Annotated in this window: 51 protein-coding genes and 2 pseudogenes (2 of these 53 cut by a window edge); 27 read left to right on the forward strand and 26 right to left on the reverse strand. The window is 63.5% G+C overall.

Annotation, left to right across the window (positions count from 1 at the left end; translation table 11 throughout):
- From glcF to BLV18_RS16160, 5 genes are all read left to right on the forward strand, one after another.
- A protein-coding gene (gene glcF, locus BLV18_RS16140; RefSeq protein WP_090359976.1) for a glycolate oxidase subunit GlcF crosses the window boundary here: on the forward strand, positions 1-16 show its end. The gene continues 1,205 nt to the left of window position 1, outside the view; only the last 16 of its 1,221 coding nucleotides appear in the window; its start codon lies beyond the left edge, outside the window; its stop codon occupies positions 14-16.
- A 57-nt stretch (positions 17-73) separates the two neighbouring features.
- Positions 74-475 (forward strand): heme-binding protein, encoded by a 402-nt coding sequence (locus BLV18_RS16145; RefSeq protein WP_049862480.1) that lies wholly within the window; start codon positions 74-76, stop codon positions 473-475.
- A gap of 29 nt (positions 476-504) precedes the next feature.
- On the forward strand, positions 505-2,685 hold the full coding sequence (locus BLV18_RS16150; RefSeq protein ID WP_090359979.1) for a malate synthase G: 2,181 nt from the start codon (positions 505-507) through the stop codon (positions 2,683-2,685).
- A gap of 112 nt (positions 2,686-2,797) precedes the next feature.
- Positions 2,798-3,532: a response regulator transcription factor gene (locus BLV18_RS16155; protein ID WP_090359981.1), complete on the forward strand. Its 735-nt coding sequence runs from the start codon at positions 2,798-2,800 to the stop codon at positions 3,530-3,532.
- Positions 3,533-3,561: 29 nt separating this feature from the next.
- The gene (locus BLV18_RS16160) at positions 3,562-4,890 is read left to right on the forward strand and encodes an ATP-binding protein (RefSeq protein ID WP_090359985.1); all 1,329 of its coding nucleotides are present in this window, start codon (positions 3,562-3,564) and stop codon (positions 4,888-4,890) included.
- A 24-nt stretch (positions 4,891-4,914) separates the two neighbouring features.
- Here BLV18_RS16160 and BLV18_RS16165 read toward each other — a convergent pair whose 3' ends face one another.
- The 3 genes from BLV18_RS16165 to cysK all read right to left on the reverse strand — a co-directional run bounded on the left by BLV18_RS16165 (position 4,915) and on the right by cysK (position 9,146).
- Entirely contained in the window at positions 4,915-6,867 is a 1,953-nt protein-coding gene (locus BLV18_RS16165) for a TonB-dependent receptor domain-containing protein (RefSeq protein WP_090359988.1), read from the reverse strand.
- 156 nt (positions 6,868-7,023) lie between these two features.
- A complete protein-coding gene (locus BLV18_RS16170; protein ID WP_049862475.1) occupies positions 7,024-7,962 on the reverse strand; it encodes an aspartyl/asparaginyl beta-hydroxylase domain-containing protein in 939 nt (312 codons plus the stop codon).
- A gap of 209 nt (positions 7,963-8,171) precedes the next feature.
- Positions 8,172-9,146: a cysteine synthase A gene (gene cysK / locus BLV18_RS16175; RefSeq protein WP_049862474.1), complete on the reverse strand. Its 975-nt coding sequence runs from the start codon at positions 9,144-9,146 to the stop codon at positions 8,172-8,174.
- A 123-nt stretch (positions 9,147-9,269) separates the two neighbouring features.
- Between cysK and BLV18_RS16180 the strand changes: the two genes are divergently transcribed.
- From BLV18_RS16180 to BLV18_RS16190, 3 genes are all read left to right on the forward strand, one after another.
- Entirely contained in the window at positions 9,270-10,346 is a 1,077-nt protein-coding gene (locus BLV18_RS16180) for a DUF748 domain-containing protein (protein ID WP_049862473.1), read from the forward strand.
- A gap of 340 nt (positions 10,347-10,686) precedes the next feature.
- Positions 10,687-11,532: an AAA family ATPase gene (locus tag BLV18_RS16185; RefSeq protein WP_043193133.1), complete on the forward strand. Its 846-nt coding sequence runs from the start codon at positions 10,687-10,689 to the stop codon at positions 11,530-11,532.
- 31 nt (positions 11,533-11,563) lie between these two features.
- Positions 11,564-12,742 carry a vWA domain-containing protein gene (locus tag BLV18_RS16190; RefSeq protein ID WP_090359991.1) on the forward strand — a complete coding sequence of 393 codons (1,179 nt, stop codon included), beginning with the start codon at positions 11,564-11,566 and terminating at the stop codon, positions 12,740-12,742.
- Positions 12,743-12,767: 25 nt separating this feature from the next.
- Here the strand turns inward: BLV18_RS16190 and BLV18_RS16195 are convergent, their stop codons facing one another.
- The 3 genes from BLV18_RS16195 to BLV18_RS16205 all read right to left on the reverse strand — a co-directional run bounded on the left by BLV18_RS16195 (position 12,768) and on the right by BLV18_RS16205 (position 14,675).
- Positions 12,768-13,307, reverse strand: a complete 540-nt coding sequence (locus tag BLV18_RS16195) for a DUF2937 family protein (protein ID WP_090362346.1) — start codon at positions 13,305-13,307, stop codon at positions 12,768-12,770.
- A gap of 70 nt (positions 13,308-13,377) precedes the next feature.
- On the reverse strand, positions 13,378-14,160 hold the full coding sequence (locus BLV18_RS16200) for a class II glutamine amidotransferase (RefSeq protein WP_049862470.1): 783 nt from the start codon (positions 14,158-14,160) through the stop codon (positions 13,378-13,380).
- 29 nt (positions 14,161-14,189) lie between these two features.
- On the reverse strand, positions 14,190-14,675 hold the full coding sequence (locus tag BLV18_RS16205; protein ID WP_244156876.1) for an MFS transporter: 486 nt from the start codon (positions 14,673-14,675) through the stop codon (positions 14,190-14,192).
- A 119-nt stretch (positions 14,676-14,794) separates the two neighbouring features.
- Here BLV18_RS16205 and BLV18_RS16210 point away from each other — a divergent pair, with 119 nt between their 5' ends.
- On the forward strand, positions 14,795-16,849 hold the full coding sequence (locus tag BLV18_RS16210) for a S9 family peptidase (protein ID WP_090359992.1): 2,055 nt from the start codon (positions 14,795-14,797) through the stop codon (positions 16,847-16,849).
- A 182-nt stretch (positions 16,850-17,031) separates the two neighbouring features.
- Here BLV18_RS16210 and BLV18_RS16215 read toward each other — a convergent pair whose 3' ends face one another.
- Positions 17,032-17,310 (reverse strand): hypothetical protein, encoded by a 279-nt coding sequence (locus BLV18_RS16215; protein ID WP_244156877.1) that lies wholly within the window; start codon positions 17,308-17,310, stop codon positions 17,032-17,034.
- 84 nt (positions 17,311-17,394) lie between these two features.
- Between BLV18_RS16215 and BLV18_RS16220 the strand changes: the two genes are divergently transcribed.
- The 5 genes from BLV18_RS16220 to BLV18_RS16240 all read left to right on the forward strand — a co-directional run bounded on the left by BLV18_RS16220 (position 17,395) and on the right by BLV18_RS16240 (position 23,420).
- Positions 17,395-18,075, forward strand: coding sequence for a spermidine synthase (locus BLV18_RS16220; RefSeq protein ID WP_090359996.1), 681 nt, complete (start codon positions 17,395-17,397; stop codon positions 18,073-18,075).
- A 246-nt stretch (positions 18,076-18,321) separates the two neighbouring features.
- A complete protein-coding gene (locus BLV18_RS16225; RefSeq protein ID WP_090359999.1) occupies positions 18,322-18,978 on the forward strand; it encodes a DUF1120 domain-containing protein in 657 nt (218 codons plus the stop codon).
- 226 nt (positions 18,979-19,204) lie between these two features.
- Positions 19,205-19,927 (forward strand): fimbria/pilus chaperone family protein, encoded by a 723-nt coding sequence (locus tag BLV18_RS16230; RefSeq protein ID WP_090360002.1) that lies wholly within the window; start codon positions 19,205-19,207, stop codon positions 19,925-19,927.
- Positions 19,927-22,299, forward strand: a complete 2,373-nt coding sequence (locus tag BLV18_RS16235; RefSeq protein ID WP_090360005.1) for a fimbria/pilus outer membrane usher protein — start codon at positions 19,927-19,929, stop codon at positions 22,297-22,299. Before BLV18_RS16230 ends, BLV18_RS16235 begins: the two co-directional genes overlap by 1 nt.
- A complete protein-coding gene (locus BLV18_RS16240) occupies positions 22,296-23,420 on the forward strand; it encodes a DUF1120 domain-containing protein (RefSeq protein ID WP_090360007.1) in 1,125 nt (374 codons plus the stop codon). The genes BLV18_RS16235 and BLV18_RS16240 overlap by 4 nt, the downstream gene beginning before the upstream one ends.
- Positions 23,421-23,427: 7 nt before the next feature.
- Here the strand turns inward: BLV18_RS16240 and BLV18_RS16245 are convergent, their stop codons facing one another.
- Positions 23,428-24,078 carry a DUF1120 domain-containing protein gene (locus BLV18_RS16245; protein ID WP_090360010.1) on the reverse strand — a complete coding sequence of 217 codons (651 nt, stop codon included), beginning with the start codon at positions 24,076-24,078 and terminating at the stop codon, positions 23,428-23,430.
- Positions 24,079-24,230: 152 nt separating this feature from the next.
- Positions 24,231-24,887: a DUF1120 domain-containing protein gene (locus BLV18_RS16250; RefSeq protein WP_090360013.1), complete on the reverse strand. Its 657-nt coding sequence runs from the start codon at positions 24,885-24,887 to the stop codon at positions 24,231-24,233.
- Positions 24,888-25,118: 231 nt separating this feature from the next.
- On the opposite strand from BLV18_RS16250, the gene dapE reads away from it, so the two are divergent.
- From dapE to BLV18_RS16275, 5 genes are all read left to right on the forward strand, one after another.
- Positions 25,119-26,270: a succinyl-diaminopimelate desuccinylase gene (dapE, locus tag BLV18_RS16255; protein WP_090360016.1), complete on the forward strand. Its 1,152-nt coding sequence runs from the start codon at positions 25,119-25,121 to the stop codon at positions 26,268-26,270.
- Entirely contained in the window at positions 26,270-27,082 is an 813-nt protein-coding gene (locus tag BLV18_RS16260; protein WP_090360019.1) for a putative RNA methyltransferase, read from the forward strand. The genes dapE and BLV18_RS16260 overlap by 1 nt, the downstream gene beginning before the upstream one ends.
- Before the next feature lie 12 nt (positions 27,083-27,094).
- The gene (locus BLV18_RS16265; RefSeq protein WP_090360023.1) at positions 27,095-27,472 is read left to right on the forward strand and encodes a hypothetical protein; all 378 of its coding nucleotides are present in this window, start codon (positions 27,095-27,097) and stop codon (positions 27,470-27,472) included.
- A gap of 199 nt (positions 27,473-27,671) precedes the next feature.
- Positions 27,672-30,155 (forward strand): glycerol-3-phosphate 1-O-acyltransferase PlsB, encoded by a 2,484-nt coding sequence (gene plsB, locus BLV18_RS16270; RefSeq protein WP_090360026.1) that lies wholly within the window; start codon positions 27,672-27,674, stop codon positions 30,153-30,155.
- A gap of 62 nt (positions 30,156-30,217) precedes the next feature.
- Positions 30,218-30,619, forward strand: coding sequence for a YbaY family lipoprotein (locus tag BLV18_RS16275; RefSeq protein ID WP_090360028.1), 402 nt, complete (start codon positions 30,218-30,220; stop codon positions 30,617-30,619).
- An 18-nt stretch (positions 30,620-30,637) separates the two neighbouring features.
- Here the strand turns inward: BLV18_RS16275 and BLV18_RS16280 are convergent, their stop codons facing one another.
- Positions 30,638-32,827, reverse strand: coding sequence for a TonB-dependent receptor (locus BLV18_RS16280; protein ID WP_090360031.1), 2,190 nt, complete (start codon positions 32,825-32,827; stop codon positions 30,638-30,640).
- A 137-nt stretch (positions 32,828-32,964) separates the two neighbouring features.
- Positions 32,965-33,747: a class I SAM-dependent methyltransferase gene (locus BLV18_RS16285; protein ID WP_244156878.1), complete on the reverse strand. Its 783-nt coding sequence runs from the start codon at positions 33,745-33,747 to the stop codon at positions 32,965-32,967.
- A 95-nt stretch (positions 33,748-33,842) separates the two neighbouring features.
- On the opposite strand from BLV18_RS16285, the gene BLV18_RS16290 reads away from it, so the two are divergent.
- Entirely contained in the window at positions 33,843-34,457 is a 615-nt protein-coding gene (locus BLV18_RS16290) for a hypothetical protein (protein WP_090360039.1), read from the forward strand.
- A 238-nt stretch (positions 34,458-34,695) separates the two neighbouring features.
- Here BLV18_RS16290 and BLV18_RS16295 read toward each other — a convergent pair whose 3' ends face one another.
- From BLV18_RS16295 to ppc, 6 genes are all read right to left on the reverse strand, one after another.
- Entirely contained in the window at positions 34,696-35,385 is a 690-nt protein-coding gene (locus BLV18_RS16295) for an extensin-like domain-containing protein (protein WP_090360042.1), read from the reverse strand.
- Positions 35,386-35,432: 47 nt separating this feature from the next.
- The gene (locus tag BLV18_RS16300) at positions 35,433-36,302 is read right to left on the reverse strand and encodes a DUF72 domain-containing protein (protein ID WP_208598895.1); all 870 of its coding nucleotides are present in this window, start codon (positions 36,300-36,302) and stop codon (positions 35,433-35,435) included.
- Entirely contained in the window at positions 36,299-36,592 is a 294-nt protein-coding gene (locus BLV18_RS16305; protein WP_090360049.1) for a hypothetical protein, read from the reverse strand. The genes BLV18_RS16300 and BLV18_RS16305 overlap by 4 nt, the downstream gene beginning before the upstream one ends.
- Positions 36,593-36,740: 148 nt before the next feature.
- Positions 36,741-37,421 (reverse strand): tRNA (adenosine(37)-N6)-threonylcarbamoyltransferase complex dimerization subunit type 1 TsaB, encoded by a 681-nt coding sequence (tsaB, locus tag BLV18_RS16310; RefSeq protein WP_090360052.1) that lies wholly within the window; start codon positions 37,419-37,421, stop codon positions 36,741-36,743.
- 115 nt (positions 37,422-37,536) lie between these two features.
- A complete protein-coding gene (gene adk / locus BLV18_RS16315; RefSeq protein WP_056844232.1) occupies positions 37,537-38,184 on the reverse strand; it encodes an adenylate kinase in 648 nt (215 codons plus the stop codon).
- A gap of 276 nt (positions 38,185-38,460) precedes the next feature.
- Positions 38,461-41,106 carry a phosphoenolpyruvate carboxylase gene (ppc, locus tag BLV18_RS16320; RefSeq protein ID WP_090360054.1) on the reverse strand — a complete coding sequence of 882 codons (2,646 nt, stop codon included), beginning with the start codon at positions 41,104-41,106 and terminating at the stop codon, positions 38,461-38,463.
- Between the two features lie 208 nt (positions 41,107-41,314).
- Here ppc and BLV18_RS16325 point away from each other — a divergent pair, with 208 nt between their 5' ends.
- The 7 genes and pseudogenes from BLV18_RS16325 to lptF all read left to right on the forward strand — a co-directional run bounded on the left by BLV18_RS16325 (position 41,315) and on the right by lptF (position 46,270).
- Positions 41,315-41,659, forward strand: a complete 345-nt coding sequence (locus tag BLV18_RS16325; RefSeq protein ID WP_090360057.1) for a pilin assembly protein — start codon at positions 41,315-41,317, stop codon at positions 41,657-41,659.
- A gap of 242 nt (positions 41,660-41,901) precedes the next feature.
- Positions 41,902-42,306 carry a DUF4398 domain-containing protein gene (locus tag BLV18_RS16330; RefSeq protein ID WP_090360060.1) on the forward strand — a complete coding sequence of 135 codons (405 nt, stop codon included), beginning with the start codon at positions 41,902-41,904 and terminating at the stop codon, positions 42,304-42,306.
- 41 nt (positions 42,307-42,347) lie between these two features.
- On the forward strand, positions 42,348-43,160 hold the full coding sequence (locus tag BLV18_RS16335; protein ID WP_090360062.1) for an OmpA family protein: 813 nt from the start codon (positions 42,348-42,350) through the stop codon (positions 43,158-43,160).
- 187 nt (positions 43,161-43,347) lie between these two features.
- Positions 43,348-44,091 (forward strand): annotated as a pseudogene (locus BLV18_RS22785) (PAS domain-containing protein); the annotation flags it as partial.
- A 108-nt stretch (positions 44,092-44,199) separates the two neighbouring features.
- Positions 44,200-44,643: pseudogene (locus BLV18_RS22790) on the forward strand (methyl-accepting chemotaxis protein); the annotation flags it as partial.
- Positions 44,644-45,032: 389 nt separating this feature from the next.
- Positions 45,033-45,446, forward strand: a complete 414-nt coding sequence (locus BLV18_RS16345) for a DUF4398 domain-containing protein (protein WP_090360067.1) — start codon at positions 45,033-45,035, stop codon at positions 45,444-45,446.
- A 41-nt stretch (positions 45,447-45,487) separates the two neighbouring features.
- Positions 45,488-46,270: a lipotoxin F family OmpA-related lipoprotein LptF gene (gene lptF / locus BLV18_RS16350; RefSeq protein WP_049861295.1), complete on the forward strand. Its 783-nt coding sequence runs from the start codon at positions 45,488-45,490 to the stop codon at positions 46,268-46,270.
- Positions 46,271-46,318: 48 nt separating this feature from the next.
- Here lptF and BLV18_RS16355 read toward each other — a convergent pair whose 3' ends face one another.
- The 9 genes from BLV18_RS16355 to BLV18_RS16395 form a co-directional block, all read right to left on the reverse strand.
- Positions 46,319-47,212: an alpha/beta hydrolase gene (locus BLV18_RS16355; protein ID WP_090362353.1), complete on the reverse strand. Its 894-nt coding sequence runs from the start codon at positions 47,210-47,212 to the stop codon at positions 46,319-46,321.
- 31 nt (positions 47,213-47,243) lie between these two features.
- Positions 47,244-48,569, reverse strand: coding sequence for a flavohemoglobin expression-modulating QEGLA motif protein (locus tag BLV18_RS16360; RefSeq protein ID WP_208598864.1), 1,326 nt, complete (start codon positions 48,567-48,569; stop codon positions 47,244-47,246).
- Between the two features lie 9 nt (positions 48,570-48,578).
- Positions 48,579-49,289, reverse strand: a complete 711-nt coding sequence (locus BLV18_RS16365) for a TetR/AcrR family transcriptional regulator (protein ID WP_425272630.1) — start codon at positions 49,287-49,289, stop codon at positions 48,579-48,581.
- A 348-nt stretch (positions 49,290-49,637) separates the two neighbouring features.
- On the reverse strand, positions 49,638-51,140 hold the full coding sequence (gene lysS, locus BLV18_RS16370; protein WP_090360070.1) for a lysine--tRNA ligase: 1,503 nt from the start codon (positions 51,138-51,140) through the stop codon (positions 49,638-49,640).
- Positions 51,141-51,251: 111 nt separating this feature from the next.
- A protein-coding gene (prfB, locus tag BLV18_RS16375) for a peptide chain release factor 2 (RefSeq protein ID WP_122742474.1) occupies positions 51,252-52,347 on the reverse strand; the annotation gives its coding sequence in 2 pieces (ribosomal slippage) (positions 51,252-52,274 and positions 52,276-52,347; 1,095 coding nt in all).
- Positions 52,348-52,461: 114 nt separating this feature from the next.
- A complete protein-coding gene (locus BLV18_RS16380) occupies positions 52,462-53,475 on the reverse strand; it encodes a diguanylate cyclase (protein WP_049861292.1) in 1,014 nt (337 codons plus the stop codon).
- 39 nt (positions 53,476-53,514) lie between these two features.
- The gene (gene cheB, locus BLV18_RS16385; protein ID WP_090360072.1) at positions 53,515-54,525 is read right to left on the reverse strand and encodes a chemotaxis response regulator protein-glutamate methylesterase; all 1,011 of its coding nucleotides are present in this window, start codon (positions 54,523-54,525) and stop codon (positions 53,515-53,517) included.
- Positions 54,522-56,840: a hybrid sensor histidine kinase/response regulator gene (locus BLV18_RS16390; RefSeq protein ID WP_090360075.1), complete on the reverse strand. Its 2,319-nt coding sequence runs from the start codon at positions 56,838-56,840 to the stop codon at positions 54,522-54,524. The genes cheB and BLV18_RS16390 overlap by 4 nt, the downstream gene beginning before the upstream one ends.
- Positions 56,837-56,981, reverse strand: the 3' end of a protein-coding gene (locus BLV18_RS16395; protein WP_090360077.1) for a chemotaxis protein CheW. It continues 533 nt past the right edge of the window; 145 of the gene's 678 nt are visible here — the last part of the coding sequence; its start codon lies off the right edge, out of view; the stop codon is at positions 56,837-56,839. The genes BLV18_RS16390 and BLV18_RS16395 overlap by 4 nt, the downstream gene beginning before the upstream one ends.

The following is a 56,981-nucleotide window of genomic DNA, read 5'->3' on the forward strand; positions in this document are numbered from 1 at the left end:
GGCCATGGCCGATTGACACGCACCTTTGACACACTGCTATTTGAACCCCTCGACAACAGCACTGGAGAAGCACATGCAAAGCAAAGCGATTCTTGGCCAGGAAGACGTCACTCGCATCCTCGCCGCTGCCCGCGCCGAAGCGCAGAAGAACAACTGGGCGGTGGGCATTGCCGTGGTCGACGACGGCGGTCACCTGCTGGCGTTCGAACGGCTGGACGGCGCCGCCGCCAGCACGGCGTACATCGCACCGGGCAAGGCACGCACTTCGGCGTTGGGGCGCAAGGAATCGGTGGTGTTCGAAGAGATGGTCAACAATGGGCGGACCGCGTTCCTGTCCGGTAATCTGATGACGTGCCTGGAAGGCGCCGTGCCGCTGATCCACGAAGGCCAGGTCATCGGCGCGGTCGGCGTGTCCGGGGTCAAGCCCGCTGAAGATGCCCAGATCGCCAAGGCCGGCGCTGCCGCCCTGGCCTGACTTCCTCCCCCGTATCCAAGGAGACCGCAATGAAGCACCGCATGAGAGCCCAGCGTCTGCAAGTCGACGCCACCCTGTACGATTTCATCGAGAACGAAGTGCTGCCTGGCAGCGGGTTGGAATCCGAAGCGTTCTGGACCGGTTTCGACGCTCTGGTTCACGAGTTCGCACCGCAGAACCGCTTGTTGCTGGCCGAACGCGACCGCTTGCAGACCGAACTGGACAAGTGGCACCGTGCGCACCCCGGACCGATTCAGGATCCGGCCGCCTACCGCAGTTTCCTGCACACCATCGGCTACCTGGTGCCCCAGCCCGACCGCGTGGAAATCAGCACCCGCGATGTCGATGACGAAATCGCCCTGGTGGCCGGTCCGCAGTTGGTGGTGCCGTCGACCAATGCTCGCTACGCCCTGAACGCCGCCAATGCCCGCTGGGGCTCCTTGTACGACGCGCTGTATGGCACCGACGCCATTCCGGAAAGCGACGGCGCGGCCAAGGGCCAGGGCTACAATCAGGTTCGCGGTGACCGGGTGATCGCCTTCGCCCGCGACCTGCTCGACCAGAGCACCCCGCTGGCCAAGGGCTCGCACCGCGACGCCAACGGCTATCGCATCGAAGCAGGCCAGTTGCAGGTGAGCCTGGCCGATGGCAGCGTGACCGGGCTGGCCGATCCGAGCCAATTCGTCGGCTTCCAGGGCGACGCCCAGCAGCCGGTTGCCGTGCTGCTCAAACACCACGGCCTGCACATCGAGATTCAGATCGACCCCACCTCGCCCATCGGCCGTACCGACGCCGCAGGTGTGAAGGACCTGCTGCTGGAGGCCGCCCTGTCGACCATCATCGACTGCGAAGACTCGGTGGCGGCGGTGGATGCCAGTGACAAGGTGGCGATCTACCGCAACTGGCTGGGCCTGATGCGTGGCGATCTCACCGAGGAATTGGAGAAAGGCGGCCAGCGCATCACCCGCCGCCTCAATCCGGATCGCCAGTACCATACGCCAACAGGCGGCGAGTTGACCCTGCATGGCCGTTCGCTGCTGTTGATCCGCAATGTCGGCCACCTGATGACCAATCCGGCGATCCTCGACGATGAGGGCCGGGAGATCCCCGAGGGCATTCTCGACGGCGTGATCACCAGCCTGATCGGGCTGTATGACCTGGAACGTCGAAGCAACTCCCGCACGGGCAGCCTGTACATCGTCAAGCCGAAGATGCACGGCCCGGCCGAGGTGGGCTTCGCGGACAAGTTGTTCGCCGCCATCGAGGACCTGCTCAACCTTTCGCGCAATACCCTGAAGATCGGCATCATGGACGAGGAACGCCGCACTTCGGTGAACCTCGCGGCCTGTATCGGCGCTGCATCGACCCGCGTGGCGTTCATCAACACCGGCTTCCTCGACCGCACCGGCGATGAGATCCACAGCGCCATGCAGGCCGGCCCGATGATGCGCAAGGGCGACATGAAAGGCAGCGCCTGGATCGCGGCGTACGAGCGCAACAACATGCTCACCGGCCTGGCCTGCGGCCTGCGCGGCAAGGCGCAGATCGGCAAGGGCATGTGGGCCATGCCCGACCTGATGGCCGACATGCTGGTGCAGAAGATCGGTCATCCCAAGGCCGGTGCCAATACCGCCTGGGTACCCTCGCCCACCGCGGCCACCTTGCATGCGCTGCACTATCATCAGGTCAACGTCAGCGAAGTGCAGCAGACCTTGGAGCAGATCGACACCAAGGCCGAGCACGATGCGTTGCTGGACAACCTGCTGACCATCCCAGTGGTGGCCAATGCGCAGTGGAGCGCCGAGGAGATCCGTCAGGAACTGGACAACAATGCCCAGGGCTTGCTGGGCTACGTGGTGCGCTGGGTGGAACAGGGCATCGGTTGCTCCAAGGTGCCGGACATCCACGACGTCGGGCTGATGGAAGACCGCGCGACCCTGCGCATCTCCAGCCAGCACATGGCCAACTGGCTGACCCACGGCGTGGTCAGCCGCGAGCAGATCGTCGAAACCCTGGAGCGCATGGCCCGCGTGGTCGATCAGCAGAATGCCGGGGATCCGTCGTACCGCCCGATGGCGGCCGACTTCCAGAACTCGGTGGCGTTCACGGCCGCCAGTGCGCTGGTCTTCCAGGGCTGTGAGCAACCCAGCGGCTACACCGAGCCGTTGCTGCACCGGTTTCGTCTGGCGTTCAAGAACGCTCAGGCGTGACACCGGCCGGACGGGGTCGGCGCCCGCCGCCCCCGTCCGGTGCTGCTGCACGGTTATCGAGCTTGCTGTAAGATCGCGTTCCGAATGAGAATCATCCGCGAACGCAGCCATCATGAATCCTTCCCCTCCTCGTCTGCTGGTGGTCGATGACCACCGCAAGATCCGTGAGCCGCTGGCCATCTACCTGCGCCGTTTCGGTTTCGACGTCCGCACCACCGAGGATGCGGCGGGCATGTGGGCGCTGCTCAAGCAGGACGTGTTCGACGTGCTGATTCTCGACGTCATGCTGCCCGATGGCGATGGATTCGAGCTGTGTCGCGCGCTGGCGCACAAGTCGGCGGCCGCGGTGATTCTGCTGACCGCACGCGATGCCTGCGCCGACCGTGTCCAGGGGCTGGATGCCGGTGCCGACGACTACGTGGTCAAGCCGTTCGAACCGCGCGAACTGGTGGCGCGCATCCACAGCGTACTGCGCAGGCGCGGCACGCCCGGCGAAGCCACGTCAGTGCTGCCCGCCCCCCTGCGTCGTTTCGAGTTCGCCGACCTGAGCTTTCGCAGCGGCTGCAACACGCTGACCCGTTCCGACCAGAGCCAGGTGCGTCTGAGCACCGTGGAAGGCCGCTTGCTGGAAGTGTTTCTCGAACACCCCAATACCGTATTGGGTCGCGAGCGCTTGATCGAGCTGACCTCGCGGCCGGGCAGCGATCTGTTCGATCGCGCCATCGATCGGCAGATCAGCCGCCTGCGCCGCAAGCTGGCCGACAGCGCCTTGCAGCCGGTGCTGTTGCAGACCGTGTGGGGTGGCGGCTACCGCCTGGCGGCGAACGTCGTTCAGTACCCGGCATGAAGGGGCTGCGCCGGGCCTGGCCACGGACCATGACCCGGCAATTGGGTGTGCTGTTGCTGTTGGCGCTGCTGGCGTCCAACCTCATCGCGATGCTGTTGCTGCAACGCACCGGATCGCTGGTACACCCGCTGTCACGCACCTTGGTGGTCGAGCGTCTGGCCACGGCCTATCAAGCGGCGCGCGATCTGCCGGCGGCCGACGCTCGGCGCCTGCTCGACGCCATGGGCACTGCCGACGCGCGCTTCTGGGTAGCTTCCGCAGCCCAGGTCCAGCCTTTTGCCATGCACACCGAAGAACGACGCCTGGCCACGGCCGTGCGTCAGCGCCTGGGGCTTGCCGACCAAGCGGTGGTCGTCCTGCAGTTGGAGCGCAGCAGCGGCGGTCCGGCCCGCGAGCATCTGTTCAAGCGCGCCGGTTGGCAGGCCCTGCGCCTGCGCAGCTCGATGAGCCTGCCCGACGGCACCCAGCTCAACGCCGAGCAGGCACCTGCCGGTGCCTATGAATGGGGCCGGCTGCTGGCCTACAGCGTGCCGGTCAGTACTATCCCGGTGCTGCTGATCGTGATTTTCTTCATGCGCCGCGTCGTCGCGCCGGTCAAGCGTCTGGCCCTGGCTACCGAACGCGTCAGCCGGGGCGAATGGATCGCACCGCTGCCGTTGTCGGGCCCGCGCGAGGCACAGGAACTGACCCTGGCGTTCAATGTGATGCAGGAGCGTATCGCCCGCCATGTCGAAGGCCGCACGCGCATGCTGGCCGCGCTGAGCCACGACCTCAATACGCCCATCACCGAGCTGCGTTTGCAGGTGGAGTTGCTCGAAGATCCCGAGCTGCGCCAGGACATGCTCGACAGCCTCGACGAGTTGCGCGCCATGGTCAGCGAAACCCTGGATTTCGTGCGCGGCGATGCGGTGCAGGAGGCCACCGTCGAGGTTTCACTGAGTGAGGTGCTGAGCGACCTCGCTCGACGCTACCAGACCCTGGGCACGCCCATCGACTGGCCAGGCTCAGCGCCGGTGGCGTGCCGTTGTCGACCGCTGGCCCTCAAGCGGGCGCTGACCAACCTGATCGACAATGCCTTGCGCCATGGCGGTGATGCGCAGGTACGCCTGTACCGGGAGGCGTCAGGCGGGCTGTGCATCGAGATCCGCGATCACGGACCGGGGATCGACGCCGCCTGGCTGCAACAGGTGTTCGAGCCCTTCGTGCAACTGGGCAAGGGCGGCGCCGACCCCAGCCACGGTGGCGGCCTGGGCATGGGGCTGGCGATCGCCCGCGCCTGCGTGCAGGCCCATGGCGGCGAGCTGGTGCTGGAAAACCGGACACCGGGGCTGGCGGCCCTGGTGCGGCTGCCGGGCTGATCCTTCCGGTAGAGCCTTGGCGTGTCAGAAGCGCAGCGTGGTGCCCATCCAGAACGTGCGACCGTAGTTGACCGTGCCGTAGGTATCGTCATCCAGACGCTTGTCAGCCAGGTTGTACACCGCCGCCTTGAGGGTGATGTCGCGAGTCAGCTCGTACGAGCCACCGATGTCGGCCGTGGTGTAGGCCGGGGCCGGTTCGCCACTCAGGGTGGTGCCGTATTCCTGGCCATAGTAGTTGACCGAGGCCCACGCCTGGGCGCGGTCGGACAGGGTCCAGTCGGCACTGACGTTCGCCTTGTGCTCGGGTGTCAGCGACAGCGGTGCGCCTGCGTTGCTGCCGCTCTTCTGCTCCGAATCGGTGTAGGTGTAGTTGCCCTTCACGGCAAAGGCACGGGTGATGTCCCAGCGGCCGTTGACCTCGGCACCGGTGATCGTTGCTTCATCGACGTTGATGCGGTCCTGGACGATGTAGCCGTTCCAGCGGCGCGCAGTGTTTTCCGTGGACAGTTTGTCCTTGAACACGTTGTGGAACACAGTGGCTCCGGCCGACAGGTTATTGCGGTTGGACCACAGCGCCGACAGTTCGTAGTTGGTGCTGGTTTCCGGTTTCAGGTCCGGATTGCCCAGGTTCACGTAGGTGTTGCGGCGGATGGTGGCGTAACCGGGCACCACGGCGCGAATCTCGGGAGCCTTGAAGCCACGCGCCACGCCGCCCTTGAAGGTCCAGTCCGGAGTGGCACGCCAGACGCCATAGAGACGCGGGCTGACGTGGGTGCCGTATTGCTCGTGCTCGTCGACGCGGGCGCCGGTGGTCAAGGCGAAATCGTCGGTCACCGACCATTCGTTTTCGGCGAACAGGGCTTTCTGGGTCACCGAGAACTCGTAGTTGCGGCGGTCCATCAGGCCCTGGTTCCAGTCGCTCAGTTGCGCCCGGTTCCATTGCAGGCCGGTGGTGGTGATGTTGTAGGCCGTGGGGATGACCAGCTTGGCATCGAACACGGTGTTCTCCACCACCGGTTTGCGCCCCAGGATTTCCGGCTGATTGGCTGCGGCCTTGCCCTCGCGACTGGCTTTTTCATAGGCCAGGGACACGTCCGACGTCGCCCAGCCCCAGCGCCCCTGGTGAGAGAGCGAGTAGTGGTCGCGGTTGTTTTCCTGCTCGCGGGTGGCCCAGTTGACGCTGGTGCCGTCGCCGTTCTTCAAGCGCGTGGCGCCGCCTTCCAGAAGGATGTCGTGGTCTTCGTTGGGGGTGAAGGCCAGGCGCGCGGTGAGGTCCTTGTGGTCGGCCTTGGTGAAGCCGTTGGTGACCTCCACGTCATCGTCGGCCTGGCGGTCAAGGTAGCGGCCCCAGACCTGCACGCCCAGGTACTTCTCCACCAGCGGACCATTGAGGTAGAACTGGGTCTGACGAGCGTTGCCCTGATCGCTGTGCTGGCGCGCCGCGTAATCGTAGGAAACCGAGCCGCCCCACTGGGGAGAGACCTTGCGAGTGATGATGTTGATCACGCCGCCGATGGCGTCCGAGCCGTACAGCGAAGACATGGGGCCGCGAACCACTTCGATGCGTTCGATGGCTTCGGCCGGTGGCACGAAACTCTGCTCGTAGCCGCGGTTGCCGTTGACCCGGGTTTCGCGGCTGCTCTGGCGTTTGCCGTCGACCAGAATCAGGGTGTAGTCCGGTGGCATGCCGCGGATGGAAATGTCGGTCTCGTTGGCGCTGCCGTTGACGATCACACCCTCGATGTTGCGTACGGCATCACCGAGGTCGTTGTAGGATTTCTTGCGCAGTTCGTCGCCGGTGATGATGGTGACGGAGGCCGGTGCATCCTCCACGCTTTGCTCGAATCCCGACGCTGTGACCACGACTTGATCGAGGACGGTCGGGGCGGTCAATTCGATCGGCTCGGCTCGAGCCACCCCGGCAGTGGCCAGGGCGATCATCACGGCCAGGGGCCGCAAAGAAAGTGGAGGATGCATGGAACTTCCTTACGATTCGGTTGTAAAAGCGAATCGTATGCATCCTCAGGTGGAGAGGTTGGACAAGGTGTGACAGGGGGTGGGAGGTGTATTGCCTATACTGACGCCTTCGCGGGCAGAGCCCGCTCCCACAGGGTGGTGTGGGAGCCCTTGGGATCAACCAAACAACCAGTACCCCAAGGCGGTCAGCACAACCACCGCCAGCACCGGGCGCAGCACGCGGTAGGCTTTGGGGTTGGCGCGCTTGAACTGCTTGACCTTGCCGCTGAAGCGATCGCTGAAGGTCTTGCTCCAGGCGTAGGCCTGATTGATGCCGCCGACGCGCTCGTCGTCCAGATTCTGCGGCGCGGTGGCGCGACCCAGGAACGCGCTGACGCGCTTGTTGAGGCTCGCCATGAAGCGATTGCTCAGCGGCCGCTCGATGTCACAGAACAGGATGACCCGAGTGTGTTCGGTCTCGTTCTTGACCCAATGCACGTAGGTCTCGTCGAACATCACATCGTCGCCATCGCGCCAGGCGTATTCCTGGCCGTCGACGAAAATGCGGCAGGCGTCGGAGTTGGGCGTCGACAGGCCCAGGTGGTAGCGCAGCGAACCGGCGAACGGGTCGCGGTGCGGGTTCAGGTGACTGCCGCCGGGCAGCAGCGCGAACATGGCGCCCTTGACGTTGGGAATGCTGTTGACCAACTCGACGGTGCGGGGGCATAGCGCGTTGGCCGAGGGCAGGGATTTGTCGTACCACTTGAGGTAGAAACGCTTCCAGCCTTTCTTGAAGAACGAACCGAAGCCGGCGTCGTTGTTTTTCTCGGCGGCGCGGATGTAACCCTCGTCGAACAGGTGCATGGCTTCGTCGCGGATGACCTGCCAGTTGTCCTTGAGCACATCCAGCTCGGGGAATTTGCTGCGGTCCAGATAGGGTTTGGACGGCACGCTGGAAAACAGGTACATCAAGGCGTTATAGGGCGCGAACAGAGCGGAATGGTTGACGAACTGGCGCAGCACCGGCAGACGCGCCTTGCCCCGCAGGTGCACGTAGAGCGTGCTGCCGATGAACAGCAACAGCACGGCAGCCTTGGCGGCGAAGGAAAGGGTCATGGAGCGGATCCTCGAATGGGCAGTGCGCCATGATAAACCCTGGGGGCTCGGCTGGAAATGAAAGGCGCGGGGCAGCGGTCGGCATACAGCCGGTGCAGGCCCCTAGGAGCGGTCATCGGCCGCGAAAAGATCCGCGCGGTGGGTCAGGTGCATCGCGGCGTGATCTTCGCGGCCGCGGACCGCTCCTACGGTGAGGCACGCCGCTGCCGTCAGGCTTGCAGTTCGGTCTCGGTGAACAGGTCGCTGAAGAGCATGCTCGACAGGTAGCGCTCACCCGAATCGGGCAGGATGACCACGATGGTCTTGCCTTGCATTTCCGGCTTCTCCGCCAGCTTGGCGGCGGCTGCCATGGCGGCGCCACAGGAAATGCCGCAGAGAATGCCCTCCTCCTGCATCAAGCGCCGCGCCATGGCCTTGGCTTCGTCGTCGCTGACCAGCTCGACACGATCCACCAGTGACAGGTCGAGGTTCTTCGGAATGAACCCGGCGCCGATGCCCTGGATCTTGTGTGGCGCGGGAGTGATGTCCTGGCCGGCCATGGCCTGGGTGATGATCGGCGAGGTCAGCGGCTCGACCGCCACGCTGAGGATCGACTTGCCCTGAACCTGCTTGATGTAGCGCGAGATGCCGGTGATGGTCCCGCCGGTCCCCACGCCGGCCACCAGCACATCGACGGCGCCGTCGGTGTCGTTCCAGATTTCCGGGCCGGTGGTCTTCTCATGGATGGCCGGGTTGGCCGGATTGTCGAACTGCTGCGGCATGAAATACAGCTCGGGGTTGCTGGCAACGATCTCGCCCGCCTTTTCGATGGCACCCTTCATGCCCTTGGCCGGCTCGGTCAGGACCAGTTCGGCACCCAGCGCCTTGAGCACCTTGCGCCGCTCCAGGCTCATGGACGCAGGCATCGTCAGCATCAGCTTGTAGCCGCGCGCGGCGGCCACGAAGGCCAGGCCGATGCCGGTATTGCCCGAGGTGGGCTCGACGATGGTCATGCCCGGCTTGAGCTTGCCGGAGCTTTCCGCGTCCCAGATCATGTTCGCGCCGATGCGGCACTTGACCGAGTAGCCGGGGTTGCGCCCCTCGATCTTGGCCAGCAGGGTCACCCCGCGCGGGCCGATGCGGTTGATCTGCACCAGCGGCGTGTTGCCGATGGAGTGGGCGTTGTCGGCGTAAATGCGGCTCATGGCGAAAAGGTCCTTGTGCTGCAGCAGGAAAAATCCAAGGTTAAGCCCGCGATGGGGGCGAGTCCAGCGAACGGATGAGACTGTGGACAGTCAATGGCTAACCATCGTTCGGGAGATTCTGCCATGAAACGTCGCTACAGCTGGCCGCTCTGGACCTTCACCGGCCTGGTTGTACTGGTGCTCGCCCTGCACATCGCCCTGCCCTACCTGGTGCGCGACTACCTCAACGACAAGCTCGCCGACATGGGCGAATACAAGGGCCGCGTCAGCGACGTCGACCTGGCCTGGTGGCGCGGCGCCTATCAGATCAATGGCCTGCAGATCATCAAGACCAGCGGCAAGGTGCCGGTACCGTTGCTCGATGCGCCGGTGATCGACATCGCCGTGAGCTGGCACGCCCTGTGGTACGACCACGCGGTGGTGGCACGGGTGGAATTCCTGCGCCCGGAGCTTAACTTCGTCGACGGCGGCGCCAACAAACAGGCCACTCAGACCGGTGCCGGTACTGACTGGCGCGACCAGATGAACAAGCTGCTGCCGATCACCTTGAACGAGGTGCGGGTCAACGACGGCAAGATCAGCTTCCGCAATTTCTCGTCCAAACCCCAAGTCAACATCAGCGCCAACCAAGTCAATGCCAGCCTCTACAACCTGACCAATGTGGAAGACCTGGAAGGCAAGCGCGATGCGCGTTTCGAAGGCCATGCCAAGCTGTTCGGCCAAGCCCCGGTGGAAAGCACTGCCACGTTCGATCCGTTCAGCAACTTCGAAGACTTCGAATTTCGCCTGCGCGCCACCGGGATCGAGCTGCGTCGGCTCAATGACTTCTCCGGTGCCTATGGCAAGTTCGATTTCAACGCCGGCACGGGCGATATCGTGATCGAGGCGGATGCCGACAATGCCCGCCTGAGTGGCTACATCAAGCCGCTGCTGCACAACGTCGATGTGTTCAACTGGCAGCAGGACGTGGAAAACAAGGACAAGGGTTTCTTCCGTTCGATCTGGGAAGCCGTGGTCGGTGGGACCGAGACGGTGCTCAAGAACCAGTCGCAGAACCAGTTCGCGACCCGGGTCGAACTCAGCGGTAACGTGCATCGCCAGGACATCAGCCCGCTGCAGGCGTTCTGGCAGATCCTGCGCAACGGCTTCGTGCAGGCTTTCAATGCGCGCTATGAACAGGCGCCGCCCAAGCAGGAATGAGGGGGGTTGGCAGGACTGGCCTCTTCGCGGGCAGAGCCCGCTCCCACATGGTCGGATGCATATGCTGTGGCTGGACTGGCCTCTTCGCGGGCAGAGCCCGCTCCCACATGGTCGGATGCATATGCTGTAGCTGGACTGGCCTCTTCGCGGGCAGAGTCCGCTCCCACATGGTCGGATGCATATGCTGTGGCTGGACTGGCCTCTTCGCGGGCAGAGCCCGCTCCCACAGGATTTTGAACTGCACCGGCCCTTGTGGGAGCGGGCTGTGCCCGCGAAGAGGCCATAATTGACACACCGCGCTATAGTCGACCCCCAACACCTGATTCCCGAGGACAGCCCCATGAAGTTCGAAGGCACCCCCGCCTACGTTGCCACCGACGACCTCAAGCTGGCGGTCAATGCCGCGATCACCTTGCAGCGGCCCCTGCTGGTCAAGGGCGAACCAGGCACCGGCAAGACCATGCTGGCCGAACAGTTGGCCGAGTCCTTCGGTGCACGGCTGATCACCTGGCACATCAAGTCCACCACCAAGGCCCACCAGGGCCTGTACGAGTACGACGCGGTCAGCCGTCTGCGCGATTCGCAGCTGGGTGTGGACAAGGTCCACGACGTGCGCAACTACCTCAAGAAAGGCAAGCTGTGGGAGGCCTTCGAAGCCGATGAACGGGTCATCCTGCTGATCGATGAAATCGACAAGGCCGACATCGAGTTCCCCAACGACCTGCTGCAGGAACTCGACAAGATGGAGTTCTACGTCTACGAGACGGATGAAACCATCAAGGCTCGCCATCGCCCGATCATCATCATTACCTCCAACAACGAAAAAGAGCTGCCCGATGCGTTCCTGCGTCGCTGCTTCTTCCACTACATCGCCTTTCCCGACCGCGCGACCCTGCAACGCATCGTCGACGTGCACTACCCCGACATCAAGAAAACCCTGGTGGCCGAGGCCCTGGACGTCTTCTTCGATGTGCGCAAGGTGCCGGGCCTGAAAAAGAAGCCCTCCACCTCCGAACTGGTCGACTGGCTCAAGCTGTTGATGGCCGACAACATCGGTGAAGCCGTGCTGCGCGAACGCGATCCGACCAAGGCGATTCCGCCGCTGGCCGGTGCCCTGGTCAAGAACGAACAGGACGTGCAGCTTCTCGAACGCCTGGCCTTCATGAGCCGGCGCGGCAACCGCTGATTCCCTCTTTCCGACTGCGAGGGCGTCCGCCATGCTGCTCAACCTGTTCAATGAAATGCGCGCGGCCAAAGTGCCGGTGTCGGTGCGCGAGTTGCTCGACCTGATCAACGCCCTGGAGCAAAGGGTGACGTTCGCCGACATGGACGAGTTCTACTTCCTGGCGCGGGCGATCCTGGTCAAGGATGAACGCCACTTCGACAAATTCGACCGGGCGTTTTCGGCCTACTTCAATGGCCTGCAGAACCTCGATCAACACCTTGAAGCGCTGATTCCGGAAGAATGGCTGCGCAAGGAGTTCGAGCGCTCGCTGAGTGCCGAGGAGCGCGCGCAGATCCAGTCCCTGGGCGGGCTGGACAAGCTGATCGAAGCCTTCAAACAGCGGCTGGAGGAGCAGAAAGGCCGGCACGCCGGTGGCAGCAAGTGGATCGGCACCGGTGGCACCAGCCCGTTCGGTTCGGGTGGCTACAACCCCGAGGGCATCCGCGTGGGCGATGCCGGCGAACGCCAGGGCAAAGCCGTGAAGGTGTGGGATCAGCGCGAATACCGCAACCTGGATGACAGCGTCGAGCTGGGCACGCGCAACATCAAGGTGGCACTGCGCCGACTGCGCCAGTTCGCCCGGCAGGGTGCGGCCGAAGAGCTGGACATCGACGGCACCATCGACCACACCGCACGCGATGGCGGCTTGCTCAACATTCAGCTGCGCCCCGAGCGACGCAACAACGTCAAGCTGTTGCTGCTGTTCGACATCGGTGGTTCGATGGACGCCCATGTGAAGGTCTGCGAGGAGTTGTTCTCGGCCTGTCGCACCGAGTTCAAACACCTGGAGTATTTCTACTTTCACAACTGCGTCTACGAAACGGTCTGGAAGGACAACCACCGACGCAACGCCGAGCGCATCAGCACCCACGACCTGCTGCACAAGTACGGCCCTGACTACAAGGTGGTGTTCATCGGCGATGCGGCCATGGCGCCCTATGAGATCACTCATCCCGGTGGCAGTGTAGAGCACTGGAACGAGGAGCCGGGGTTAGTCTGGTTGCAGCGCTTCGTGCAGACCTACAGGAAACTCATCTGGATCAATCCCTATCCGCAGGACACCTGGGGTTACACGGCCTCCACCCACCTGATTCGCGAGCTGGTGGAAGAGCGCATGTACCCGCTGACCCTGAGCGGGTTGGAAGACGGGATGCGCTATCTGGCCAAGTGACGGGTGATGCGCGCAGGGTCGCGGTCTAGCGTTCGCGACGTACCAGGGGTTCGGCCACAGGTTTGGCGCGGCGACGGCCGAACCACAGGGTCCAGCCGATGAACAGGATGATGCTTTCCACGACCCAGGCCAGCAGCAGCGCGCAGGCGATGCCCCAGGCAATCGCTTCCGGCGCCAGCAGCACCTGGTAGTTGTAGCCGTTGAGGGTTTCCTGGCGCAGTTGCGGATCGGCCTTGGCCAGTACATGCCAGGCTTTTTCATACCAGGGTCCCTGCAACGCCTGCCACTCCCGCTCCAGCAACTGGTTGCGGGCCAGCAACGCGCCAATGCTGGCGGCATCGCTGCGGAACACTGGATCTTCGCTGGCGCGGTAGTGCGCCACCAGCGCCTGCAGGTCACCATTGAAGAAACGCTGCGCGGTCTCACTGAAACCGCGCAGGCTTTGCTGCGCCTCAAGGCGATGGGCCTCGACCCGTTGGGCGTAGTCGTTGATCACGCCGGGCACTTGCACACCCACCAGCAGGCCGACGGCAAACAGCACAAGTCGCAGGTAGCTTCGCAGCATGAACATTCTCTCGGTCTAGGGTGGCATTGCCACAGTGCTTCTTGTCGGTCGTTCCAGGCAAACAGGCAGGCTAGGCGGGTTGCGCCTGCCCGGTGGCCACGCATTCACCCTGGCGCCACAGGCCCCAATTGCCGGGCTCGTAACGGTTCCAGGTTTCGTTCTCGGTGAGGGGTTCGGTGGCGATCACCGTCACCACATCGTCAGGCGTGGTTTCGGCCTGGAAATCCACGATCACGTCCACGTCTTTGAGCCGTGCCGGGCCGAAAGGTGCCCGCCGGGTAATGTGCACCAGCTTGGTCGAACAGAAGCAGAACAGCCAGTCGCCGTCGCTGAGCAGGCAGTTGAACACGCCTTGCCCACGGTACTGCTCGCACGCCTGCACGAGGATGGGCAGCAGCCGTTCGAACTCGACCGGCTCGGGAAAGGCGTCACGCACGCGGTTGAGCAGATCGCAGAAGGCCGCCTCGCTGTCGGTGTCGCCCACCGGGCGGTAGAAATCGGCGCGGGGGTCGAAACCGGCCAGTTGGCCGTTGTGGGCGAAGCACCAGTTGCGCCCCCACAGCTCACGCACGAACGGGTGAGTATTGGCCAGGCAGACCTTGCCGACGTTGGCCTGACGAATGTGGCCGATGACCACTTCGCTTTTGATCGGATAGCGTTGCACCAACTGCGCCACTTCCGATTCGCTGCTGGCGGTCGGGTCCTGGAACAGGCGCAGGCCACGGCCTTCATAGAAGGCGATGCCCCAGCCGTCGCGGTGCGGCCCGGTACGGCCGCCGCGCTGCATCAGGCCGGTGAAGCTGAAAACGATATCGGTCGGTACGTTGGCACTCATGCCCAGAAGTTCACACATGCACGGCACTCGAGACGATGGGCGTGGATTCAGATGCGCGGTTCGACACGCAGGTTTTCCCGCGGTGGCGGGACGTGGCGTTGCTCGCGGTCGTCGACGCGCTGCGCGAGCGCTTCGCCATCGTCATCGCGTTGCGCGGCAACGTCCGCCTGGGCCTGGACTTGCGCCCGACGGCGCGCCTCGGCCTTGCGCAGGAACGGCAGGCGCACCAGGGCGAAGATCACGTACACGCCAAGGGCGATCACCGCCGCCATGGTCAGATCGGAAATCGCGCCCCAGGCGCTGCCGCCCATCTTGAACAGCAGTTCCAGCGTGCTGATGGCGACGGCCGGGGCCAGCAGGTCGCGGGCGGGGTCGACCACCGTGGGCGTCAACAACAGCACCACGCCCAGCAGGCGAAGTGGCTCGCGCAGATAACGCCACATCCAGCGGGTGATGCGAAACCACACCAGAATGCAGCCCAAGGCGGCGAAGGCGTAGATACCCCAGGCGAGGAAATAGTCGTTCTCGGTCATGGTGTCCGTGGCATGGCAGGCAAATAGGCGCTTATGATAACGGCTTTTCGCCTGCCAGGCGCTCCTGTTGTCGTGCCCACCGGCACGTGCCGTCACCGCCTGCGCCAAGAGAGCCGCTCATGTCCCAGCCAACCGCCGCCCCTATCGCCCACGTCGCTCCCGGCGCCGATCCCTACGCCTGGCTGCAGGTACGCGACCGCGCCGACGTGCTCGACCACCTCAAGGCCGAGAATGCCTGGCAGGAAGCGCAACTCGCCGACCAGGCCGAGCTGCGCGAGCAGTTGTTCGAGGAGATCAAGGGGCGCATTCGCGAAACCGACCTGTCCCTCGCCTCCCCTTGGGGCCCTTGGTTGTACTACACCCGCACCACGGCGGGTGACGAGTACCCGCGCCATTATCGCTGCGCGCGTCCGGCCGATGGCTCGAGCCAGGTCGACGAGCACTCCGAGCAATTGTTGCTGGACCCCAACGTGCTGGCAGACGGCGGCTTCCTGTCCATGGGCGCGTTCAACGTCAGCCCCGACCACCGGCGTCTGGCCTACAGCCTGGACACCAGCGGCGACGAGGTCTACCGGCTGTTCGTCAAGGAGCTGGCCAGCGAGGCCGTGGTCGAGTTGCCTTTCGATGACTGCGACGGCAGCATGACCTGGGCCAACGACAGCCAGACGCTGTTCTTCGGCGAGCTGGACGAGACCCACCGCCCCTATCGGCTGCACCGCCACACCTTGGGCAGCGAAGGTGCCGAGCAGGTCTTCGAGGAGCTCGACGGGCGTTTCTTCCTGCATTGCTACCGCGCCAGTTCCGAGCGCCAGTTGATCCTGCTGCTCAACAGCAAGACCACCAGTGAGGCCTGGGTGCTGGATGCCGAGCGGCCCAACGGTGATTTCGCCTGCCTGGCGCCACGGGTCGAGCACCATGAGTACTACCCCGATCACGGCCAGCTCGACGGTGCCTGGACCTGGTTCATCCGCAGCAATCAGGAAGGCATCAATTTCGCCCTGTACCAGGCAGCCGACAACGGCATGGCGCCGACCCGCGAGCAGTGGCAAACGCTGATCGCGCACCGTGACGAGGTGATGCTCGAAGGCGTGACTCTCAATGCCACAGCCTTCACCTTGAGCCTGCGTGCGCGCGGCCTGCCGATCATCGAAGTGCATGCCCAGGGACAGGCGCCGTATCCGGTGCAACTGCCTGATGCCGCGTACAGCCTGTACGTTTCCGACAGCCTGGAGTTCGCCAGCGAGCAGATCCGCTTGCGCTACGAGGCGCTCAATCGGCCTGGGCAGGTGCGCCAGTTGAGCCTGCGCGACGGCGCACAGGTGGTGCTCAAGCAGACCCCGGTGCTGGGCGCGTTCGATGCCGACGACTATGTCAGCCAACGGCTCTGGGCCACCGCCGCGGACGGCACCCAGGTGCCGATCAGCCTGGTGGTGAAGAAGGCCTTCGCCGGCCAGCCCACGCCGCTGTACCTTTACGGCTACGGTGCCTATGGCGAGAGCCTGGACCCGTGGTTTTCCCACGCACGGTTGAGCCTGCTGGACCGTGGCATCGCCTTCGCCATCGCCCATGTGCGCGGCGGCGGCGAACTGGGTGAGGCGTGGTATCGCGCTGGCAAGCAGGAACACAAGGGCAACACCTTCAGCGATTTCATTGCCTGTGCCGAACACGTGATCGAGCAGGGTTTGACCCGCGCCGAGCAGTTGGTGATCAGCGGTGGCAGCGCGGGTGGGCTGTTGATCGGCGCCGTGTTGAACCAGCGGCCGGAGCTCTTCCAGGCAGCGGTGGCCGAGGTGCCGTTCGTCGATGTGCTCAACACCATGCTCGACCCCGACCTGCCGTTGACGGTGACCGAGTACGACGAGTGGGGCAACCCGCAGGAGCCCGAGGTGCATGCGCGGATCAAGGCGTATGCGCCCTATGAGAACGTCACGGCCCAGGCGTATCCGCACCTGTTGGTGATCGCCGGGTACAACGACAGCCGTGTGCAGTATTGGGAAGCCGCGAAGTGGGTGGCGCGCCTGCGGGCGTGCAAGACCGACAAGAACCTGCTGCTGCTCAAGACCGAACTGGGCGCCGGGCATGGCGGCATGAGTGGCCGTTATCAGGGGCTGCGCGACGTGGCTCTCGAATACGCCTTCGTCCTCAAGGCCCTGGGGACAGCCAAGCAATCTTGATGCGGTGTGCCTGAGGAAACGCGGTGAGCCTGGACGCGGCTTACGCCGCTGCTACAGGGACCGTGGTATGCCGGACGCGGCGGGCCTACGGGAACGCGGCGGTTCATGCGGCATGCGCAAACCCCTGTAGCAGCGGCGCGAGCCGCGTCGGCGGTGAATGCGGTCGGTCAGGAAAAACGCGATCAACCACCGGGGGATTTGGGTTTGACCGGGGTGGGCGGGGTATCCTGGCGGACAGGTTCGGGCACGTTGTCGGCCCTGGGTGGTGCGGGCAACGGAATAGGCGGCAGCAAGGGCGGCGATCCGGTCATGCCTTCGCCGCCGTGGGTGGGCGGCACGGTGACCTGTGGATAGGGCGTTGGCGTGGGTGTACCCGGCGAACCCGGCGGCAGCGACGAGGCCGATACCACACCGGCACACAGGGCAACACATGCAAAGACCGATACACTGCGCAACTTCATTGAACACCCCAAGGCCAGACTGCCTGTTCCGATGACACAGGCTACTACCATGGCACCCCCTTGTCCTCCCTCCGAGATTGACCGATGAAACGTTTCGTACTGCTCGACACCACACCGATCCCCGACAACGGCGGTGCGCTCTGCCTGTTCGAGTACGGCGAAGACTTCGTCATCAAGATCCAGGGCGGTGACGGCGGCCAACTGATGAACACCCGCATGCACGGTTCCGAAGACGCCCTGGCCGAGATCCCCTGCCGCAAGGTGGCCGGGCGGCCGAACTCGCGGGTGCTGATCGGCGGGCTGGGCATGGGCTTCACGTTGGCGTCGGCACTCAAGCACCTGGGCAAGACCGCCGAGGTGGTGGTCGCCGAGCTGGTCCCGGGCGTGGTCGAATGGAATCGCGGCCCACTGGGTGAGAAGGCCGGCAACCCGCTGGCCGATCCGCGCACCGTCATCCGCATGGAGGACGTGGCCAAGGTCCTGCAGGCCGAGCCGGCCGGCTTCGATGCCATCATGCTGGACGTCGACAACGGTCCCGAAGGCCTGACCCAGAAGGCCAACAGCTGGCTGTACTCGGCCGGCGGCCTCAATGTCTGCGCCAAGGCACTGCGGCCCAAGGGCGTGCTCGCCGTATGGTCCGCCAGCGCCGACCGGCAGTTCAGCGACAAACTGCGCAAGGCCGGCTTCAAGGCCGAAGAAGTGCAAGTGTTCGCCCACGGCAACAAGGGCACCCGTCATACCATCTGGATCGCGCAGAAAAATTGACCGACACCTGTGTAGGACCGATCCGTGGCCGCGAAAGCCGCACCGCGCTGTTTCTGGTTCACCGCGGTACGCCTTTCGCGGCCGCGGACCGCTCCTACGGTGAGGAGGATTCCTGTTTGGCTGTGGAAATCAGCTAGGAAGTTTCACGGCAAACTTCTGAATCGGCTCACTTACGGGCTGTTCAGCGGCTTCTAGAGTTGGCGGTGTTGCGATGTGCAACCACCATTAACCAATCTGGAAACCAACATGACCCTTATATCCCGGCTGCTTATCGGCACCACGCTGCTGGCAGCACTCCCGACCGCAATGGCGGCTTCAACCGTTGATTTGAGTGTCACCGGCTCGATCGTACCGGCCGCTTGCACCCCATCGCTCTCTGCCAGCGATTTCCACCACGGCAAGATATCGAAGAGCGACCTCAACATGGATGGGCCAACAGGTTTCACCGAGAACAAGAAGGTTGCCACCCTGAGCGTCAATTGCACGGCTGCTACGGTGTACGGAATCCGTGGGATCGACAATCGTGCAGATACCGTCGGAAACAACTGGTACATGACGCCCTATGGGCTGGGCCTGACGCCCAACGGAGAGAAGATCGGTGCGCACTTTCTGGAAATTTACCCGCGCGAATCGCTGATTGACGGCAAACCAGCGTTTATTTCCGTGGGGAATGCTTCGGGCACCACATGGAGCAGCGCAGCCCTGGGTGAGAAAGGTATTCGTAACTACGGCGAACTGTTGGGGTTCACCGATACAGCAGGGCCACTTTCGCAACCGCTGCCGATCAAGGATGCCACTTTCGCACTCAAATCCTATCTGGTCATCGCTGCGGCCAAAGGGCTGACCCTGACCGACGAAGTCGCCCTCGACGGTGCCGCCACCATCGAACTCGTGTACCTGTAACGACACCGCGTTGCGGTAGTTTCTTTGTCGGCAAAGCCTGGCGCAGATACGTCCTACGTCGCTTGCAATCTTTTCGCCCTGCACTTGCTGAAGGGTCCGAGCCGAGAACGGGCGGATTGCTTTTAGAGTACTGCCGCCCTTCCCCCCCACACGATCTTCCCGGCACTGCGGTGTCGAGGAAGGCGTGGTCGTACCTGCCTGTTGCGTTCCCTGTCTGGAGAAACCGATGAACCGCCGCAACCACGTTTTGTATGCGTACCTGGGCATCACAGCGTTGCTGACCTGCAGTCCTGAAATCCATGCCGACGGCATGATTCCGGAAACCTCGGTGGTCATCGTTTACGAAGGCGAAGCCGAAGCTGCCATAAAAGTGACCAACAGCGATCAGCATCCTGCGCTGCTGCACGTCACGCTGGAGCACGTCCCCGAAGACAAGGCGTCGCTGTTGTTCGTGACTCCCCCCATCGCGCGGGTCGAGGCAGGTGAATCACAGCTGGTGCGCTTCATCCTGTCCAACCCCGAGCCGCTCACCACCCAACGCCTGAAAAGAGTCATCTTCGAGGGGCTGGCGCAGAACAGCCAGCCCGGCAAACCCGGCGAGGCACGGGTGTCGGTGAACGTACGGCAGAACCTGCCGGTGATCCTTCACCCCAAAGGTTTGGCGAAGAACGCCGAGCCTTGGAAGGGCCTGCACTGGTCCCTGCAGGACAGCCAGCTGACGGTATCCAACCCCACTCCCTATGTCGTGCGTCTGTCACAGGAAGTGCACAGCCTGCCGAGCAAGACCCCTTGGCAGCTGCCCCGCAGCTACGTATTGCCCGGTGATCGGCTGACCCTGCCCGGCAAGGCGCTGGCCGTCGCCGATGGGCAGGTCCTGTTTACCCCGGCCACGGTGTACGGTTTTGCCGTAGGTACGCATCAGGCGACGCTGAATCAGGGCGCGCCTTGATGAAGGCGCTCATTGGTAGCACCTTGTCCGCAGTGACGTTGGCGCTGTACACCCAGACTGCAAGCGCAACGAGTTTCGACAGCGAAACCCTGCGCCTGCGTGGTATCGATCCGGACTTGGCCGCCTACTTGAGCCAGACCGCGCGCTTTACAGAAGGCGTGCACGCTGTGCGACTGTGGGTCAACGGTCAGCCCCGAGGCGTTGTCCATGCCGCCTTCGATACCGCAGGCGCCCTGTGTATCGACCAGGCCGTGCGCGACGCCGGGGACCTGGTCGATACCGGGTCAGGCTGCGGCGAGTTCATCGAGCAATTTCCGCAGACCCTGATCGAACTGCTACCCCAAGCCGGTGAAGTGCGGCTGTTGGTACCTGCACCTGCCTTGCGCACTGCATCGGCCGACCATTCGGCCTTCACTCGAGGCGGGGCGGCCGGCTTGCTCAACTATGACGTGCAGGGCCTCTACAACCAGTTCGACGGCCAACGCAGCCGGTTTCTTTCGGCCAATACCGAAGCTGGGGTCAATGCCGGCGACTGGATCCTGCGCAGCCGTCAGTTCTACAGCTCGGTGCAGGGCAAGGCGACCCTGCAACACATGGAGGCCTATGCGCAGCGCACCTTCAGCGAGCGGCAGGCGATGCTGCAGTTGGGTCAGATCAACCTGAGCAACCCAGTGCTCGCCGGGGCGCGCGTCACCGGCGCACAGTGGATGAGCGAACCGGCGCTCGGTGCCAGCGTCAGTGGCGCTCAGGTGCAGGGCATTGCCGCCACCCAGGCGCGCGTGGACGTTCGCCAGGGCGGTGTGCTGATCTATTCCACCGTGGTACCGGCCGGTCCCTTCGAGTTGAGCAATATTCCTCAACTGGATCGCCGCAGAGACCTGGAAGTCACCGTGATAGAGGCCGATGGTGAACGTCGCACCTTTACTGTCCTGGCGGCTGCTTTGGGCCTGGACTTGCCTGCACGGGGCTTTGCTCTGGGCATCGGCCAGTTGCGCGACAGCGGTCGCAATGCGCGGGAGCCTTGGGTATTGAGTGCGGGGGCCAGCTATCCGCTCGCCCCGGCCGCCAGTGTCAGCGGTGGCGCCCTCGTCGCTCAGGGCTACAACGCTGGCGGCGCTGGATTGAACCTGGAACCCTGGCCCGGTTCGCGCGTGCAAGGCCTGATGCAGGCGGCACACACCAGTGAATCGGACGACCGTGGGCTGCAGGGCAGTTTCAGCCTCAACCAGCAGCTTGGCGATCGCTGGTCGGCCCTGCTCAGTGCCGGCCGGCAGACGGTCGGCTATCGAGAATTGATCGACAGCGCGTGGCATCAGCCCGGCGAGCGGAGCAGCCGCCTGCGCGACCAGTACGCATTGGGCCTGACTTGGACCCACCCCTGGACGGGCAGCCTGAGCGCCACGTGGTCCACTACCACAGCCTTCGATGGGCAACGCGCCAGTCGGGCTCAAGTCAACTGGGGGCGACGGCTCGGTCCCGTGTCGCTGACCGCCACCGGGCAATGGCAAGTAGCTGGCGACGGTGGTCTGGGCAATGCCCTGTACATGAGTGCCAGCCTGCCCTTGGGTGAGGGTGTGAACTGGCGCTCGACCGCCCGCCGCGATGCCACCGGCGTGCGCTTGGGCAGCGGTGTGCAGGGCCGCTGGGACGAGCGCACCCAGTACCGAGTCGCCGCGGAGCGGGCCAGCCATACGGGGGAATTGAGCTACAACGGTGGCATCTCGCGGCTGACCCAGGCCAGTCAACTGGACGTCGGCTATGCCAGCTACGGTCGCGGCAGCCATGGCTACAGCGGCGCTGCGCGGGGCGCCGTGGTGCTGCACGAAGACGGCGTCACCCTGTCGCCCTATCCGTTGCAGGACACCTTCGGCTTGCTGACGCTGGAAAATGTCGCCGGTGTGCAGATCGATACGCCTGGCGGCAGCGTATGGACCGACCGCAAGGGCCGCGCCGTACTGCCGCAACTGGCTCCGTTCGGTCGCAGCAACGTGCAGGTGGCCACCGCCTCATTGCCACGCAACGTAGACGTGCACCAGGGGGCCGCCACCCTGCAGGCTGCGCGGGGCGCCGTGCCGCGGATCACGTTTGGTGTGGAGGTCACACGTCGTCTGCTGCTCCAGGTGCAGGACGAAGCCGGACGGCGCCTCAACCGCGGCACGGGCGTCACCGATGCGCAGGGCCAACTGGTGACGTTGGTACAGGAAGACGGTGCGGTCTTCGTACCCAATGCCCATGCGAATCCGCATCTGTGGAGCCGCACGGTAGACGAGCAACCGTGTCGATTGCAGTTCCAATTGCCGGCCAGCGTCGATACCAACGCGTATTACGAGCAGACCGTGGCGCAGTGCCGGGTCGAGGAGAGCGAATCATGAGCCGTTGCACCTTCCTGGCAGCGCTGATGGCCACAGCCGTGGCCACACCGTTGCAGGCATTTGCGCAGGGATGCAGCCTGTCGCTCAGCCCGGCCGACATCGACCTGGGTCAGTTCAATCGCACCACGTTGCAAATGGCGTCCGGTGAACTGCAGCTGCCGCCCCGCCAACTCAGCCTGAACATACTGTGCGAAACCGAGCAGGATCTGACGCTGATCTATCGGGCAAGCCAACCTTCGACCCGGGGTTTTGCCTTGGGCCAGCAAGGCACTTACCGTCTGCGCGTGTTGCAAGCGTCGATCGACGATCAACCCGTACAGTGGCGCCAGGCGACCACCTTTGCGCCGAAGGTCTCGACTGGCGCCGAGACGCCGTCGATGGAAAATGACCAGCCACTGCAACCCATGCGTAACGGCAGCGCGGTCAAGGGCAAACGCCTGCACGCACAGATTGAACTGCAGGCCGCGCTCGCGCCAACCCTACTGGCCGCCAGCGACGCCCATGAGCTGACTGCCAGCGGCAGTTTCGATAGTGTCGGTCAACAAAAGCCACTTCTGGTGCGCGCAGCGTTCGCTCCGGCGGCATGCCGGCCGACCCTGGCAGGCAGTGCCAACATGAACTTCGGCCGGATCGGCGTGGGAGAGCTGCAGCGCGAATCGGTCACCACGTTCAGCCGACGGACGACGTTGGATGTGGACTGCGATGCGCCGACCCGTTTCGCCATCCGGGCGCTGGATAACCGTGCCGGCTCCGTCAGCGATCAGCTGTTGGCTGCCGTCCCAACCTTGTTCGGCATCGGCCGCACGGCTGACGGGCAAGCCCTGGGCGGTTTCACTGCTCGACTGAGCGCAGGCATCGGTCGTGACGGCAGCAGCGCCTACCCTTTGCTGGGAGACGCTTCGGGGCAGACCTGGCAACCGGATCCTGCAGGTTTGCTGCGCAACGACGGCCAACCCACCGCGCTGGGGAGGCAATCGACATCAGGCGCCGCTCCCGGGGCCTGGGCGGGGGTGTCTCTGCCGTTGACTGTCGAACTGCATCTGGCGCCTGCCAGCGGGTTGGACATACATCAGGACACCGCGATCGATGGCTCGGCCACCTTGGAGATCATTTACCTGTAGGGCGTGTTCACAGGTAGACCAGCTCGATAGTGACATGCCCATCCAAGGGCACGGCATCGGTCAGGGTCAGACCGCGCGCAGGGGCGATAAGCCCATGGGCGCGGATACCCAGTTGAGCCACCTGCACCGCCACGGCGCCAGTGTCGACGCCGGCCCGGTCGACCAGTCCCAACAGGCTCCCGCTGGTGGGCAGCGCCATGGGCTGGGCAGTCGACGTGCCCCACAGGTTCCCGGTGCGATCGCCCAGACTGAGAAACACACGACGACCGTCGATTGTCGAACGTTCGGGATCGACGTCCAGATGATACGCACCGATCTGCTCATCCGCCGCCGTGCGCCCCATACCCAGTCGGCCTTCAACCCCCGGGCCGTAAGCTGAACCGGCGCGATTATCCACCAGGCGCAAACCATACAGAGTCGGAGTACCGCACTGAACCGTCAGCGTCGGTGCGTGCTCGATCAATGCGGTGGGACGCTCGGGGTGCAGGTCAGCCGAGCTCACCGTACCGAAGTGCAGCGTGCTGACACTCAGAACGGGTGTACAGGCGCTAGGCACAAGTGTTCCGGTGACTTGAATATCCACGGTGGAAGCGCAGAAAGCCGACGTGGCCAAGCCCAGCGCCAGCACGATAGCCAGTGTTCGAGCGGTAGGATGCATGATGGTTTCCCTCACTGTCTGATGAGCGCACCGGCACGCAGGCCGACTACGCTCTTTGACACTGGAGGGGAAATTTCACTGTTGAAAGAGGAAATTTCTGAAGGAAGTCGAATTTTTTCGTACAAGACCGATCTTGCTGAGCCTCGATTTTCCTACAAGTAGAACAACTCGAGGGTAGCGGCACCTGCCAGGGGCACTTCGGCATCCAACGTGAGGCTGTCGGTTGGCGCGATGGTCAAGTAGGACACCAGGGTCAGCACGGCGTCCTTCGCTGGCATGGGTCCGCCGCCATCGACATGCTTGCTGGCCAGTCCGATGAGCTGGCCATTATTGCGCAGGCTGCGCACACGCTGCTCGGCAGTAGACCAGGCATTGCCCGAAGCGCTGCCGATCAGCAGCAGCACCGGCTTGCCATCCAGAGTCGAGCCCTCGGGGTCGATACGCAGCCGGTAAGAGCCGATTTTCTCGTTCTTGCTGGTCAAGCCCAGCCCGAAACGGCTGCCATCGGTGTTTTCCAGGACTGAATCGGCCCGATTGTCCACGGCACGAAGCGCATAAGCGGTAGCGGCCTCGCAGTTTATGTTCAAGGTTGTGGTGCGGGCACGGTCCTGCAGGACGGTGGGTGCAGCGGCCAGCAGATCACGGGTATACAGCCGTCCGTGATCGAAAAGCGCGTTGCTCAGGGTGGGGGTACAGCCTCCCGGCACGATCGATCCTGTGACCGTTATGTCCACCGATGCAGCAGCGACTGCCGTGGCAGTCGAGGTGAGCAGCGTGGCAAGTAGAGCAGTGCGCGTAACGACGTTCATGTCTTCCTCTGAGTCTGTGCGCCCGCGTGGAAGGACGTGGCGCGTGCGGCATGGTGATGGCCGGGCGCCGAGCAAAGAATGAGAGATTGGCGGCTGCGCCCGACGAAAAAATGGTCGACGGTGTAAGTCACTGCTTGGGAACACTTTGACGACGGCCCCTGCGGTGTTGGCCCATGCGTTTTTGCTTTACCATATCGGCCCTCTACACACCCCCCAGTTCTCGGAGTTTCCATGACGGCCGCCGCCGACCTATCGCCCACGCTGCAGCTCGCCTGTGATCTGATCCGCCGCCCTTCGGTCACCCCTCTGGACGCCGATTGCCAGAAACTGATGATGCAGCGCCTGGGCCAGGCCGGTTTCAAGCTGGAGCCGATGCGCATCGAGGACGTGGACAACTTCTGGGCGACCCATGGCTCTCAGGACGGCCCGGTCCTGTGCTTCGCCGGCCACACCGACGTGGTGCCGACCGGACCGACGCAGGCCTGGCAGATCGCCCCATTCGACGCGGTCATCGACGAGCAGGGCATGCTCCACGGCCGCGGCGCCGCAGACATGAAAGGCAGCCTGGCGGCCATGCTGGTCGCGGCGGAACGTTTCGTCGCCGATCACCCGGATCACCGGGGTTCGGTCGCCTTCCTGATCACCAGCGACGAAGAAGGCCCGGCCCACCATGGCACCAAGGCGGTGGTCGAGCGCCTGGCTGCCCGCAACGAACGTCTGGACTGGTGCATCGTTGGGGAGCCATCGAGCACCACCCTGGTGGGCGATGTGGTGAAGAACGGCCGTCGCGGTTCGCTGGGCGCCACCTTGACCGTTCGCGGCGTGCAGGGCCATGTGGCGTATCCGCACCTGGCCCGCAACCCGATTCATCTGGCCGCGCCAGCCCTGGCCGAACTGGCCGCCGAGCACTGGGACGACGGCAATGCCTTCTTCCCGCCGACCAGTTTCCAGGTGTCCAACCTCAACAGCGGCACCGGCGCCACCAACGTCATTCCCGGTGACCTGACGGCGGTGTTCAACTTCCGTTTCTCCACCGAGTCCACCGTCGAAGGCTTGCAACAACGCGTGGCTGCGATTCTCGATAAGCATGGCCTGGACTGGCACATCGACTGGGCGCTGTCCGGCCTGCCGTTCCTGACCGAACCTGGGGCCTTGCTGGATGCGGTGGCGTCCAGCATCAAGAACGTCACCGGCCGCGAGACCCAGGCCTCGACCAGCGGCGGCACGTCCGACGGGCGCTTCATCGCCACCCTGGGCACCCAGGTGGTCGAGCTGGGCCCGGTCAATGCCACGATCCACCAGGTCAACGAACGCATCCTGGCCAGCGACCTCGATGTGCTGACCGAGATCTACTACCAGACCCTCGTCGAGTTGCTCGCCTGATGCTCACCTGCCCCCTCTGCACTGCCATGCTGGCCAACGCCGACAACGGCATGGTCTGCCCCAGCGGTCATCGCTTCGATCGCGCGCGCCAGGGCTACCTGAACCTGCTGCCGGTGCAGCACAAGAACAGCCGTGACCCGGGCGACAACCAGGCCATGGTCGAGGCTCGCCGCGACTTCCTCAACGAGGGGCACTATGCGCCCGTGGCCCAGCGCCTGGCCGAACTTGCCGCCGAACGCTGGCCACGACGCTGGTTGGACATCGGCTGCGGCGAAGGCTACTACACCGAACAGATCGCCCAGGCGCTGCCCCGCGCCGATGGCTATGCGCTGGACATCTCCCGCGAGGCGGTCAAGCGCGCCTGCAAGCGCGCGCCGTCCGTGCATTGGCTGGTCGCCAGCATGGCGCGCGTACCGCTGGCCGACGCCAGCTGCCAATTCCTGACCAGCGTATTCAGCCCGCTGGACTGGACCGAGGCCAAGCGCCTGCTGGCCACCGGCGGCGGCCTGATGCGTGTGGGGCCCACCAGCGGCCATTTGATGGAACTGCGCGAGCAGCTCTACGACGAGGTACGCGACTACGTCGACGACAAGCACCTGCTGCAGGTGCCCGAAGGCATGCAGCACGCACACCACGAAACCCTGACCTTCAAGCTCAAGCTGATCGACGCGCAATCGCGTGCCAACCTGCTGGCGATGACGCCCCACGGCTGGCGCGCCAGCGCCGAGCGCCGTGCTGCGGTGATCGAACAGCCGCGACCGCTCGTGGTCACGGTATCCATGCGTTACGATTATTTTGTGCGTCAAGACTGAGCGAGCCTACCCATGCGCCAACCCGATATCGAGATTTACCTCAAGGACGCCGACGTCAACCACAAGGCCATCGCCGCCTGGCTCGGCGAAGCCCTGGGCCCTTGCAGCGACTGGCAGCAGAAGGGCCAGACCTGGAAATGCCGCGCGGGCAACGTGCCGGTGACCTGGCTGCCCAAGGCGGTCGGCAAGTGGAACAGCCTGTACCTGGAAAGCGACAAGACCCCTTGGGACGACGACATCGCCTGCGCCCGCGCGGCCTTCGCGGCACTCAATGTCGAGGTGCGCTGCGCGCCGGGCAGTTGGGTGGAAGAAGAAGGCGAAGAGCACGCCGACCGCTGGATTCGTATCAGCGAAGACGGTGAAGAAGAGATTACCTGGCGTACCGGCTGACACGATGTGGCTTTTTCGCGGCCACTGACCTCTCCTACTAAGCCATTCGAAATTGCTGCTGGTATGCCAGGCAAAATCTTGTAGGAGCGGCCAGTGGCCGCGAAAGGGCCAGTAGCCATACGCAGATATTCGCTGCCACCCTGCATCCCTTACCTCAGCAAAACCCGGTAAAGTAGCGTTTTCCCCCAAGCCCTGGCCTATGACCCGCTCACCTCTGCACCGCCTCGTGTTCGGCACCTTGCGCCGCTTGCTGTACCTGTGGGTTCGTTCCGAAACCATCAACCAGTCTTCGTTCACCCTGAATCTGGATCGCAGCCGGCCAGTGCTGTACGCCTTGCAGTCGCCCTCGCTGACCGACCTTGCCGTGGTTGACCGCGAATGCACCAAGGCCGGCCTGCCCCGTCCGGTACTGCCCGTGACCATCGGCGACCTCATGGAACCCACGGCGGTGTTCTATCTCACCCCGGACCCGGACTGGCTGGGTCGCCAGGACAAACGCGGCGCCCCGCCCACCCTGGCCCGGCTGGTCACGGCGCTGGCACAGAACGCCGGCGAAGATGCGCAGATCATTCCGGTCAGCGTGTTCTGGGGGCAATCGCCCGCCAGCGAGTCCAGCCCCTGGAAGCTGCTGTTCGCCGACAGCTGGGCGGTCACCGGGCGTTTGCGCAAACTGGTCAGCATCCTGATTCTAGGGCGCAAGACCCGCGTGCAGTTTTCCGAGCCGATCCATCTGGCCGAACTGGTGCAGCAGAACAAGGGCCACGAGCGGACGGTGCGCATGGCCCAGCGCATCCTGCGGGTGCACTTCCGCAACCTGAAGACCTCCGTCATCGGTCCCGACATTTCTCATCGCCGTCATCTGGTCAAAGGCCTGGTACGCGATCCCCTGGTGCGCCAGGCCATCGCCGAGGAAGCCGAGCGCGAACACATCACGCTGGAAAAGGCCGAGGCCCGCGCGCTGCACTATGGCAATGAAATCGCCTCGGACTACACCTACACGGCTATCCGTTTTCTGGAGGTGGTGCTCAGCTGGTTCTGGAACAAGATCTACGACGGCATCAAGGTCAACAACATCGATGGCGTGAAGGACGTTGCGCGCGGCAACGAGGTCATCTATGTACCCTGCCACCGCAGCCACATCGACTACCTGCTGCTGTCCTACCTGCTGTTCAAGAACGGCCTGACCCCGCCCCACATCGCTGCCGGCATCAACCTCAACATGCCGGTGATCGGCAGCCTGCTGCGCCGTGGCGGCGCGTTTTTCATGCGCCGTACCTTCAAGGGCAACCCGCTGTACAGCGCGGTGTTCAACGAATACCTGCACACCCTGTTCACCAAGGGTTTCCCGGTGGAGTATTTCGTCGAGGGCGGCCGCTCGCGCACCGGGCGCATGCTGCAGCCCAAGACTGGCATGCTCGCCATCACCCTGCGCAGCTACTTGCGCTCCTCGCGCATGCCGATCGTTTTCGTGCCGGTCTACATCGGCTACGAGCGTGTGCTGGAAGGTCGTACCTATTTGGGCGAGCTGCGTGGCGCGACCAAGAAAAAAGAATCGATCCTGGACGTGTTCAAGGTCATCGGCGCGCTCAAGCAGCGTTTTGGCCAGGTGGCGGTCAACTTCGGCGAGCCGATCAAACTCCACGCCTTTCTCGACGAGCAGCAGCCTGGCTGGCGCGAGCAGGAACTGGCACCGCAGTTCAAACCCGACTGGCTGAACGAAACCACACACCGCCTGGGCATCCGTGTAGCGCGTCACATGAACGAGGCCGCGGCGATCAACCCGGTGAACCTGGTGGCGCTGGCACTGCTCTCGACCAGCAAACTGGCGCTGGACGAAGGCGCCATGGAACGGGTGCTCGACCTGTACCTGACGCTACTGCGCAAAGTGCCCTACTCGCCTCACACCACCGTGCCCGAAGGCGACGCCCGCAGCCTGATCGCCCATGTCCAGGACATGAAGCTGCTGTCCGAACAGCGCGATGCCCTGGGCAGGATCCTGTACCTGGACGAACAGCACGCAGTGCTGATGACCTATTACCGCAACAACGTGCTGCATATCTTCGCCCTGCCCGCGCTGCTGGCCAGCTTCTTCCAGAGCACCTCGCGCATGACCCGCGAACAGATCCTGCGTTACGCCCATGCGCTGTACCCCTATCTGCAGGCCGAACTGTTCATCCGCTGGAACGACGAGCAACTCGACGAGGTGATCGACCAATGGCTGCAGGCCCTGGTCGAGCAAGGCTTGCTGCGCCTGGAGAACGGCGTGTACCTGCGCCCCGCGCCCAGCTCGCGGCAGTTCGTGCTGCTGACCCTGTTGTCGCGGGCCATCGCCCAGACCTTGCAACGCTTCTACATGGCGATCGCCCTGTTGCTCAACGCCGGCCAGAACACCCTCAGCGCCGAGGAGCTGGAAGACCTGTGCACGACCATGGCCCAGCGCCTGTCGATTCTGCATGGCCTGAACGCACCGGAGTTTTTCGACAAGAGCCTGTTCCGCCATTTCATCCAGACCCTTCTCGACCAGGAAGTGCTGCGCCGTGATGCCCAAGGCAAGTTGAGCCACCACCCGCTGCTCGACGAACTGGCCGAGGGGGCCGCCAAACGGGTGTTGCCGGCGGAAATTCGCTTGTCGATCCGTCAAGTCGCGCTGCACCGCAGCGAGGAAGCCGCCAACGGCCTGTAATCGGCGGCGGTCATTGCCTATGCTTTTGCCTGACGGCTCAAATATGTAAACGGAGATAGCTTATGAAACGCCTTTCACTGATCGTACTCAGTGCCCTCATCGGTGCCTGCAGCAGCCTGCAGCCTGCCAGCAAAGCCACCCTGGAAGGGGAAGCGTTCTATCTGCAGCGCATCGCCTTGCCACCTTCGGCGGTCTTGACCGTGAGCCTGCAGGACGTGTCTATTGCGGACGCGCCTGCCGTGGCCCTGGCCCGGCAAAGCGGCCCGATCACAGGCCAGGTACCGCTGCCGTTCAAGCTGGAATACGACCCGGCTCAAGTCAAACCGGGTCATCGTTATGCCGTGAGTGCCCGAGTCGACGCCGATGGGCACCTGTTGTTCATCAGCACCCAGCACCACGGTGTGACGCTGGATGGCAAGGATGAACAGCCGTTGCGCATCCGCATGGACGCCGCTGCGCGGTAACCGACAAAGCGGCGGTGTTCAGAACCGATAGATGCTGCTCAGCACCGCCGCGCGACCGTCCCCATATTCCACTGCAGAAGAGCGACTGTCGCTGCCGATGACCGTACGCACCCGCTCGACGTACTTCTTGTCGGTCAGGTTGCTCAGGTTCAGCTGCAGTTCGAGGTTGTCAGAGGCCTGGTAGCCCAGCATGGCATCGTGCACCCAATAGGCATCGAGTTTGGCTTGGTCCTGAGAAGTGAGGTTGCGCTTGCCGACGTGGCGCACTCCGTAGGCCAGGGTAATGTCGCCTGGAAGCTCGTAGGCAGTCCACAGGTTGAAGGAACGCGGGGCGGTATTGCTCAGCGCCTGCCCGACACGCTTGGGCGAAGCTACCGACTTGAGCGTCTCGCTGTTCTGCAAGGTGTAGTTGGCAAACACGTGCCACTGCTCGGTCAGCTTACCGGTCGCAGCCAACTCCAAACCCTGCACCCGCTGCTTGCCCGCCAGCAGGCTGGTGCCGTCGCTCAAACGCTCGCGAACGTTGTCCTTGACCACCCGGAACAAGGCGCCTTCGAGTTGCAGGCGCTCATCGAACAACTGCCACTTGGTCCCCAGTTCCCAGGTTTTGCCCTGTTCGGGTTCCAAGCTGTGGGTGCTTTCGGACAACCCGCCGCCGGAGGTGAGCAGGTTTTCGGCGGAGGGGTTGAACGAGGTGCCGTAGGCCACGTAGAAGCGGCCGTTTTCGGTGGGCTTGTAGACCAGGCCGGCGCGTTGACTGAAGACGCCCTCGGTGGAGCCGGCCTGTGCACGAACCCCGCTCGAAGCCCGACTATTGGCCTCTGCGCGCATGTGGTCGTAACGCAGGCCCAGGCTGAGATCCCACTGCTCGTCCAGGGCCAGGGTGTCGAACACGTACAGCGCCCGATCCTCCATGCTGTTATGCGCCACACTGGTGGGCGACTTGACCTTCGGCCCGCTCCAGTAGCCCGGTGGGTTGGCCAGGTCGTAGCCGTTCGCAGGATAAAAGGACTCCACGTCATAACCCGAGGCCTTGCGGTCGTAGGTTTCGCGCGACAGCTCGGCACCGACCACCAGGGTATGGCCCAGGCCGAAGGTATCGAAGTGGCCGGTAAGGCTGGTCTGATTCATGGCCAGGCGGGTGTGCACATCGCGTCGATAGGCCTGCGGCCCGGCCGGCAGGTAGCGGCCTGCCGGGAGCTTGGCGATTTTGACGTGGGAAGCGGACACGGTGGTATCGCGGTCGACCTGGCTAAGTCGCGTCAGGTTCTGCACGGTCCAGTCCGGGTTGATGTCGTGCTCGTATTTCACCGTCAGGCTGTCGGTGTCGGCTCGCTCCCGGTCCAGGTTGCGCCAGCCGTAGTAGTGGCTGGTCTTGACTCCAGGCGGACGCTTGCCATCGCGAGCGGGCACGCCGTAGTCGGGGAGGTTGTCATCGCTCTGGTGGAAATAGCTGAGGGTCAGGCGCGTATCGCTGCCGTGCCCGAAGGTCAGCGAAGGCGCCAGGCCCCAGCGTTGCTGTTCGATACGGTCGCGGCCCGGCACCTGGTTCTCGTGGGCCATGAGGTTCAGGCGAAACAGGGTACCGTCGCCGAGGTCGTGCAGTTGCTGGTTGGTATCGAGGGTCAGGCGGCGATAGCGATCGGTGCCGACACCTGCGCCCAGTTCGGTGAAGCTGTCGGCGAGCGGCAGCTTGGTGATCAGGTTGATGGCGCCACCGGTAGTGCCGGCGCCGCCGAACACCGAGCTGGGCCCCTTGATGACCTCGACCTGTTCCAGGTTGAACAGGTCGCTGCGGCGGGTCTGGGCAGAATCGCGCAGGCCATCGATCTGCAGATTGGCGTTGGCGCTGAAGCCACGGATATTGATGCTGTCACCCGAGCCCCCGCCGCCCTCGCCCGCATTGAAGGAAATCCCGGAGATATTGGACAGCGCCCGGCGCAGGCCCAAGGCGTTCTGTTCGCGCAGAACCTGACGCGGGACCACAGTGACCGTCTGCGGCACGTCGAGCAACGGCACGGCGTACTTGGCCGAGGCCGAACGCTGGACCTGATAGGGCGGCGCGGCCTGCTTGCCCGTCACGCTCAGTTTGTCCAGCTCCATCACTTCATGCCCCTCATGGGCATTGACGCTCGCAGCGCAACCGATCAACGCCAGGCCCAGCGCCGAACGGCGGGGCAACGTGCAAACTCCTGTAGAACGGTACATGTATACAGCCTCATTACAAATGAGACTTGATTCTATTTGAGCGTGCCGGGCTAAAACCGGCACGGAAAAAATCAGGACCGTTCCTACGCGCCCACGGGTACGGAAGTTCGCCGATGCCTACAGCACAAGGCTAATTCTCACGCTGGTTTGAGCGCTTTCTTCGGGTAGATATCGTAGCGACTGGATTTACCTTCCAGGGCATGGCTGGGTTTGACGCCCTCGATGCACGGTGCCTTGCGCGGTCGCTTGACCACCACTCGGTGGGTGGCCAACGCAAGGGCGGCGGCCAGCAGGGCTGGTGCATCCATGTCGTCGCCCACCAGCGGACGGAAAAGACGCATTTCCTTTTTTACCAGCGCGCTCTTTTCCCGATGGGGAAACATCGGATCCAGGTAGATCACCTGGGGCGCATCACCCTGCCACTGCTGCATGACCTCGATCGAGTTACCCGTGAGCAGCCGCATCCGTGCGACGATGGCACCCACCTCCGGGTCATTCCGGGCGCGGTCCAGGCCATCTTCGAGCAACGCGGCGATGATCGGCTGACGCTCCACCAGGCTCATGTCGCAGCCCAGGCTGGCCAGCACGAATGCATCCTTGCCCAGACCTGCCGTGGCATCCAGTACTCGCGGTCGCACGCCGGGTTGTACACCCACCGCCTTGGCAATCATCTGGCCACTGCCGCCGCCGTACAGCCGCCGATGGGCCACGGCACCTTCGACGAAATCCACCCGCACGGGGCCAGGTGCGTCCGCGCCCAGTTGCTGCAATTGCAGGCCGCTGTCGCCGAGCTCCAGGGTGAAATCGGCGTCGGCTAAGTGGCGAGGCAGCTCCAGGCGTTTTGCCCACCGTTCGGCCTGCGATTCGCAGGCCTCGTTCTGCGCCTGAACCTGGATGCGACCACCTGCTTGCTGCTCCACTGAAGATTCCTGTATCCGAAGGCTAAAAGATCGGCGTATGCCGCCGATAAGAACTTTGCCAGGCATTTTGCCAGAGCCCAAGCGTACCGAGTGCCATGTCCGTCATCAATTCCACAGCGCCAGGTTACATTTCGCCCACCGGCGACTTCAGCCAGCACAACATCCAGACTCTGGGGGCTGCGAGTGCGCTGTGGCAGGACTTCTTTGCACAGGCTTTGACCGAACAGGGCGAGGGGCAAGCTCAAGGGCAGGAACCTGCAGCAGGGGCCAGCGAATCGGCGACCGAGCCCAGCGCCGGGAGCGAGATTCTGGCGCACATTCTCATGCAACGCTTGTGCGATGTGCGCGAAACCGAAGTAAAGCCACCCGAGCCGCTGTTCCTGCCCAAGGCCGAGCTGGACCTGACCCTGCTGGACAAGGCCGCCGAGCCATTGCCCGAAGAAGACATGCTGGCGCAGCAGGCTCACCTGGCGTTCGACAGCCGTTGGGTTCGGCCGCTGGTGCTGAGCCCTGGACTCGAGGCATCCAACCCAGGCCCGGCCCCTGCCCCCCGAGCGTTGCACCTGCCGATCGCCGAACTGGATTGGCAGTTAGCCCGGACGTCGGAGCCGCTCGCGCAGACGACCCTCGACGAGCAATGCCATGCATTGGCGCTGGACCTGAGCTGGATGCGCCCTATTGTGCTGAACAATACCCGTCAAGCAGTTTGACCGACGCCGGGTTCATCCAGTTACACCGCATGCACCGCCGACGCGGCTCGCGCCGTTGCTACAGAGGCACGGTTGTGCTGAACAACACGCTTCAAGCGGTTTAACCGGCGCCGGGTTCATCCAGTTACACCGCGTGCACCACCAGACGTCGCACCATTCCCGCGTCCAAGCCATATCCCCTGTAGCAGCGGCGCGAGCCGCGTCCGGGATCAGCGCGGTGGTCGGAAATGAACACAGATCAACGACACACGCTCCAGCGTCCCATATCAAGGTGAAAATGGTTGCGGTGGGCAGCGTTATAATCGGGCCCCAACACGGTGTTGAAATGCTTGCACGCCCCATCGCGGACTTCGCGCAGGAAGCGCGCGTTGGCACTGTCGCCGGGCCAGTCCTTTAGAACGCTTATGCGCCGGCCATCGGCTAGGCGAAAACCGGCGATGTCCAGCGCGTTGGCGCTGGCGTGCTGGCTCAGGCGCCCTTCGCTGCGACCGTAGACATTGCGGCAGGCGAAGCTGCCCAGATGATCCACCTGCGTCACCGCTTGGCCGAAGGTGGCTTGCGCAGCCGGCTGCAAGGCCTGACGCTCGAACATCGCGAACGCCACGGCGACCGGACAGGTCGCCAGGAAGCTGCTGCTCAACCTGACCTCGCTGCCCTGCACGCGCAGCACATTCACCAACGGACACTTGGCATCGGCCGGACTGTTGGCCTGCTGGCTGTAGCGCACGGTAGACGTGGCCAGAGCCTGCACACAAAGCTTGGGATCACTTTGCAACCGACTGAGCTTGTAGCGCGTCAGAAAATTCACCGGCTCGGCGATGTCCAGTGGCGCCCATGGATTCCACCGGTCGGGCACCTCTATCCAGCCTCGCCATACGGCAACCGGGGCTGCGGCCAGCAGCAACAGGATGATCAGCAATCTCGACACATCGGCCTCGGCTCGGCATGGCTGCAGGGAACCGCCGCATTACCCGGTCAGAGCAGGCCGAGCTGCGCTGCCTGGGGCTGCGGAGGCAGTTCCCTTAAGGCCGGCAGCCCCGGCAAACGTTCCATCAGACGCTCGTGGAAACGCCGGGCCAGGGCTGGGGCGAACAGATTGTCGGCCGTGTGCAGAAAGATGTAGGGGGTGCGCCCCTCCTCGATCCAGCCGGCGATCTTCTCGACCCAGGGCGTCAGGAACGGCTCGTTGGCCTGCACCTGCGGATGACCGATGAAGCGTACCTGCGGGCTGTTGCTGAAAGCGGTCGGACGTGGAGGCACACGGGGCTTCTTGGATTGAGCATGAAGCACGGCGGGTGCGTCCGAGATGCAGCTGAACAAGGCCCGCGGGTCCAGGCAGATACGCTCGACATTGCGCTCGCGCAGCAGGTTGTTGAGCAGACGCTCCTCGTCGCCACGGGCGAAAAATGCGCCGTGGCGCACTTCCACGGCAATCGGCCGTTGCAGGATGTCGATGAAGCCCATCAGCTCCGGCAGTCGCCAAGGCGCGAATGACGCCGGCAATTGCAACCACAGCGGCGCCACTCGTTCACCCAGTGGATCGAGCAAGCGGCAGAAATCCTCCGCAGCGCCCAACTGCTCGCGCAGGTCACCGCCGTGGCTGATGTCGCGGGGCAGTTTTGCGGTGAAGCGGAAGTCCGACGGCATGCTTGCGGCCCAGCGTTCCACGGTACTGGGCGCAGGGCGTGCGTAGAAGGTGGTGTTGCCCTCCACGGCATTGAACAGTTGGGCGTACAGGGAGAGGAAATCGGGCGGACGCGCATCGTGCGGGTAGAAATCACCGCGCCAGGCGTTTTCACTCCATGAAGGACAACCAATGAAATAAGGCAGGCTGGGCACAGTCAGATATGCACGTCCAGGCCCAGCACCTCGTTATCCCACTCGACGAAGCCCTGGGTGCTCAGGTACATGCCCAAGGCGTCAGCGGCGCGGCGGCTCATCGAACGAGGGAAGATCATGTCCTGCTGGCGTGCAGGAAGACTGGCGCCCCGAGCGCGGGAGCGCTGGGGGGTAGGTTGCGCAGGAGCTTCGAATTCGCCTTCGATATCGTCGACGGCATCCTGCACCCGCGCTTTATCCGCAAGCGGCTTGCGCTTGATCGGGTAAGGCTGGGAGGAAACACCATCGATACGCATCAGGTTCACTCGATCTTCGAAAGAAGCCGGCGCCGGTCAGGCTGCGACTCAGGTGATCACTAGACCACACATTGCGACAAAGTTTTATCTTTATGGCAGATTCTGCCGATGAAATGCGCACTACAGGCGTGAACGCCGACAAAGCGTACTACAAAAGCGACTTTTTCGGGGTGGCGACGTTGTCGCGCAGGTAAACCGGCTGGGCGCCATCGGCAGGCAGTCCTTCACCGCGCGCCCAGGCGAAGCGGGCCAGCTCCAGCAGGTCCTGGGCATGGGGCAGCAGGTCGGCGTCGCGCCCCACGGTCGCAACGGCGATCCGCTCGGCATAGGTCCAGCCGGTGCCTGCACCGAACCACTCTCCCGTGGCCTGGGCCGGTAGCTGGGCCCGTTCGGGCGCAAACACCCCTTCCTCGCCCTGCAGGCGCATTTCCCCAGCGTGCTCCTGATAACAACCCCAGTACACCTCGTCCATGCGCGCATCGATGGCAGCCGCAACCTGACTCACACCGTTCTCGCGCCAGGCGCGTTGAGCCAGCAAGGCCAGGTTGGACACCGGCAGGACCGGCCGATCCAGGCCGAACGCCAGGCCCTGGACCACCCCTACCGCAATGCGCACACCGGTGAACGCGCCCGGCCCGCGGCCAAACGCGATCGCATCGACCGCCGTCAGCGCCACGCCCGCCTCGGCCAGGAGGGTCTTGATCATGGGCAGCAGCTTCTGCGCGTGCAGGCGCGGGATCACTTCATAGTGGCTCGACACCTTGCCGTCATGCAGCAAGGCGACGGAGCAGGCTTCAGTGGCAGTGTCCAGGGCCAGCAGGGTGGTCATCGAAAGGGTCCAGGCAATGGGTATGGGAAAAAAGCGATTATAGACAACTACGGCCCGCAAGCGGGCCGTTCATGGCAAGGCAGTGGCCGACACAAGAGGTATCGACGCCTTTCACTCAGCTCAGTGCAGCAAGCACCTTGGCGGTGATGTCGTTCACCGAGCCCACGCCTTCGACGTGGCTGCACTTGGGCTTGCCCTGCGCGGCCGACAGCTCGCGGTAGAAGGCCACCAGCGGCTTGGTCTGCGAGTGGTAGACCGAAAGGCGATGGCGCACGGTTTCTTCTGTGTCGTCCTTGCGCTGCACCAGCGCGTCACCGGTCACGTCATCCTTGCCTTCTTCGCGCGGCGGATTGTAGACGGTGTGGTAGACGCGGCCCGAGGCTTCGTGGACACGACGACCCGCGATACGCTGGACGATCTCTTCGTCATCGACGGCGATCTCGAGCACGTGATCGAGCTCCACGCCGTTGGTGACCAGGGCTTCGGCCTGGGGAATGGTGCGCGGGAAACCATCGAACAAGAAGCCGCTGGCGCAATCGGGCTGGGCAATGCGCTCCTTCACCAGGGCAATGATCAGGTCGTCGGACACCAGGCCGCCGCTGTCCATGACGCTCTTGGCCATGACGCCCAATTCGGTACCGGCCTTGACGGCAGCGCGGAGCATGTCGCCGGTGGAAATTTGCGGGATACCGAATTTTTCGGTGATGAATTTTGCCTGAGTACCTTTACCGGCCCCGGGAGCTCCCAGCAGAATCACGCGCATCGATGTGCTCCTCTCGATTTTTATAGATAGTCGTCAGATCTGCTTCCGCCGCGCTGACGGCAGAAGCCCTTCCCAAAAAAAATGATGGCCGCGGAACGGCCAAAGGCTGATCAAGATACACAGCGTGCACGGGGCACACAAGCCACCGAAAGTCGCAGGCACCTGCCCCCGCAGAGGCTGCCTGGCACGGGTTGCACCGGGTGCCACCGCCAATCGGTTGCACCCTGGGTCACAGCTGCCCAGGCACGGGCAGGTCGTACCCATCGACCGCCTGGGTCAGCCGGTATTGCGCAACCCAGCGGCGATACCGGCCACGGTCACCAGCAACGCCTGTTCCAGAGGGCTGTCGAGTGCCGCTTCCCGCGTGCGCGAACGCGCCAGCAACTCAGCCTGCAGCAGGTGCAGCGGATCCAGATAGGTGTTGCGCAGACGGAAGAACTCCAGCGTCGTCGGGCTGTGGGCGAGCAGGTGGGTCTGGCCGGTCAATGCCAGTACCGCCGCGCAACAATGCGACAATAGGTCGCGCAGCTCCGCACCCAACGGCTGCAGGCCAGGCTCGACCAGACGCAGGTCATACAACGCGGCAATTTCCGCATCGGCCTTGGCCAGCACCATTTCGAGCATGTCGATACGCGTGCGGAAGAACGGCCACTGCGCGCGCATCGAAGCCAGTCGTTCGCCTTCACCCTGTTTCAGCGCTGCGCCTAAAGCTGCTTCCCATCCCAACCAGGCGGGCAGCATCAGCCGTGTCTGGGTCCAGCCGAAGATCCACGGGATGGCCCGCAGGCTCTCGATCCCGCCCTGCCGACGCTTGGCCGGCCGGCTGCCCAAGGGCAACCGGCCCAGTTCCTGTTCGGGCGTGGCCTGGCGGAAGTACTCGACGAAGTGCGGATGCTCGCGCACCACCTGCCGGTACGCCTTGACGCCCTGCCCCGCCAGCTGGTCCATGACCGTGCGCCAGGCAGGCTCGGGCAAGGGCGGCGGCAGCAAGGTGGCTTCCAGCACCGCGGCTACATAGAGGTTGAGATTCTGCTCGGCGATGTCCGGCAGGCCAAATTTGAAACGGATCATTTCACCCTGCTCGGTGGTGCGGAAGCGCCCGGCCACCGAGCCCGGTGGCTGCGACAAGATGGCCGCATGGGCCGGACCGCCACCCCGGCCCACGGTGCCGCCGCGACCGTGGAACAGCAACAGCTCGACACCATGGGCCTGGCAGATATTCACCAGGGTTTCCTGCGCCCGGTACTGCGCCCAGGCGGCCGCCGTGGTCCCGGCGTCCTTGGCCGAATCGGAGTAGCCGATCATCACTTCCTGCGGGCCTTGCAGACGGCTGCGGTAGTCCGGCAACTGCAGCAGGCGTTCGAGCACCGGCCCGGCATTGTCGAGGTCGGCCAGGGTTTCGAACAGCGGCACCACGCGCATCGCTCGGCGTAGCCCGGACTCCTTGAGCAGAAGCTGCACCGCGAGCACGTCGGAAGCGGCGCCGGCCATGGAAATCACGTAGGAGCCCAGCGATGCGGCCGGGGCTGCCGCCACTTCCCGGCACGTGGCCAGCACTTCGGCAGTGTCCTCGCTGGGTTCGAAACAGGTGGGCAGCAGCGGCCTGCGATTGGCCAGTTCGCGCACGAGGAATTCGATTCGCTCATCCTCGTCCCAGTCGTCATAGCGACCCAGTCCCAGGTATTCGGTGATCTCGCTCAGCGCACTGCGATGGCGGGTCGAATCCTGACGCACATCGAGGCGCACAAGGAACAGGCCAAAAGTCACGGCGCGGCGCAGGCAGTCGAGCAACGGCCCATCGGCGATCACGCCCATGCCGCACGCATGCAGCGAGTCGAAGCACAGCTGCAGCGGCTCGATCAGTTCGCGATTGTCCTGCAGCACCTGGTCGTCGGCCGGCTGATCGCCCGGCAGTGATGCCTGAGCCCAGTTGCGCGTGGCGCGCAAGCGATCGCGCAACTGCTTCAACACGGTGCGATAGGGTTCGCTGCTGTCGGGCGCCTGCGCCATGAGCGGCGCACTGGCCTGTTGCATGGACAGATCGGCGGCCAACTGATCGACATCGCGCAGAAACAGATCGGCCGCCATCCAGCGGGCCAGCAACAGCACTTCGCGGGTGACCTTGGCCGTGACGTTCGGATTGCCATCGCGGTCGCCGCCCATCCACGAGGCGAAGCGGATCGGTGCCGCGCTCAACGGCAGACGTTGCCCGGTGGCGGCGTGCAACGCGGCGTCGACCCTGCGCAGATGACTGGGCACCGCCTGCCAGAGCGAGTTCTCGATGACCGCAAAGCCCCACTTGGCCTCATCCACCGGCGTCGGCCGGGTGCGGCGGATCTCCTCTGTATGCCACGCCTCGGCGATCAATCGCTGCAGTCGCTCACGCACTGCGTTGCGCTCGGCGCTGGTGAGGTCGCGGTGGTCGTGCAAGGCCAGTTGTGCGGCGATGGCGTCGTATTTCTGGATCAAGGTGCGACGCGCCACTTCAGTTGGATGTGCGGTCAACACCAGTTCGATATCCAGCGCCCCCAATTGCTGCGCCAGTGCTTCGGGACGATGACCGGCAGCCGTGAGCCTTTCCAGCAACTCGCTTAGTGCGAGGTTTTCGAAGGGCTCGGGCTGGCCTTCGTCGCGGCGACGGATGAGCTGGTATTGTTCGCAGATATTGGCCAGGTTGAGAAACTGGTTGAACGCGCGGGCCACGGGCAGCAGTTCTTCCTCGCCGAGGTCGTCCAGGCTGGACCTCAGTTCGGCACTGACCGCATCACCGGTCGGATCCCGTCGACGGTCCGCCTTGGCGCCACGACGAATGCGCTCGATCTTTTCCAGAAAGGCATCGCCGTACTGCTCACGAATGGTATTGCCCAGCAATTCGCCGAGCAGGTGCACGTCTTCGCGCAGGCGCAGATCGATATCGGACATCGGCATTCTCCGTGGCTTGGAAACGGTTTGCCCGTCCAGCCAGCCCGGCGCGGCGTGTGATTGGATCGCCTGGGCCACTGAACAAGCACGGGAAAAATGGCTCTACAACTCATCTATGCAGCTGATCTGCAGTAGAGAGTGCCCCAGCCAAGCCGAGGCTGACAAGCGTGGTGGAGCGGGGCGTGAACAACCTGCGCGAGAGGTGTTTATGAAGATTCACGAGCTGGCCGAGCATTGGGAACAGAACGCCAAGGGTCGCCTGACCGACACCGGTATCAACATTCACCTGGACATGGAGTCGGCAGCGCGCCTGGCGGCGCTGACCCAGATGTACCCCAAGCACCACGCTCAGGAACTGCTCGGCGAGCTGATCGGGGCGGCACTCGAAGAGCTCGAGGGCAGCTTTCCCTACGTCAAGGGGACCAAGGTCATCGCCACCGACGAGGAAGGCGATCCTCTGTATGAAGACATCGGCCCGACGCCACGCTTTCTGGCGCTGTCACGTGAACACCTGCAGCGTCTGAAAAACGCTGTGGACGACAGCGCACATTGACTGTGGATCGAGGAGTTTGCGAAAACTCCTACATGCAGAATCCACCCCGTCAGATGGCCTGAAAAAAACCTTGATATTTCAGGTTAAAATAATACAAATCAATAGGATAGTGCTCAAAAGCGATTGTAGACTCGGGCAAAGAAGAGCCAGGACATGGCCATCGATCTGTCCGCAGTTCGCCGCGGCAACTGGCCCGAGTCGGCGTGCCGCGCAAAGCGGACGAAGCAATCAATCGCTGTTCAATGGAGCACTATCGCGTGAATACATCCAGCGTACGGTCGTCTTACGGCCCTTTGAAAACAGCCCTCTTGAGCCTTGCCGCGGGTGCCGTCCTGACAGGCTGCGCCGGTGTAGCGCCGGTCGAGCAATACGCTGTCACCCAATCGGCGGTCAATGCTGCGGTCAGCGCCGGCGGTACCGAGTTCGCCGCCGTCGAAATGAAGTCCGCCCAGGACAAACTCAAGAGCGCCGAACTGGCCTTGCACGGCAAACACTACGAGCAGGCACGCCGCTTGGCCGAGCAGGCCGAATGGGACGCCCGGGTTGCCGAGCGCAAGGCTCAGGCCGCCAAGGCCCGCCGCGCCGTCGAAGACGCCCGTCAAGGCGTTCAGGATCTGCGCGAGGAAGGTCTGCGCGCCGCTTCCTGACCCCGACCCCGCGTTTCTTTTTCTAGATTCAGGAAATCACCGTGAACACTCAATTCAAGTTCCCCGCCCTGTCGGCGCTGGTCGTGCTGCTGGCTGCCTGTTCCAAAACCCCCAACCCGCAACTGGTGCAGGCCCAGGCCAGCTTCGCCGACCTGCAAGGCAATCCCAAATCGGTCCAGTTGGCCGCGCTGGAAACCAAGGATGCGGCCCAGTGGCTGGAGCGCGCCGAAAAGGCTGCGCGTGCGAGCGAGGCCGATGATCAGGTGGATCACCTGGCTTATCTGGCCCGTCAGCGTATCGAGTTGGCCCGGCAGACCATCGAACTGCGTACGGCCGAACAGGCGATCCAAGGTGTCGCCGCATTGCGTGCCCAGGCCCGCCTGGAAGCACGCGATGCGCAGATCAAGAAGCTCCAGGAAAGCCTCAACGCCAAACAACCTGCGGCTGAAGCGATGGCCGTGCAGCAAACCGAACGCGGCAGCCTGGTGACCTTCGGTGACGTGCTGTTCGAAACCGGCCAGGCCGAACTGCGCCCTGGCGCCTACGACAACATCGCCCGTCTGGCGCAATTTCTGCGCGACAACCCGGCCCGCAAGGTAATCGTCGAGGGACACACCGACAGCACCGGTTCTGCATCCTTCAATCAGACCCTCTCGCAGCGCCGCGCCAATGCCGTTCTGGTTCAGCTGGTACGCGCAGGTGTGAGCCCGGAACGCATCGTCGCGCAAGGCCTGGGCATGTCTTATCCGGTGGCCAGTAACGGCGACGCTTCGGGTCGTGCCCAGAACCGTCGGGTCGAAGTGACCATTTCCAATGACAACCAGCCGGTCAGGTCGCGCGCGTCGATGCGTTGATTTTCGAACCCTGGAAAAAGAAACCAGAATAAACCCGGCCGGCGCGCCGGGTTTTTGCGCTTAATCGTTTCAACCTACCGCTGGGAGGTTGCGGCCTTAAGTAACCATGGAGGCTGTCGATAGTTTTACATGCCCTTCCCTTCTCGAGGCCTGTGCCATGTTCTTCTTCAAACGCCTGAAAAACGAAATGGCCGCCCTGCGTGAGGAGGTGGCGATCGTGCGACAGATCCGCCAAGGCCTGGACGAGGAAACCATCCACCTCAGGCTCGACCCCCAGGGATGCATTCTGGGGGTGAACGCCAACTTCGAGGCCGTGCTTCAGTATCGCAACGACGAGCTGGTGGGCAAACCTCTGGAAAGCCTGGTTGCCGAGCATGTGCAGAAGGACAAGCACCACGAACGCGTGCGTACCGCCATACGCCAGGGAGAACACTTCTGCGGGGCCTGGCGGCTGTTGCGCAAGGACGGCGGCGAGACCTGGCTGCGCGTCATCATGCACCCCGTGCATTCCACCGATGGCAGGCTGGTCAAGTTCTCGTGCTATGCCAGCGACCTGACCAACACCATCGAAACCTCTCGGGCACACGAGAACTTCATCCAGGCGCTGTTGCGCTCCACCGCGGTCATCGAGTTCGACCTCGACGGCCATGTGCTGACCGCCAACGACCTGTTTCTGCAGGCGATGGGCTACGGCCTGGAGCAGATCAAGGGCAAGCATCACCGCATGTTCTGCAGCGGCGAAATCGCGAATTCGCGGGATTATCAAGCGTTCTGGGAGCGTCTGCGTCGCGGGGAGTTCGTCGCCGAGCGCTTCGAGCGTGTAGATAGCCATGGTCGCACGGTGTGGCTCGAGGCTTCCTACAACCCGGTTCGCGATGGCAACGCCAATGTCTACAAGGTCGTGAAGGTCGCGACCGTCATCACCGAGATGGTGGAACGCGAGATCGCCATCGCCGAAGCCGCCACGGTGGCGTACGACACGTCGGTGCGCACCGATGAAACGGCCCTGCGCGGAGCCGAAGTCGTGCGAGACACGGTCAAGGTGATGACGGACCTCGCCCATCACATGCAAAGTGCGGCCGAAGGCATCGAGGCGCTGGACGAGCAGAGCCAGGTGATTTCCAACATCATCAAGACCATCAGCGGTATCGCCGCACAAACCAATCTGCTGGCGCTGAACGCCGCCATCGAGGCCGCACGCGCGGGTGAACAGGGCCGTGGTTTTGCAGTGGTGGCCGATGAGGTTCGCCAGCTGGCTTCACGAACGACGCAAGCCACCGCCGAGATCGAGGGCGTCGTCAGGCAGAACCAGAAGCTTGCCACCGACGCGGTGGAAACCATCGGCGCCGGCAGGCACAAAGCCGAATCCGGCCTGCAACTGGCCAATCAGGCAGGTACCGTCATTACCGAGATTCAGGACGGCGCGAAGCGCGTGGTAGGTGCGGTGGCAAGCTTTACAACGCAGCTGGCCACCGAGTCCTAGGGTCTGTGTGAAAAGTCCTGAGACGAAGGTCAGGCAAGGCGAAGACAGCCGAGGAAGCGGAGTTTACGGGTGGTAAATGAGCATTCCGAGGCTGTGCACAACGCAGCATCACCGAGTATCAAGGCTTTTCACACAGAGCTTGGCGTTCAATTCATCACCAGTCGCTACCTGATGCGCCTTGTCGGATCGCCGACCGGCGCATCTACGTGACAAACCAGCGGCGTCAGAAAAAACTCGCCCATTCGGACAAATTTCTGAACTATTCAAAATTGCCTTGTGTCCCAACGTTTAACCATTACAGCCAGCGGCGTGTGCTAGTCGCCGGGCTTTATCCAGGCGCGTGAAACGTTCGACTGTCATGGATTTTGATGTTTTTCAGGAGCTATCCAATGGAGTTGAAAGCCATGAATACCCGTACTGCCAAAACCTCGTCCAACCCTCTGCGCGGGCTGAAACTGGCTGCCCTCGCACTGGGCACTACCTTCGTCCTGGCTGGCTGCGCCGGCAAGCCTCCAACCGAGCAGTACGCCGTGACTCAATCGGCCGTGAACAGCGCGGTGAGCGCTGGCGGTACCGAATACGCCGCTGTGGAAATGAAGGCTGCGCAGGACAAGTTCAAGCAGGCTGAAATCGCCATGCACGACAAGAACTACGAGAAAGCCAAGGTCCTCGCCGAACAGGCCGAGTGGGACGCACGTCTGGCCGAGCGCAAGGCGCAGGCTGGCAAAGCGGCCAAGGCCGTACAAGACGCCAAGCAGGGTGTCCAGGACCTGCGTGAAGAAAGCATGCGCAGCGCTCAGTAAGCTGCCCATCGCGACTTGAACTCGAATAAAGGATGAAGACTATGCGTAAACAATTGATGGTTCCTGCCCTGTTGGCTCTCAGCGTTGGCCTGGCAGCTTGCTCCACCCCGCCTAACCCGAACCTGGAACAGGCGCGGACCAATTTCTCTTCCTTGCAGACCAACCCCAAGTCGGTACAGCTGGCTGCGCTGGAAACCAAAGACGCTTCGGAATGGCTGGACAAGGCTGACAAGGCCTACCGCGACGACGCCGACCGCGCCAAAGTCGACCAACTGGCCTACCTGACCAACCAGCGCGTTGAAGTGGCCAAGCAGACCATCGCTCTGCGCAGCGCCGAGGAAACCCTCAAAGGTGCTGCTGCCCAGCGTGCTCAGGCTCGCCTGGATGCCCGCGACGCTCAGATCAAGAAGCTTCAGGACAGCCTGAACGCCAAGCAGACTGACCGCGGTACCCTGGTGACCTTCGGTGACGTGCTGTTCGATCTGAACAAGGCTGAGCTGAAGTCGTCCGCGTTCCCCAACATCGCCAAGCTGGCCCAGTTCCTTCAGGAAAACGCTGATCGCAAGGTCATCGTTGAAGGCTACACCGACAGCACTGGTTCGGCTGCCTACAACCAGAGCCTGTCCGAGCGCCGCGCCAACTCCGTGATGGCCGCCCTGGTCCGCGCCGGCGTCGAGCCTTCGCGCATCGTCGCTCAAGGCTATGGCAAGGAATACCCAGTTGCCGACAACACCAGCAACTCGGGCCGCGCCCAGAACCGTCGTGTGGAAGTGACCATTTCCAACGACAACCAGCCAGTGGCCCCGCGCTCGTCCATGCGTTGATCCACCCGCTGTAAATAAACGCCCCGGTGAGTGATCACCGGGGCGTTTTCATTTGTGCGCTGCGGGCGTGGGTTCGGCAGGCGTGGGATAGTTGGGTATCTCGCCAAGACGGCGAAGGCCGTTGAAATGCTGCGGGTCGTCAAGGTAGCGCAGCATGACCTGACGCCAGGTGGGGTCGGCGAAGGTTTGCACATGGCCGCCGCGGGTCAGTTGCAATACCCTTGGCAATGGCGCCTGTCGGTACAGTTGCAGCGCGTTGTCCAGCGGCACGATCGGATCGTCGATGCTCTGGAAGAGCAGCATGGGCGTGCCTTTCAGTTGTTCGATGGAGGCGATGGCACTGTCGCCGTCGGGCACCCACCAGGACAACGGCACCTGCAACGGCCAGGTCACCCAGGAAGTGCTCAAGGCATAACGACCCACAGCCCTGTAGCTGGCGGGCACGCCGTCCAGGACGAGCGCCTTGAGGCGCTGACGCTGCTGCGGATGCTCGGCCAGGTAGTGCACGGCCATCGCTCCACCCAGGCTTTGCCCAAGCAGCACCAACGGCTTGTCGCGTACCTGCGTACGCGCCTGCAGCCAGGCAAAGGCGCTGTCGATGTCCTGATAGATCTGTGGCAGCCGCGGCGAGCCCTCGGACAATCCATAGCCGCGGTAGTCGAGCATCAGCACCTGATAGCCCTGCTCGGGCAGCCACCAACTGCCGCCCAGGTGCCAAGCCAGGTTGCCGCCGTTGCCATGCAAATGCAGCACCGTGCCCTTGACCTCGACACCGGGCTTGGCCGGCAACCACCAGCCGTGCAGACGCGTACCATCGGCAGCTGTCAGCGTAACGTCTTCGTAGGCCAGGCCCGCCTTGGCAGGCGTGAACGGCAGTCCCGGCTCCGGGTAGAACAGCAGCGAACTGCAGCCCGCCAGGCTGACCGTCACTGCCAGCGCCAGGGCAGTACGCCAACGGCGCTGCGACCGCCGCTCAGAGGATATTGGAGTAATCGGCTTCAATTCGGTCCAGGCTCAGGTGGTTGAGGAAGTTCGAGAAGCACATCCAGGCGGACAGCGCGTTCATGTCGCGAAACTGTTCGGGCAGGTACTTGGGCGGCGTCACCAGCCCTTCGTCGACCAGCTGGCGCAACGTGCGCATGTCTTCCAGGGTGGTCTTGCCACAGAACAGCAGCGGCACCTGTTCCAGCTTGCCTTTGCGCACGGCCAGCTGGATGTAGTTGTAGACCATGATGAAGCCCTTGAGGTACGACAGATCCTTGGTGAACGGCAGACCGGTCGGGGTCGAGCCGCGAAACACACGGCTGGCGTTACCATAGGCTTCGGGCATCTCGAAGCCTTCTTCGCGAAAGAAATCGAACACCTGGAGGAAGTCGGCGCCCTCTTCGACCATGTGGATCGCACGGGTGCGATTGGTCAACTTGCGCAAACGGCTGGGATAGGACGCGAAGGTGATCACTTCCATCAAGATGGCCAGGCCTTCCTGGGTGACCGTCGACGAGGGCGGGCCCTTGGAGAGGAAGGTGCAGATCGGCTGGTTCTGGCCGTTCAGCGTCGTGGCGACGTGGACCAGGCCTTCGTGGACTTCGAGGGCACGCACGTCGCGCTCGTTGAACATCGCATCGCTGCGAATCTTGATGTAATCCGCGCCGGCCGCGGCGTCGGCGACGATGCCGTCGGACTCGAACACGCGAATGGTGCCCTCGGTTTCACCGAACACCCGGTTCAGGCGCCCCTGCAACAGGTTCACCGCATCCTTGGCCGTCAGGGTCTTGGCTTCGTCCTTGAGGTCTCCGCGTCCGGCGATGTTGTTCAGATAGTCCGAAAGCATCAGTCCCAGATCGGCCAGGGTCGGGTCGCCGGCATGGAAGGCATCGGAAGCGGCGCCGTACAGCTCCTGTGAGATCAGGCCGAAGTCCTCGGTACCGCGCGCTTCGAGCATGCGCACGACCATGCGGTACTCTTTGCACATGCGGCGCATGATCTGCCCGACCGGATTGAACTGGCCGAGCTGGCGGGTGATATCGCGCTCGATGTTCTGGAATTCCAGTTTGACCGCGCTGGAGTCGAAGCCCAGGGCTCGGTTCTGGTAATAGTCGCGATCCACCGCTGGCATCTGCTTGCCGCCTGCCTGCAGAAAGCCGTGACGAATGGAGTCGTCCCACTTCACCGCATCGAGCACGCGAATCGGCGTCTGTGCCTGCACGATCCGGTCGGACAAGCCTCGAATCGTCTGCTGATACTCATCCACCGTACTGCTCCTCGTTCTGGCTTGGCCCACCAACCGCGGGCCTTTCATTGCGTGGGCTCAGCCCAGTACCCATTGCATGAAGCGGGTCAGAATACCGAGCATTTCGCGGTCGGCGTCCGCCTGGGTACTGGCCAGCAGCCCCTGATATTCCATCCGCCCGATAATCGCCGTCAACACCTGCGCGTCCTGCACGGGATCGCGCGAGCCCAGTACTTCGAGCATTTGTCGGCCGCCTTGCAGAAGAATGTCCTGATGGGCCAGTACCAGCGAGGCCAGGCGCGGGTTGAGCAATGCCTCCTGGCGAAAGGCCTGCTCGGCGATCAAGTGATCGCGACGGGTCTGCAATTGATGCATCACGTAATCGGCGGTCAGGCGGGCGATTTCGTCGGCCAGTTGGGCGCGGGCTTCGGGGCTGCCGTCGCCGCGAACGATCAGGGCGCGCAACATCTCTTCCGTGTTGCTCCACAGCTTGGCCATGAACACGGCGCTGCGCTCGACGTACTGGGCGAAGGCATCGTTGAGCAGGTCATCGATGTCCTTGAAGTAATAGGTGGTCGCCGACAGCGGCACCCCGGCTTCGGTGGCCACGGCGCGGTGGCGCACGCCCCGCACGCCATCGCGCACGACGATGCGCATGGCCGCGTCGAGAATCGCCTGGCGACGCAGCTCGCTGCCTTGGCGGCTGGCCTTGCGCCCTTGGTACTGGACGTTGCGGGCGAGTGTCGAGGCGACGCTGGCGGCTCCTTGTCTGGGTGTTGCTGGAATCACTGCTCGTATCCTTTGAGTAAGTGGGAGGTGCGGGCCCTGACGCGGCTCGCGCCGCTGCTACAGGGTACGTGAGAACCTGTGGATTGTGACGCGGCTCGCGGCGCTGCTACAGGGGACGTGGGAGCCTGCGGATTGTGACGCGGCTTGCGCCGCTGCTACAGAGATCGCGCAGGCCGGCGGATCCTTGAGCGCTTGCGCCGCTGCTACACGATATCGTAATCCTTTGAGACAACGGCAGGTTGTCGCGATCCCCTGTAGCAGCGGTGCAAGCCGCGTCGGGGCCGGCATTGACACACTGTATTGGCGCCCATAAAAAAGCCGCCCCATGGGGCGGCTGATCGACAACTGTCAGACTTGCGGCCGCATGTGCGGAAACAGGATCACGTCGCGGATCGAGGGCGAGTCGGTCAGCAGCATGACCAGGCGATCGATACCGATCCCCTCGCCCGCCGTTGGCGGCATGCCGTACTCCAGCGCACGAACGAAGTCGGCATCGTAGTGCATGGCCTCGTCGTCGCCGGCGTCCTTGTCCGCCACCTGGGCCATGAAGCGTGCGGCCTGATCTTCGGCGTCGTTGAGCTCGGAGTAAGCGTTGGCGATCTCGCGGCCGCCGATGAACAGCTCGAAGCGGTCGGTGACGTTGGGATTGTCGTCGTTGCGGCGGGCCAGGGGCGACACCTCGAACGGATACTGAGTAATGAAGTGCGGCTGCTCCAGCTTGTGCTCGACCAGTTCCTCGAAAATCATCACCTGCAGCTTGCCCAGACCTTCGAAACCCAACACCTTGGCGCCGGCCTTCTTGGCGATGGCGCGGGCCTTGTCGATGTCGTTCAGGTCATCGGCGGTCAGCTCGGGGTTGTACTTGAGGATCGAATCGAACACCGACAGGCGCACGAACGGCTCGCCGAAATGGAACACCTTGTCGCCGTAGGGCACGTCGGTGCTGCCCAGAACCAGCTGCGCCAGCTCGCGGAACAGCTCTTCGGTGAGGTCCATGTTGTCTTCGTAGTCGGCGTACGCCTGGTAGAACTCGAGCATGGTGAACTCGGGGTTGTGCCGAGTCGAGACGCCTTCGTTACGGAAGTTGCGGTTGATCTCGAACACCTTTTCGAAGCCACCGACCACCAGACGCTTGAGGTACAGCTCAGGAGCGATGCGCAGGAACATTTCCATGTCCAGAGCGTTGTGGTGAGTTTCGAACGGCTTGGCCGCGGCGCCGCCGGGAATGGTCTGCAGCATAGGCGTCTCGACTTCGAGGAAGTCGCGCTTGGCCAGAAAGCTGCGGATATGGGCGATGACCTGGGAGCGCACGCGGAAGGTACCGCGCACGTCTTCGTTGACGATCAGGTCGACGTAGCGCTGGCGGTAGCGCTGCTCGGTATCGGTCAGGCCATGGTGCTTGTCGGGCAACGGACGCAGCGACTTGGTCAGCAGGCGGACACTGGTCATTTCGACGTACAGATCGCCCTTGCCGGAACGGGCCAGGGTGCCTTCGGCGGCAATGATGTCGCCCATGTCCCAGGTCTTCACCTGAGCCAGGGTTTCTTCGGGCAGGGTCTTGCGGTTGACGTAGACCTGGATGCGTCCGGTCATGTCCTGGATCACCATGAACGAGCCACGGTTGAGCATGATGCGACCAGCGACCTTGACCGGAATCGCTGCCTCGGCGAGCTCTTCCTTGGTCTTGTCGACGTACTGTTTCTGCAAGTCGCCTGCATAGTTGTCGCGACGGAAGTCGTTGGGGAAGGCCTGGCCCTGGGCGCGCACGGCAGCAAGCTTTTCCTTGCGCAGGGCGATCAGGTTGTTTTCTTCCTGTTGCAGGTCTTGCGGGTCGAGTTGTTGATCGCTCATGTCTTCAGATTTTCCATCACGGGTTCGTTGCTCCCGACTACGGCGCCGGGATCGCGGGCAGGCCAGCCGTGACAGGCCGACGCGTATGCTGCATCGGCCTGTCCGGCGGTGTTACAGCCCTTGTTTCAAGCTGGCTTCGAGGTATTCGTCGATATCGCCGTCGAGCACCTTGTCGCAGTCGCTGCGTTCGATGTTGGTGCGCAGATCCTTGATCCGCGAGGCATCGAGCACATAGGAGCGGATCTGGTGACCCCAGCCGATGTCCGACTTGCTGTCTTCCATCGCCTGCGAGGCGGCGTTGCGCTTCTGCACTTCCTGTTCGTACAGGCGTGCACGCAACATCTTCATCGCCGTGTCCTTGTTGGCATGCTGCGAACGTTCGTTCTGGCAGCTGACCACGGTATTGGTCGGCACGTGGGTGATACGCACCGCCGAATCGGTGGTGTTGACGTGCTGACCACCGGCACCGGAGGAACGGTAGGTGTCGATGCGCAGATCGGCCGGGTTGATGTCGATCTCGATGTTGTCATCGATTTCCGGCGAGACGAACACCGCCGAGAAGGAGGTATGGCGACGGTTGCCGGAGTCGAACGGGCTCTTGCGCACCAGACGGTGCACGCCGATCTCGGTACGCAGCCAACCGAAGGCGTACTCGCCCTTGATGTGCAGGGTCGCACCCTTGATACCGGCGACTTCACCGGCCGACAGTTCCATGATGGTGGTGTCGAAGCCGCGCTTGTCGGCCCAGCGCAGGTACATGCGCAGCAGGATGTTGGCCCAGTCCTGGGCTTCGGTGCCGCCGGAGCCGGCCTGGATATCCAGGTAAGCGTTATTGGCGTCCATTTCACCGCTGAACATGCGGCGGAATTCCAGCTTCTCGAGCTGGGCGCGCAGGCGCTCGACCTCGGCGGACACGTCGTCGACGGCGCCCTGATCTTCTTCTTCGGCAGCCATTTGCAGCAGGTCTTTGGCGTCGCTCAGGCCGGCGTTCATCTCGTCGAGGGTGTCGACGATCTGCGCCAGCAGCGAACGCTCGCGACCCAGTTCCTGGGCGTAGGCCGGGTTGTTCCAGACAGCAGGATCTTCAAGCTCGCGATTGACTTCGGTCAGACGCTCATGCTTTTGATCGTAGTCAAAGATACCCCCGAATGGTTTCGGAGCGCTCGGACAGGTCCTTGATGCTGTTAAGGATCGGGTTGATTTCCATGGCGGGCAGCTCTCGTGCGTAACGTGTGAAAAGCCGGAGAGTATAACGCAGCCGACCATGGACAGCAGCCCGTCGAGCTGGGGATGGGTGTTTTTTTTGGGTTGACCCGTCGGCCTACTCCTGCTCGCCCACCACCACTTGATTGCGCCCATTGTGCTTGGCGGTATACAGCCCCTTGTCCGCAGCCAGGATCAGCTCGCGGCAATGACTGGACTGCTGCGGCGTCATGGTCGCCAGGCCGATGCTCACTGTCAGGCAGGCGTCGGCCTGGGGCGCGATGTGCGGGATGTTCAGGGCGGCGATGGTCTGGCGCAGCTTCTCGGCGACCAGCCGGGCACCGCCAGGCGAGGTGCCCGGCAGCACCAGGGCGAACTCTTCGCCGCCGTAGCGCGCCGGCAAGTCGCTGGAGCGGTTGCTGGAGTGACGGATGGCATCGGCCACGCGGCGCAGGGCTTCGTCGCCCGCCAGATGGCCGAAGTTGTCGTTGTAGGACTTGAAGTAGTCGACGTCGATCATCAGCAGCGACAGCTGGGTCTTGTCACGCATCGCGCGACGCCATTCCAGCTCCAGGTACTCATCGAAGTGGCGACGATTGGACAGCGCGGTCAGGCCATCGGAGTTCATCAGCCGCTGCAGGACCAGATTGGTATCCAGCAGCTGCTGCTGGCTCACGCGCAGCGCGCGGTAGGCCTCGTCGCGTTGCAGGAGCGTCAGGTACGACTTGGAGTGGTAGCGAATGCGCGCCACCAGCTCGATGGTGTCGGGCAGCTTGACCAGGTAATCATTGGCGCCTGCGGCAAAGGCGGCGCTCTTGATCAGAGGGTCCTCTTTAGTCGACAGGACGATGATCGGGATGTCCTGGGTCGCCGGATGATTGCGATAGTCGCGCACCAGCGACAGGCCATCCAGGCCCGGCATGATCAGGTCCTGAAGGATGACGGTCGGCTTGATTCGCATGGCCTGATTGATGGCCTGCTGCGGATCGGCACAGAAGTGGAAATCGATATTGGCTTCGTCGCTGAGACTGCGACGGATGGCTTCACCAATCATGGCCTGGTCGTCCACCAGAAGTACCATCGACTTGTTGTTGTCGTTGGACCTGAAGGCTTCGATCTGTAGATCAATCATGGGTTGTCACCTGGATACTGCCTGCGCCGTGGCTCGAGTTCATCGTGAAAATACGTCCATCAGTCGGGGTGCGATCCGCTCGAGCGGACGAATTTCAACAGCTGCATCAATGGCCGCCGCCGCTTTCGGCATTCCATAGACGGCGCTGCTGAGCTGGTCCTGGGCGATGGTCAGGTAACCGCGCTGACGCATCGACTTCAAGCCCTGCGCGCCGTCGCGGCCCATGCCGGTGAGCAACACGCCCACGGCGTCGCCGTTCCAGAATTGCGCCACACTACGGAAAAAAACATCTATGGAAGGTCGGTAGATCTCGTCCACCGGTTCTGCCGTGTAGGTTAAGGTACCATTTTTCAGCAGACGAATATGATGATTGGTGCCAGCAAGTAGCACAGTGCCAGCCTGAGGGGCCTCACCGTCCCTTGCCAGGCGCACCGGCAGGCTTGAGGCACTGCTCAGCCATTCGGCCATTCCGGCGGCGAACACCTGGTCCACATGCTGAACCAGAACGATGGCCGCCGGGTAATCGCGCGGCAATCCCTTGAGCAGGATTTCCAGCGCAGCGGGGCCGCCGGCCGACGAGCCGATGGCCACCAGCTTCTGTCGCATCCCGCTTGCGCGCGGCAGCGGCAACTCGCTGCGCACCGCCGGGCTGCGCTGCCCCACCAGCCAGCCGATGTTGAAGATCTTGCGCAACAGTGGCGCAGCAGCCTCGCGAGCATCGCCCACACCCAGGGTTGGGGTATCGACCACATCCAGGGCACCGTGGCCCATGGCCTCGAAGACACGATGCACGTTTTGCTGGCGGTCCACCGTGACGATGACGATGGCGCACGGGGTGTTGGCCATGATCTGCCGAGTGGCTTCCACGCCGTCCATCACGGGCATGATCAGATCCATCAGGATCAGGTCCGGGGTCACGGCCTGGCAGCGCTCGACCGCTTCGCGGCCGTTGCTGGCCACCCACACCACCTCGTGGGACGGCTCCAGCGCGATCGCCCGACGCAACGCTTCCACGGCCATGGGCATGTCATTGACGATGGCGATCCTCATCCCCGCGCTCCTCCAATCAACTCAACCACCGCATCGAGCAAGGCATCGTCGTGGAAACTGGCCTTGGCCAGGTAATAATCGGCCCCGGCGTCGAGGCCGCGGCGGCGGTCCTCTTCGCGGTCCTTGTAGGAAACCACCATGACCGGCAACGACTGCAAGCGGCTGTCGCGGCGCAGCAGGGTCACCAGTTCGATGCCGTCCATGCGCGGCATGTCGATGTCGGTGATCAGCAGGTCGAAGTCTTCGCTGCGCAAGGCATTCCAGCCATCCATGCCGTCGACGGCCACAGCCACATCGTAGCCGCGATGGCTGAGCAGCTTGCGTTGCAGCTCGCGAACGGTCAGCGAGTCATCCACCACCAGCACCCGCTTGCGCGCCGCTTCGGCCTGCTGGCTGCGTTTATCGATGCGCTCCAGGCGACCGGTATTGAGCAGTTTCTCCACCGAGCGGAACATGTCTTCGACGTCGATGATCAGCACTACCGAGCCGTCGTCGAGCAAGGCACCGGCGGAAATATCCTGGACCTTGCCCAGGCGCGCGTCCAACGGCAGCACGACCAGCGTGCGCTCGCCGATGAAGCGTTCCACCGCCACGCCGTAGATCGCCTCGCGGTCGCGGATCACCACGACCTTGACGGTCGCTTCGTTGCCCTGACTGGGCGGCCGCTGCAACAGCTGACTGGCGGCCACCAGGCCGACATGACGGTCCTGAAACCAGAAGTGCTGGCGGCCTTCGAGCTGGATGATGTCCTCGGCCGGCAGGTCCATGGTGTGTTCGATGTGCGCCAGCGGAAACGCGTAGGCCTCGCCCCCCACTTCCACCGCCAGGCTGCGCACTACCGACAGGGTCAGCGGCACCTCGATGTGAAAACGGCTGCCCTGCCCCGGCACCTGGATGAGCTCGACCGAGCCACGCAGTTGGCGAATCAGATGCAGCACCGCATCCAGCCCGACGCCTCTTCCCGACACCTCGGTGACCGTGTCGCGCATGCTGAAGCCGGGCAGGAACAGAAAGCTGAGCAGCTCCTCTTCACTGAGCTGCTCCACCGTATCGGCGGCCGACAAGCCGCGCTGGACAATGCTGCGGCGCAGCGCCGCCAGATCGACCCCACCGCCGTCGTCGCTCAGGTCCAGCACCAGCAAGCCTGCCTGGTGGGAGGCGCGCAGCAGCACCCGGCCTTCGCCAGGCTTGCCGGCCAGCAGGCGTTGCTCGGGGGTTTCGATACCGTGGTCGACGGCGTTGCGCAGCAGGTGGGTCAGCGGCGCTTCGAGTTTTTCCAGAACGTCGCGGTCGACCTGGGTTTTCTCGCCTTCGATGTCCAGCCGCACCTGCTTGCCCAGCGAGCGGCCCAGGTCGCGGACCATGCGCTCCTGACCGCCCAGCATGTCGGCGAACGGGCGCATGCGACAGGCCAGCGCCGTGTCGTACAACAACTGCGCGCGCTGGCTGGCCTGCCAGCCGAAATCATCCAGCTCCGCAGTCTGCTGCAGCAGCATCTGCTGGGTCTGGTCCAGCAGCGACTGGGCCTGCGCCAAGGCATCGCGCACCTCGGCGCTCTGCCCTTCGAGCTGCAATTGTTCGGCAAGGCCGCCGAGCGCACGGATGCTCTGCGCCTGCATGCGCTTGAGACGCTGCATGGTCAGCAGATAGGGCTTGAGCCGTTGGGTTTCCACCAGCGATTTGCTCGACAGGTCCAGCAGGCTGTTCAAACGTTCCGCCGTGACGCGCAATACCCGCTCGCCGGTGTCACTGACCCGACGTGCCCGGTTCGCCGGGAGTTCGGCCACGAAATCGTCCAAGGCTGGCGTTGCGTCCGCCAGTTCGGTGACGGGGGACGCCTCGGGCGGGGTGTCCATGGGTAGCTCGACCGGCGCAGGTGCAGCCGGTGGCATTGTGGGCGAGAGCTGCGCTGCGGCGGCGGCCAACGGATCCATCACCGCCGCCATCTGCGCCACGTAGGCATCGATATCGTGCGTGCCGGGCGCGCCGGCACCGGGCGTGCCGATACGCATCAGCAAATCGGTGCCCAGCAGCAGCGCATCGATGTGCTCGGCCATCAGGTACACGCGCCGTTCCTGGGCCGCTACCAGGCAATCTTCCATGACGTGGGCCACGCGCACTCCGGCGTCCAGTCCGACGATGCGCGCGGCGCCCTTGAGCGAATGGGCCGCGCGCATGCACGCTTCCAGTTGGTCGGCCTGGGTCGGGTTGCGCTCCAGGGCCAACAGCCCGGCATTGAGCACTTGGGTCTGGGCCTCGGCTTCCAGGCTGAACAGTTCCAGCAACGAGGCGTCGCGCATCTGCTCCGGGGTCATGTCAGGCTCCGGTTCATGGCCTGCAGCAGCGCCGTGTCGTCGAGCAGGCGCACGCTGCGCCCACGAAATGGCAGAACGCCTTGAGTGAAACGCGCGCCCGCCTGGGTCGTGGCCGTGGAAGCCTGTTCGAGCTCGACCAGA

The organism is Pseudomonas coleopterorum, from assembly GCF_900105555.1.
In the GTDB taxonomy this organism is placed as follows: Bacteria; Pseudomonadota; Gammaproteobacteria; order Pseudomonadales; family Pseudomonadaceae; genus Aquipseudomonas; species Aquipseudomonas coleopterorum.

Bases quoted from the DNA above. Each gene is read 5' to 3' on its own strand.
- lysS (WP_090360070.1), bottom strand. From the start codon at position 51,140: ATGAGCGATCAACAACTCGACCCGCAAGACCTGCAACAGGAAGAAAAC.
- BLV18_RS16180 (WP_049862473.1), top strand. From the start codon at position 9,270: ATGAAACGTCGCTACAGCTGGCCGCTCTGGACCTTCACCGGCCTGGTT.
- BLV18_RS16185 (WP_043193133.1), top strand. From the start codon at position 10,687: ATGAAGTTCGAAGGCACCCCCGCCTACGTTGCCACCGACGACCTCAAG.
- BLV18_RS16155 (WP_090359981.1), top strand. From the start codon at position 2,798: ATGAATCCTTCCCCTCCTCGTCTGCTGGTGGTCGATGACCACCGCAAG.
- BLV18_RS16145 (WP_049862480.1), top strand. From the start codon at position 74: ATGCAAAGCAAAGCGATTCTTGGCCAGGAAGACGTCACTCGCATCCTC.
- BLV18_RS16200 (WP_049862470.1), bottom strand. From the start codon at position 14,160: ATGTGTGAACTTCTGGGCATGAGTGCCAACGTACCGACCGATATCGTT.
- BLV18_RS16235 (WP_090360005.1), top strand. From the start codon at position 19,927: ATGAAGGCGCTCATTGGTAGCACCTTGTCCGCAGTGACGTTGGCGCTG.
- tsaB (WP_090360052.1), bottom strand. From the start codon at position 37,421: ATGACCACCCTGCTGGCCCTGGACACTGCCACTGAAGCCTGCTCCGTC.
- BLV18_RS16190 (WP_090359991.1), top strand. From the start codon at position 11,564: ATGCTGCTCAACCTGTTCAATGAAATGCGCGCGGCCAAAGTGCCGGTG.
- BLV18_RS16230 (WP_090360002.1), top strand. From the start codon at position 19,205: ATGAACCGCCGCAACCACGTTTTGTATGCGTACCTGGGCATCACAGCG.
- dapE (WP_090360016.1), top strand. From the start codon at position 25,119: ATGACGGCCGCCGCCGACCTATCGCCCACGCTGCAGCTCGCCTGTGAT.
- BLV18_RS16330 (WP_090360060.1), top strand. From the start codon at position 41,902: ATGGAGCACTATCGCGTGAATACATCCAGCGTACGGTCGTCTTACGGC.
- BLV18_RS16170 (WP_049862475.1), bottom strand. From the start codon at position 7,962: ATGACCCTTTCCTTCGCCGCCAAGGCTGCCGTGCTGTTGCTGTTCATC.
- BLV18_RS16280 (WP_090360031.1), bottom strand. From the start codon at position 32,827: ATGTACCGTTCTACAGGAGTTTGCACGTTGCCCCGCCGTTCGGCGCTG.
- BLV18_RS16390 (WP_090360075.1), bottom strand. From the start codon at position 56,840: ATGACCCCGGAGCAGATGCGCGACGCCTCGTTGCTGGAACTGTTCAGC.
- BLV18_RS16205 (WP_244156876.1), bottom strand. From the start codon at position 14,675: ATGACCGAGAACGACTATTTCCTCGCCTGGGGTATCTACGCCTTCGCC.
- BLV18_RS16160 (WP_090359985.1), top strand. From the start codon at position 3,562: ATGACCCGGCAATTGGGTGTGCTGTTGCTGTTGGCGCTGCTGGCGTCC.
- plsB (WP_090360026.1), top strand. From the start codon at position 27,672: ATGACCCGCTCACCTCTGCACCGCCTCGTGTTCGGCACCTTGCGCCGC.
- ppc (WP_090360054.1), bottom strand. From the start codon at position 41,106: ATGTCCGATATCGATCTGCGCCTGCGCGAAGACGTGCACCTGCTCGGC.
- BLV18_RS16240 (WP_090360007.1), top strand. From the start codon at position 22,296: ATGAGCCGTTGCACCTTCCTGGCAGCGCTGATGGCCACAGCCGTGGCC.
- BLV18_RS16290 (WP_090360039.1), top strand. From the start codon at position 33,843: ATGTCCGTCATCAATTCCACAGCGCCAGGTTACATTTCGCCCACCGGC.
- BLV18_RS16225 (WP_090359999.1), top strand. From the start codon at position 18,322: ATGACCCTTATATCCCGGCTGCTTATCGGCACCACGCTGCTGGCAGCA.
- BLV18_RS16245 (WP_090360010.1), bottom strand. From the start codon at position 24,078: ATGCATCCTACCGCTCGAACACTGGCTATCGTGCTGGCGCTGGGCTTG.
- BLV18_RS16265 (WP_090360023.1), top strand. From the start codon at position 27,095: ATGCGCCAACCCGATATCGAGATTTACCTCAAGGACGCCGACGTCAAC.
- BLV18_RS16260 (WP_090360019.1), top strand. From the start codon at position 26,270: ATGCTCACCTGCCCCCTCTGCACTGCCATGCTGGCCAACGCCGACAAC.
- cysK (WP_049862474.1), bottom strand. From the start codon at position 9,146: ATGAGCCGCATTTACGCCGACAACGCCCACTCCATCGGCAACACGCCG.
- BLV18_RS16220 (WP_090359996.1), top strand. From the start codon at position 17,395: ATGAAACGTTTCGTACTGCTCGACACCACACCGATCCCCGACAACGGC.
- BLV18_RS16250 (WP_090360013.1), bottom strand. From the start codon at position 24,887: ATGAACGTCGTTACGCGCACTGCTCTACTTGCCACGCTGCTCACCTCG.
- BLV18_RS16215 (WP_244156877.1), bottom strand. From the start codon at position 17,310: ATGAAGTTGCGCAGTGTATCGGTCTTTGCATGTGTTGCCCTGTGTGCC.
- BLV18_RS16305 (WP_090360049.1), bottom strand. From the start codon at position 36,592: ATGCGTATCGATGGTGTTTCCTCCCAGCCTTACCCGATCAAGCGCAAG.
- cheB (WP_090360072.1), bottom strand. From the start codon at position 54,525: ATGAGGATCGCCATCGTCAATGACATGCCCATGGCCGTGGAAGCGTTG.
- adk (WP_056844232.1), bottom strand. From the start codon at position 38,184: ATGCGCGTGATTCTGCTGGGAGCTCCCGGGGCCGGTAAAGGTACTCAG.
- BLV18_RS16195 (WP_090362346.1), bottom strand. From the start codon at position 13,307: ATGCTGCGAAGCTACCTGCGACTTGTGCTGTTTGCCGTCGGCCTGCTG.
- BLV18_RS16325 (WP_090360057.1), top strand. From the start codon at position 41,315: ATGAAGATTCACGAGCTGGCCGAGCATTGGGAACAGAACGCCAAGGGT.
- BLV18_RS16360 (WP_208598864.1), bottom strand. From the start codon at position 48,569: ATGAAAGGCCCGCGGTTGGTGGGCCAAGCCAGAACGAGGAGCAGTACG.
- BLV18_RS16345 (WP_090360067.1), top strand. From the start codon at position 45,033: ATGGAGTTGAAAGCCATGAATACCCGTACTGCCAAAACCTCGTCCAAC.
- lptF (WP_049861295.1), top strand. From the start codon at position 45,488: ATGCGTAAACAATTGATGGTTCCTGCCCTGTTGGCTCTCAGCGTTGGC.
- BLV18_RS16165 (WP_090359988.1), bottom strand. From the start codon at position 6,867: ATGCATCCTCCACTTTCTTTGCGGCCCCTGGCCGTGATGATCGCCCTG.
- BLV18_RS16275 (WP_090360028.1), top strand. From the start codon at position 30,218: ATGAAACGCCTTTCACTGATCGTACTCAGTGCCCTCATCGGTGCCTGC.
- BLV18_RS16380 (WP_049861292.1), bottom strand. From the start codon at position 53,475: ATGATTGATCTACAGATCGAAGCCTTCAGGTCCAACGACAACAACAAG.
- BLV18_RS16150 (WP_090359979.1), top strand. From the start codon at position 505: ATGAAGCACCGCATGAGAGCCCAGCGTCTGCAAGTCGACGCCACCCTG.
- BLV18_RS16210 (WP_090359992.1), top strand. From the start codon at position 14,795: ATGTCCCAGCCAACCGCCGCCCCTATCGCCCACGTCGCTCCCGGCGCC.